We start from the raw sequence: 52,474 nt of genomic DNA on the forward strand, positions 1-52,474 counted from the left end.
CGAGGGCGACGCTGTCGGCGATCGCGACCGAGCGCTGCACGGCGGTCTACGGGGTGCCGACCATGTTCTCCGGCATGCTGGACCATCCGGAGTTCGAGCGGTTCGACGTCGCCTCGCTCCGGACCGGGATCATGGCGGGCGCGCCGTGCCCGATCGAGCTGATGAAGCGGGCCGTCGCGGGCATGGGCCTGTCGGAGATCACCATCGCGTACGGCATGACGGAGACGAGCCCGGTTTCCTTCCAGAGCCACACGGACGACAGCCTGGAGCGGCGAGTCACGACGGTCGGGCGCGTGCACCCGCACGTGGAGGTCAAGATCGTCGACCCGGGGACGGGGGAGACCGTACCGGTCGGGCAGTCGGGCGAGCTCCTGACGCGCGGCTACTCGGTCATGCTCGGCTACTGGGACGACGAGGCGAACACCCGGGCGGCCATCGACGACCACGGCTTCATGCATACCGGCGACCTCGCCACGATCGACGCGGAGGGGTACGGCAACATCGTCGGGCGCGTGAAGGACATGATCATCCGCGGCGGCGAGAACGTCTATCCGCGCGAGATCGAGGAATTCCTCTACCGGCACCCTGCCGTCCAGACCGTGCAGGTCTTCGGCGTGCCGGATGCGCGCTACGGCGAGGAGCTCTGCTGCTGGATCGTCACGAGGCCCGGCCAGAGCGCGACGGCCGAGGAGATCCGCGACTTCTGCCGCGGCCAGATCGCCCACTACAAGGTGCCGCGCTACGTCGAGTTCGTCACCGAGATCCCCATGACGGTGACCGGCAAGGCGCAGAAGTTCCGGATGCGCGAGGCGATGATGGAGCGACTGGGCCTGAGCGAGTTGAAGACGGCGTGAGCGGCGGGCGCGGAGCCTTGACCCCGGGCGCCCGTCTGCCAGCTTAAGGTCCGGACGACCGGCGGCGCTCGGGCCGCGCGGCGACAGGGATCCCGGGAGCGCCATGGGCCGCAATCCGTACTACCAGGGGCCGCGGTCGGATCATTTCGACGGAGAGCGGTTCTTCGTGCCCGGGCATCCCTTCTCCAAGAGCCGCCGGGACCTGCTGAAGTGGCAGTTCGGCGGCGGGCGGGAGGCCTGGCCCTCGGACTATGCGGGCGAGACGATCCGCCGGCCGGCCGAGAAGGTGATCGGGACGGCGGTGCGGATCACCGCGATCGGCCATGCATCGTTCCTCCTGCAGACCGAGGGGCTCAACATCCTGATCGACCCGGTCTGGTCGGAGCGGGCGAGCCCGGTCTCCTGGGCGGGACCGAAGCGGGTGAACCCGCCCGGGATCGTGTTCGACACGCTGCCGCCGATCGACGCCGTGCTGGTATCGCACAACCATTACGACCACCTGGACATCGACACGCTGTCGCGGCTCCGGCGCACCCACCGCTGCCGGATCCTGACGCCGCTCGGCAACGACGCGATCATGAAGGCGAAGGATTCGGAACTCGTCGCGGAGGCCTACGACTGGGGCGCGCGGGTCGCGCTGTCGCACCGGGTCGCGGTCCATTTCGAGCCGTCCTACCACTGGTCGGCGCGCGGGCTCGGGGACCGGATGATGGCGCTCTGGGCCGCCTTCGTGTTCGAGACGCCGCTCGGGGCCGTCTACCACATCGCCGACACCGGCTACCGGGACGGCCAGGTCTTCCGCGACATGCGCCGCAAGCACGGGCGCATCCGCCTCGCCGTCATCCCGATCGGCGCCTACGAGCCGCGCTGGTTCATGCGCGACCAGCACGTCAACCCGGAGGAGGCGGTCCGCATCCTCTCCGACTGCGGGGCCGTCAGGGCGCTCGGCCATCACTGGGGCACATTCCGGCTGACCAACGAGGGCATCGAGGAGCCCTTGCGGGCGCTCGCCACGGCGCTTCACGGCAGCGGCGTGCAGCCGGAGCGATTCCAGACGCGCAAGCCGGGCGGGGTCTTCGAGATCTTCGACTGACGGGGCCCCTGAAGTCCCAACCCGTCATGCCACCTTGGTTTCTGTCATGCCCGGACTTGTTCCGGGCATCCACACGACGAGGGTTCGGCCTTGTGGCGTGGATTGCCGGAACAAGTCCGGCAATGACAGATCGAGAGGTCGGGACTACTTGGGACTGGCCTCAGGCCTCCTTGAGGTAGGGCTCGACGGTGCCCTTCAGCTTGATCGTCATCGGGTTGCCGAAGCGGTCCTTGGCGGGGCCGGCGGGGACGCGGATCCAGCCTTCGCTGACGCAGTATTCCTCGACGTTGGTCTTCTCCTGGCCGTTGAAGCGGATGCCGATGCCGCGGCCGAGGAGCTCGCCGTTGAAATGGGGGCTGCGCGGGTCGGAGGAGAGGCGGTCGGGAAGCTCGGTCGACATGGGATTTGCGATCCTCGGTCGGATGGGTCGGGGGTGACCAATACAGGGGGGCGGCGCCTCCGGCAACAGGCGGGAGTCCCGTAGACGACCCCGGCAAAATCTGCCGATTTCCCGTTAAGCAACCGTTTACCGTTAACCACCCGTTAACCATCCGGGCCCGAAATCAGGGGGACGGGGAACGGAGCGGATTCGTGAACATCCAGACGAGAGAGCGGCAGGCCATACGCTTCAGGGGGCGATCCTTCATGGCCTTCGTGCTCGAGCCGACGATGCCGGTCGAGCAGTGGTTCAAGGACCTGACCGCCTGGCTGGAGCGATCGCCGGGCTTCTTCGCCGGCAAGCCCGTCATCCTGGACGTGTCCGCCTCCTGCGAGGCCAAGCGCGATCTGGTGGTGCTGGTCGGCACGCTGGAGAAGATGGGCATCCGCATCATGGGCGTGGACGGGGCGAAGCCGGACTGGCTGATCGGCCCCGGACTGCCGCCGGCGATCAGCGGCGGGCGCAACGCCTCCGTGGTCGAGGTCCCGGGGGCGGCCGAGGGGTCGGCGGCCTCCGAGCTGCCGGCGATTCCCGCCATGGCCCCGGTCGTCGAGACCGGGCGGCGCGGCGGGAGCCTGCTCGTCGAGCATCCGGTCCGGTCGGGCCAGTCGATCCACGCCGAGGGCGACGTGACGATCCTCGGATCGGTCGCGTCCGGGGCGGAGATCGTCGCCGGCGGGTCCATCCACATCTACGGGGCCCTGCGCGGCCGCGCCATCGCGGGCGCGACGGGGAACCCGCGGGCGCGCATTTTCGCGCGCCGCTTCGAGGCGGAACTCGTCGCCATCGACGGGCTCTACCGCGCGGCGGAAGACCTCGATCCGAAGATCCGGGGCAAGGCCGTGCAGGTCTGGCTCCAGGACGACAAGATCGAAACCGCCGTCCTGTCGTAACGGGCCGGCGCGCCCGTCACCTTGGGGAGGTACGGCCGATGACAGGCTCGCATTCCAATTTGTTCGAGCGCAGCGAAAAGGGGAGTTCCATGGGCACGGTTGTGGTCGTCACGTCGGGCAAGGGCGGCGTTGGCAAAACGACGTCGACGGCGGCGCTGGGGGCGGCGCTCGCCCAGTCCGGGCAGAACGTGATCGTGGTCGATTTCGACGTCGGCCTGCGCAACCTCGACCTGGTCATGGGCGCCGAGCGCCGGGTCGTCTACGACCTCGTGAACGTGGTGCGCGGGGATGCCAAGCTGCCGCAGGCGATCATCCGGGACAAGCGGCTGGACAGCCTCTACCTGCTCCCGGCCTCGCAGACGCGCGACAAGGACGCGCTGACCGAGGAGGGCGTCGAGGTGGTCATCGAGGCGCTGCGCCAGACCTTCGACTGGGTCATCTGCGACAGCCCGGCGGGCATCGAGCGCGGCGCCACGCTCGCCATGCGGCATGCCGAGGTCGCGGTGGTGGTGACCAACCCCGAGGTCTCCTCGGTGCGCGACTCCGACCGGATCATCGGTCTCCTCGACTCCAAGACGGTGCGCGCCGAGCATGGCGACGCCATCGAGAAGCACCTGCTCCTGACCCGCTACGACCCGGCCCGGGCCGAGCGCGGGGAGATGCTCAAGGTCGACGACGTGCTCGACATCCTGGCCATCCCGCTCCTCGGCATCGTGCCGGAGAGCGAGGAGGTGCTGAAGGCCTCGAACCTCGGTTCGCCGATCACCCTCTCCAACCCGCTGAGCGCCGCGGCGCGCGCCTACCAGGACGCCGCCCGCCGGCTCAGGGGCGAGACGATCCCGATGACCATCCCGAGCGACCGCAAGGGCTTCCTCGGCAAACTGTTCGGACGGAGGGCGGCATGAGCATTTTCAATTTCTTCCGGAAGCCCTCGACCGCGCCGGTGGCGCGCGAGCGCCTCCAGATCCTGCTCGCCCACGAACGCGCCGTGCTCGGGGCGCGCCACAACCTGGTCTACGAGCTCCGGGAGGAGATCCTGGCGGTGATCGCCAAGCACGTCGCCATCGACCGGGACAAGGTCCAGGTCCGCATGGAGCGCGGCAACGCGCTGTCGACGCTGGAGATCGAGATCGAGATCCCGAACCCGGCCTTCGTGGCGGGCAACGCCGCCTGACCGGCACACAGGTGCGAAGCTCCCGAAGGGCGCCGGCGACGGCGCCCTTCGCCGTTTCAGCGGCGTGCGGCCCCCTCGCGATCCACATGATGGACTATGCGGCACGCGGATGCCTGCCCGTCCGTTGACGTCGACCCGCCTCTCATTCAAAAACGCCTCAGCATGGCGAAAAAATCGATCCACAATATGGATCGGGAGGAGGCGAGATGGCGACGGAGCCGCGGGTCTGCATCATCACGGGCGGGGCGTCCGGAATTGGACTGGCCACGGCCGAACGGCTCCTGGCCGAGGGCTGGCGGACCGCCCTGTTCGACCGGGACGAGGCCGCGATCGCCCGCGCCTCTGCGCAACTCGCCGCCCATGGGGAGTCGGTGTCCTTCCAGGCGCTCGACATCACGGACGAAGCGGCGGCCGAGGCGGCGGTGGAACGGGCCGAGGCCCGGCTCGGGCCCCTCAAGGGCCTGGTGAACTCGGCTGGCATCGGGCGCGACACGCCGTTCTTCGAGACGACGCCGGCCATGTTCCGGCAGATCCACGAGATCAACGTGATCGGCACCTTCATCGTGTCGAAGAGCGTGGCCGGGCGGATGCGCCGGACGGGGGGCGGCTCGATCGTCAACATCGCGTCCGTGGCGGGCATCCCCGGCAATATCGGCCGTTCGGCCTACGGCTCGTCGAAGGGCGCCGTGATCGCGCTGTCCAAGACCATGGCGGTGGAACTCGGCCGGGTCGGGATCCGCGTCAACGCCATCGCGCCGGGCCCGATCGAGACCCCTCTGGTCCAGACGGTGCACACGCCGGCGCTCCGGCAGGAGTGGCACGACCGCGTCATCCTGCGCCGCTACGGCACGGCGGAGGAGGTCGCGGAGGCCAACGTGTTCCTGCTCGACGAGGCGAAGTCGTCCTACGTCACCGGGCAGGTGCTGGCCGTCGACGGCGGCTTCACGGCCGGGGGCCTGATGGGCCTCGATCGGGAGGCCTGAGCGGCCCGGAGGGTGGCGGCGCGCTCCCGCTCGGCGAGGATACCCCCCGAGGAGGCCGCTTCGTTCAGACCATCAGCACGGCGACGACCATCCAGAAGCAGAGGGTCACGATCGGCACCAGGAAGCGGATGAACCAGGGGTCGTCGGCGGGCGTTCCGCCGCGCCGGGCCCGCAGGTCCGCCTCCCGGCGGATGTGGCGCGCGCCCCTCGGGCGCAGCCTGCGCGCGCAGGCGCGGCAGCGGTCGTCGATGTCGAAGGAGCTGACGGGCGGGCCGCGCCGATCCTCCGGAGCATGGGCCCGCGCCGGGAGAAGCGCCTCGATCATGGGGTTACCTCCTCGTCTCGTCCACACCGCCCATGGAACGCCCGAACTGGGGCAGGGGTCGGTCGCCGCGGACGCGATCGGCGCGGAGGGTGAACGAGCGGCTTCGGAAGCCCGTCCCATGAGAGTCGAAGTTTAAGGAATGCGGGGCGGATGGGGGCCGGTCGGGAGCGGCATGGGCCGTGGGAGCGGCAGGGCCGGTTCCCACGCCCGAGCTGGGAGTCCCGAGCGTGGGAGGAAGCCCGGATCACCTGGCACACCAGAGATCGCCTGGACTTTTATCAAATTCACAAGTTGAGTCTACGGAAATTTGACGTTCGGAGAGGCACGCAGGACCGGGTATGGCAAGCGTGCGACACGGCTTCCGAGTTGGTGGTGCGGACGGCGGGACTCGAACCCGCACGCCTTGCGGCGCAAGATTTTAAGTCTCGTGCGTCTACCGGTTTCGCCACGTCCGCAGGTGGTCCTGGGTAAGGGAGGCGGGGGCGCGGCGCAAGGGGAGGGGTGAACGGGCGGGTCAGGCGCGGTTCAGGGGGAGGAGCGCAGTCTCGGGGCTCAGGACGGCGCAGGCGCGGACAAGTCCGCCGCGGGTGCCCGTCGCAGGTTCACCCGGTGCCTGGAGGCTCGGTCATGTTGGTCGTCTTCACCGTCTGCACGCTTCTCGGCGGCGAATGCCGGGAGATCACGATGCCGCTCGCCGAGGAGGTCACGACGCCCTATGGCTGCGTCCGGTCCGGGCAGCTCCTCGTGGCGGAATGGCTGCGCGAGCATCTCGCGAGCCATCGGGTCGAGGGCGGCTACCGCTGCGTGCCGCCGGCCCGCTACGCCCGGGCGATCTGACGGCGGTTCGGAGCCGGGCGGCAAGGCCGCCCGCGGTCGAAACCGTCAGTCCTCGAGGTCCATCTCCAGGATAGCCATCTGCAGGTTCCAGGAGATCTCGCCGTCCTCCTCGTCGCGGAACAGCACGGCGATGAACTCGTCGCCGATGAACACCTCGGCGGAGTCCTTCTTGCGCGGCCGGGCCTCGATGCGCAGCGTCGGGTTGTTGAATTTCTTGCGCAGGTAGCCCTGCAGCTTGGCGATTTCCTGCTTGTCCAAGGGGTCGGCCTTTCGGAATCGGGAGGCGCCGGGCGGCGGCGCGGGTCGCCCGGGCTATCGCACGAACGGCGCGGGCCGTCAAAGCGAGGCTCGGCCGTTCAGATGTGCACGTCGTGCTCGTGGAACATCTGGTCCATGGCGCGAGACGGCTCGTTGCAGGGCGCGTCGCCGACCACGCGGGCGGGCACGCCGGCCACCGTGGTGCGCGGCGGGACGGGCTTCAGGACCACCGATCCGGCCGCCACGCGGGCGCAATGGCCGACCTCGATGTTGCCGAGGATCTTGGCGCCGGCGCCGATCAGGACGCCGCGGCGGATCTTCGGATGGCGATCGCCGGTCTCCTTGCCGGTGCCGCCGAGGGTGACGCCCTGCAGGATCGAGACGTCGTCCTCGATCACCGCGGTCGCGCCGATCACGATCCCGGTGCCGTGGTCGAAGAAGACGCCGCGGCCGAGCGGCACCTGCGGGTGCATGTCGATCTGGAAGACCGCCGAGGACCGGCTCTGCAGGTAGAGGGCGAAGTCGCGCCGGCCCTGCCGCCATAGCCAGTGGGCGAGCCGGTGCGTCTGGATGGCGTGGAAGCCCTTGAAGTAGAAGAGCGGCTCGATGTAGCGGTCGCAGGCCGGGTCGCGGTCGTAGACGGCCTGCATGTCGACCCGGAAGATCTCGCCGATCTGCGGCTCGGCCTCCAGGGCCTCCATGTAGGTCTGCCGAATCAGGTTGGCCTTGACGGTCGTGTGGTCGAGGCGCTCGGCGACGCGGTGCACCACGGCGTCCTCGAGACGCGAGTGGTTCAGCACCGTCTCCCACACGAAACTGGCGAGGGCCGGCTCGGCATCGACCATCGCCTCGGCCTCGGCGCGCACGCGCTGCCAGATCGGGTCGATGTCGGGAACGGGGTTGGTTTTAGTCTGCGGACGCTGCATCGTCGTTCTCCCTCGGGGGCAAGGCCCGGGTCGCGCCACCCTAACATAGGCACGGGCGTGCGGCGACCAAGCCTGTCGGGGGACGGGGATGCTCGGATCAGGAGGGTTTGCCGAAGAAGGCGTCGAGGTCGCGGTGTCCCTCCACGAAGTTCAGGATCTCCACGGACCGCGCCGCGTACCGGAAGAAGATGACGTAGTTGCCGAACGGCAATCCCCGAATGTCCTGTCCGATTTCCGGCCTAGCGGTGCCGATCTCTCCCGGAAACCTCGCGATCACGTCGCAACGCGAGCGCAGCGTCCGGACGAAACGACGTCCCGTTGCGCGGTTGCCGCTCTCGCGCGTGATATAGTCGAGAATGTCGATCAGATCCGAGCGCGCCGAAGGCGTGTAGCGGACCTGTCTCGTCATCAGAATCCTTCTTTCGCCAGTTCGGCGACCTTTGCCTCGATGGCCTGGTCGATGTCCTCGTCCGTCAGCGTGGCCCCCTCGGCGATCGACTGCTGGATCCGCTGCCGCAGCGCCGCCAGCCGGGTCTCCCGTTCCTCGACGAGGCGGAGGCCCTCGCGCACGACCTCGCTCGCCGAGCCGTAGCGGCCCTGCTTTACAGCCTCCTCGACGAAACGCTCCCAGCGTTCTCCGACAGATACGTTCATGGTCATCTCCTCGCGTCCGACAGTAGGGCAATGTCACTGACGGTACAAATTTTGACATCCGCATGCGTTCCCGTCCACCCGTCGCATTGACAGGGCCGGAGCCCGCGGCTTCTCTCCGGCCCGCAACGGAAAGGAACCGCCATGACCGAGATCCTCGCCACCGACGATCCGCGCATCCGGGCCGAAGTGGCGGGCGCGGTGGGCCGGCTCCTGGTCGATCATCCGGCGCGGCGCAACGCGGTGTCGCTCGCCATGTGGCGGGCGATCCCGGGGGCGGTGCGGGCGCTCGAGGCGCATCCGGACGTTCGGGTGATTCTGGTTGCCGGGGCGGGGGACCTCGCCTTCGTGTCCGGCGCGGACATCTCCGAGTTCGCCGAGGTCCGGCGCGACGCGAGGAGCGGGGCGGCCTACGAGCGGGCGAACGCGGAGGCCTTCGCGGCGATCCGCACCGCCGCGAAGCCGACCGTCGCGGTCATCCGCGGCTTCTGCCTGGGCGGGGGCATGGGCCTGGCGGTCGCCTGCGACCTCCGGATCGCGTCCGAGGACGCGGTCTTCGGCATCCCGGCGGGGCGGCTCGGCGTCGGCTATCCGCCGGACTGCATGCGGGACGTCGTCAACGCGGTCGGGCCGATGCGGGCGAAGGAGCTGTTCTTCACGGCGCGGCGGGTCCCGGCCCCGGAGGCGCTGGCGATCGGGCTCCTGACGCGGGTGGTGCCCGCGGCGGAACTCGCCGGCGAGGCGGAGCGGCTCGCGGCGGAGATCGCCGGCAACGCACCCTTGACCTTGCGGGCCGCCAAGGCCGCGGTCGGCCTCGTTGCGGGAGACCCGGCGTCGGCCGACGCGGCGTCCGTGCTCGCGCTCACCGAGGCCTGCTTCGATTCGGAGGACTTCGCCGAGGGCCGGACCGCCTTCCTGGAGAAGCGCGCGCCGGTGTTCCGGGGGCGCTGAGGGCGGAAACGGTCAGCCCGCCGGGGCCGGCTCGGGCGCCGTCCCGCCGACCGGGAAAGTCGCTTCGAGAAACCTCAGGACGGCGGCCGCGAAGACGTCGTTGCGGTCGCCGGCGACCATGTGGCCGGCGCCGGACACGTCCGCGAAGGCGGCGTGCGGCACGAGGCGCATGAACTCGGCGACGTGCTCCTCGGAGACGAGCTCGGATTGCCGGCCGCGGACAAGGAGGGTCGGGATGCGCAGGTTGCGGGCCGCCGCGATCCGGCGGGCGGTCGTGTCCTGGGGCGGACCGGGCGGCTTCAGGAATCGCGGGTCCCAATGCCAGCGCCAGCGGCCGTCCGGGTGGTGCCTCAGGTTCTTGCGCAGGCCTTCGAGGGAGGTCGGGCGGGTCCGGTTCGGCAGGTAGGCCGCGATGGCGTCGGCGGCCTCCTCGATGGTGGCGAAGCCGTCCTCGATCCGATCGCCCATGAAACCGAGCACCTTGGCGACGCCCTCCGGGTCCATGCGCGGGGTGACGTCGACGAGCACGAGACCGGCGAGGATCGGGCGGTCCGCCTCGCCTTCGGCAAGCATGCCGGCGATGCCGCCGAGCGAGGCGCCGATCACGATCGGGCGGCGGTGCCAGCGGGCTTCGACCTGATCGGCGACGGCGGTGAGGTCCTGCGCATAGTCGTCGAAGGCGTAGCGGCCCGAGGTGGGCCAGTCGCTGTCGCCGTGGCCGCGCTGGTCGTAGGCGATCGCCACGTAGCCGTGGTCGGCGAGGCGCCGCTCGGTGCCGCGCCAGGCGTGCCGGGTCTGGCCGCCGCCGTGGAGGAGCAGGGCCACGGGCCCGCCGGGGGCCGCGGGCTCGTAGAGGTCGCCGACGAGGCGGTTGCCCTCGGCGCCCTCGAAGACGATGGCCTGCCGGTGGCTCACGGCCGCTCTCCGAGGAAATCGAGGACGCCCTGCTTGTAGACCTTGTCGCCGACCGCGAGCATGTGGTCCCGGTCGGGGATCGGCAGGACGCGGGCGTGGGGGATCAGGGCCGCCAGGGCCTCCGGCGAACCGGCGACGTCGTCCTTCGTGCCGACCGCGATCAGGACCGGCATCGACAGGCGCGCCAACTCCTCCGGCGGCACCGGCTGACGGGAGCCGCGCATGCAGGCGGCCAGCGCCCGGCGGTCGGACCGGGTCTGGATCGCGAAGGCTCGGTAGGCGCGGCCCTTGGGCGACACGATGGAGGCCTCGTCCTCGGTCTCGAGCGCCTCCGCGATGGTCTCCTGGCCGGCGATGCCCTTGACCATCGCGTCGGCGAGACCGCCGAAGATGGCCGAGCGGACGCGCTCGGGGTGGTCGAGGGCCAGGTAGGCGGTGATCCAGGCGCCCATGGAATAGCCCATCACGTCGGCGCGCCCGATCTCCAGGTGATCGAGCAGGCGCAGGACGTCCTCGGCCATGCGCGTGCGGGAGTGGTAGTCGCGCGGGTCGTAGGACTTGCCGCTCTCGCCGTGGCCGCGGTTGTCGAGCGCGATCACGCGCCGGCCGTCGCCGGCAAGGAGCTTGGTCCAGCCGGGGAAGACCCAATTGACGTTGGCGGTCGACGCGAAGCCGTGCACGAGCACGATCGGGTCGCCGTCGCGGGGGCCTTCGTCGAGGAAGGCGATCGGCAGTCCGTCGGACAGGAAGGCTTCCATGGCGATGGTTCTGCGGCTGGTCTCGGGCGCGAGACGGACGGGTTTCATGGCCGAAGCCTTACCGGCTGGCAACCTGTCCGAAAAGGCCGGTTCCGCATGGGAGGGCCGCACCGGCCGGGGCTCCACTGCGGTTCGGCTTCCGTCCATTTCCTCACTACACATCGGCCGGGGCCGCCTATATGGTGCGGCCGCGTTCGCACGAGAGGGCTCTCACCCATGGCCGATGCCGTCGTCCCCCATTTCGCCAACGATGCCGGGCACCCGAAGATCCGCATCGGCGTCAAGGAATTCATGTGCGTGGGGGCGCGCCCGCCGTTCGACCATCCGCATATCTTCATCGACATGGGCGACGAGTCCGAGCAGGTGTGCCCCTACTGCTCGACCCTCTACGTCTACGACCACGCCCTGAACGCGACCGAAACCGAGCCGGCGGGCTGCCTCTTCGAGCCCGGGCGCGCGCACGCCGCCTGACGACCCGCCGAGGCGAGGGAGGCCGGGGCCGCATGCCGGTCGATCGCAACATCGTGGTGGTCGGGGCCGGCATCGGGGGCCTTGCCGCGGCGCTGTCGCTCGCCCGCGCGGGCGTCGGCGTCACCGTCCTGGAGCGCGCGCCGCAGCTGGCCGAGGTCGGGGCGGGGCTGCAGATCTCTCCCAACGCGTCGCGAATCCTGGTCGGGCTCGGGCTCCAGACTGCTCTGGATGCGGTGGCGGTCACGCCCGAGGCGCTGGTCGTGCATTCCACGCGCGCCGGGGGCGCGCTCGCCGAGATTCCGCTCGGCCCCGCGGTGGCGCGGCGCTTCGGGGCGCCCTACTGGGTGATCCACAGGGCCGACCTGCAGGCCGCGCTCGTGGACGCGGTCCGGGCGAACCCGGCGATCGCGCTGCATCTCGACACGCGCGTGGATCGGATGACGGCCGAGCCCGGGAGCGTCCGCGTGGAGGCCAGCGTCGCCGGCGAGGCGCGCCGCTTCGTGACCGACGGGGTGGTGGGCGCGGACGGCGTGTGGTCGATGGTGCGGACGGGCACGCTCGGCGGACCGCCGGCGCGCTACAGCGGACGGATGGCGCTCCGGGCGACGATCCCGATCGACGAGACGCCGCCGGAGTGGCACCGCAAGTCGGGGATCTGGATGGCGCCGCGGGCCCATCTCGTCCACTACCCGGTCCGGTCGGGGCGCGAGCTCAACCTCGTCGCCATCGTGGAAGGCGCCTGGGAGGACGAGAGCTGGTCGGTGCCGATCGAGCGCGACGACGTTGTGGCGATGTTCGACCCGGTCTCGGGGACGCGCTGGCCCGAGGCCGCGCGGGCGCTGATCCTGTCGCCCCGGACGTGGACGCGCTGGGCGCTGGCCGGGGTCGACCCGCGCTTCGACTGGAGCGGCGGGCCGGTGACTCTGCTCGGGGACGCCGCCCACGCCATGCTGCCCTTCGCGGCGCAAGGGGCCGCCATGGCGATCGAGGACGCGGCCATCCTGGCCGGCGAGGTGGCGCGGCCCGGCATCGCGGTGGCGGATGCCTTCGCGGCCTACGAGCGACTGCGCAAGGGGCGGGTCTCGGCGGTCCGGGAGTTCGCGGAGACCAACGGGCGCATCTACCATCTCGGCGACGCGCTCGCGTTCCTGCGCGACGCGGGGCTCCGGCTCGCCAGCGGGGCGCAGCTCCTGGAGCGGCAGGCCTGGATCTACGGCTGGTCGCCGGAGGGTACGCGGCCTCTGTAAAACTGTCTGGATTTCCTCGCCCTGCGCCTTGAGGCGGGCGCGGGGTTCGGCTACTCACGCGGAAACCCGCGCGAAAGGGCATCCGCATGGCCGCCTCCGACGGAACCGAATCGGCCGAAGCCGGCAGCGTCACGGCCGGCATGCTGGTGATCGGCGACGAGATCCTGAGCGGCCGGACCAAGGACAAGAACATCGGCTTCGTGGCCGAGTACCTGACCGGGCTCGGCATCGACCTGCGGGAGGTGCGCATCGTTCCGGACATCGCCGACGAGATCGTGGCGGCCCTGAATGCGCTCCGGCACCGCTACACCTACGTGTTCACCTCCGGCGGGATCGGCCCGACGCACGACGACATCACGGCAGACTGCGTTGCGGCGGCCTTCGGGGTGGAGATCGGGCACGATCCCCGCGCGGTGGAGATCCTGACCCGGCATTTCGCCGAGCGGGGCGTGGAGGCCAACGAGGCGCGGATGCGCATGGCGCGCATCCCGCAAGGCGCCGACCTGATCGAGAACAGGGTGTCCCGCGCGCCGGGCTTCCGGATCGGCAACGTCCATGTCATGGCCGGGGTGCCGAGCGTGCTGCAGGCCATGATGGACGCGGTGGCGCCGACCCTGAAGGGCGGGCGCCGGCTCCTCTCCGAGTCGATCGACACGCGTCTCGGGGAAGGTACGATCGCGGCGGACCTGGGCGCCATCCAGAAGGCGCATCCGGGCACGATGATCGGCAGCTACCCCTATTTCGACGGCAGCCGGCACGCGACCAACGTGGTGGTGCGCGCCCGCGACCCCGACACCCTCGCGGCGGCGGCGGCCGAGGTGCGCGCCATGGTCGACCGCCTGAACGCCCCGAAACCCTGAACCCTCGAGCCCGACAGGACGAGCGCCGATGTCGAATCCCGCCCAGCCGAAAGCCTTCCCGGTCTCCTGGGACCAGTTCCACCGCGACGCCCGCGCCCTGGCGTGGCGGCTCTCCGGACAGGGCCAGTGGCAGGCCATCGTGGCGGTGACGCGGGGCGGGCTGGTGCCGGCTGCGATCGTGGCGCGGGAGCTCGACATCCGGGTGATCGAGACCGTCGGCATCGCCTCCTACCACGACTACAAGAACCAGAGCGAACTGAAGGTCATCAAGACCGTCTCGGAGAGGATCACCGAGCTCGCCGGCGGCGAGGGGGCGGGGATCCTGATCGTCGACGACCTGGTCGACACCGGAAAGACCGCCAAGGTGGTCCGGGACATGATGCCCAAGGCCCACTTCGCCACCGTGTACGCGAAGCCGATGGGACGCCCTCTGGTGGACACGTTCGTCACCGAGGTTTCCCAGGACACCTGGATCTACTTCCCGTGGGACATGGGCTACGCGTTCCAGCCCCCGATCCACGGCACCGGCGGCTGAGGGCCGCGCGGCACGACAACCCGGACGCGACGAGGAGGTCCCGCGATGGCGCGCTACGAGGAACTCGGGTTCGAGTCCGAAGAGGAAATGGAGGAGTACGAGGCGGAGCAGGAGGAGCACGCCGACGAGATCCGCAACGCCGTGCTCGACTATGTCGAGGAGAACGACGTGCCGGAATCGACGGCCGTCTTCACGCTGCTGCAGCTGGCCGTCTCGATGCACATGTCGGGCTATCTCGGCGCGACCGAGAAGCCCTCGGCCCAGGGGCTGAAGATGGAGCTCGACCGTTTCGCCGGAGACTTCGCAGACATGGTCCGCGAGGCCAAGAAGGGCGCGGCCGAGTTCATCGAGGACTTCAAGGCGGCCTCCGAGGCCGAGCAGGAGTAGATCCCGACCCGATCGGGACGGGGCGGACGGGCGGGGACGCCGCCCGTCCGCCGCCGGATCAGCGGACCTGATCGCGGATGACGCCCTGCACGACCTCGTCGAAGCCGTCGCCCGCGCTCGCCCTCTTGGCCCGCTCCGTCGCCAGGGCGGCATCGCGCTTGGCGACAAGGCCGTCGAGCTCGTCCTGCAAGGCCTTCCGTTCCTTGACCTTCGCCTCGATAGCCGCCTTCCGGTCGGCCTCGGACAGGTCGCGGAGTTCGGGCGCCAGTTCCTCGCGCTTGATCTTGGAGGGGTCGGCGCGGCCGGCAGCCACGTCGGCGACGAGATCGCCCTCGCCGGTGATGACGGGTGCGGGGGGCGCCAGCGTGGCCGTCTGCGTGGTGGAGCCGGGGGGCGGGGCGGCCGGGCGCGGCGCGGCCCTGGCCAGGAAGCTCGCCATGTCGGAGGCCGCCGGGGCGGGCGCCGCCTCGCGGAGCCGGAGCTTCCCGTGCACCTCGTACTGCTGCCGCGCCGGCCCGTAGGGGAGCACCGTGCTGTTGAGCCTCAGTTGCAACTGCAGGATCTGCTGGTCGTAGGGCGTCTCGATCACAACCACGCCCCCCGATTGCGGGATCGGGATGTAGCGGCCCCGTCCGAGGGATGCGATCGTGCGCCAGACCAGGGCGGTATCCTGCGCCGCGCCGGCCTGGACGGCGTTGACCAGGATGCTGTCGCGCTCGGCGATCTTCAGCGTGTCGGTGAAGGGGATGTCCTGGGCATAGTCCATGTGAGGCGGGGCGTCGCCGACCAGGAAGACGATGCGGCGCGTCTCGGGCGTGCGCGTCCAGGCGAGGCGGGTGACCGCGACGTTCAGCGCCTCGTTGACGGATTCCGGCCAGTCGCCGCCGCCCTGGGCGCGAAACTCGATCAGCTTGCCGTAGACGGCGTGGATGTCGCTGGTCAGGTCCGTGACGGTGGTCACGTAGAGGTCGCCGCGGTCGCGATAGCCGACGAGGCCGAGGCGGATCTCGGCGTTGGGATTCGCCTTCCTGATCTCGTCGGCGATGCCCCAGATCTTCTTCTTGGCGCCGTCGATCAGGCCGGACATGGAGCCGGTCGTGTCGAGGACGAAGACGACCTCGACGCGGGCCGCTCCGGGGAGCTCCGGGGCCACGGCCTGGCCCGGGGCGATCGGGGCGTCGTCGGCCGCGGCAGGCGTCCCGGGGCCGGCGAAAGCCGCCAGGGCCAGCGCGGCGAGCCCGGCCGCGCGTGAAATCATGATCATGGAAACCTCCCCCTCGGCCGCGAACGGCCGGTCGCGTGAAGCCCCCCGAGCTCCCTCGACGGCCGAAGCTTGACCATGGATCGCGCTCGCGGTTCGGCCGGATGACGGCCGAATTCCGGCGGAAGAGCGCGAAGTGTGGCGACTTTGTCAGGTCTGCCGACGGGGGCGGCTCAGGAGCCGGCATCGGGGCGTGGGCGCCGGAAGCCCGCGACCAGCCCGGCCACCGCCTTGTCCAGGTCGCGCCAGTCCGCCAGCAGCGGATAGCGGAAGCGGTAGGCGACCAGGAGCTTGTCCCCGAGGGCGATCTCGCGCAGGCATACCTCGGCCCGGCCGCTGTCGGTGGTGGCGAAGCAGCGGGCCGCGAAGGGCAGGGCCGCGTCTGCAGGGTCGAGGAACAGGATCTCGTCCTCGTAGCCGGAGCCGGGGGCCATGCGGCGGCCGACGAGGCCGGCAGGGCCCTCGATCTCCGGCCCGACGAAGAAGCGCCGGTAGACGGTGGCCACCCGACCGGAGGTGTCCGGCTCGCCATCCCGCGGCTCGATGGCGACGAAGACGACCGTGGAGGCGGGACCGAGCCGGTCCGTATCGGTGCTCGACTCCAGGCCCGCGGGCTCGAGGCTCGGCCAATCGACGGCGAGGTCGATGCGGCCGTGGGCGCCGGCGCGGCGCTGGTCGCCGAAGCGGATCAGGGGCCCGGGGATCGAGAGCGGCTCGCCGGCGACCGTCACCTCGGCCTTGTGGGGCGCGCCGGCGGCAGGCCGTTCGGCGAAAAGGTCGCCGAGCGCGTCCGGGCCGATCAGCGCCAGCCCGATCCCCGCGGCCGCCACGATGAGGGCGGTCGACAGGGCGAGCGGTCCGATCCAGCTGCGCAGGTCCATGGGGGCGGGCCTCTCCCGACTGATTCGGTATTTAACCAAAAATAAAGAGATCCGGCGCGGACGGGCAAACGACCGGGACAGCCGCGTGGCACGCGTGTTAAATCCTTAAGGGTTCGTTAACGGGGCGTGTAGCGTATGCTCTTCCAGGTCATGGTCATCGTCTATGCGGTCGCCGCCGGGTTCGTCTCGGCGGGGGTTCTGGCGAGCTTCTACCAGCTCGTGACCGATCAGCCGCCGGCGTTCCTGCTCGACGGCGACGGCATCCTGGCCGGAATCGCGGCCATGCTGATCTGCGTCTTCGCGGGTCCTTTCATCATCATGCGCAACGCGATCCGGGGGCGGCTGATCGAGCGCCGGCCCTTCGGATGGCTGGCGGTCAGCGCCGGTATCGCGGCGGGGTGGAGCCTGTGCTCCGGCATCGTCGTGATCGAGTTCGCGCTTGCGATCGGACATTCGATCGCCTAAGGCCGGACGCGGGACCGGTCCCGCACCGAGCGGCTCGCGAGGTCCATCATTCGGCCCGACCCGGGGCCTCCGGCGGCGCGCCGCGGGGGCCCCTCGTCGTCTTGGGAGACCTCGGATGCCCCTCTACGAACTCGACGGTGTCAGACCCGACCTTCCGCCGCGCGGCCAGTACTACGTGGCGCCCGACGCGGTGCTGATCGGGAAGGTAAGGCTCCTGCCGGGGGCGAGCGTCTGGTTCGGCGCCGTGCTGCGCGGCGACAACGAGTGGATCGAGATCGGGCCGGAGTCCAACATCCAGGACCTCGCCTGCCTGCACACGGACCCGGGCTTTCCGCTGACGGTCGGCCGGGGCGTGACGGTCGGGCACTGCGCCATCCTGCATGGCTGCAAGGTGGGCGACGACAGCCTGATCGGCATGGGCGCGACGCTTCTCAACGGGTCGTCGGTGGCCGCCGAGTCGATCGTCGGCGCGAACGCGCTGGTGACCGAGGGCAAGAGCTTTCCGGCCCGGTCGCTGGTCGTGGGGGCGCCGGGCAAGGCGGTGCGCAGCCTCGACGACGGCGCCATCGAGGCCGTCCGCCGGGCCGCCGTGGTCTATTCCGACCGGGCCAGGCTCTATGCCGGGCGGCTCAAGGAAATCCAGCCGGACTGACCGACCCTCGAAAGCAACGCGGGCCGGCGTCGGTGGACGCCGGCCCGGCTGCGCGCGGACCCGGTCTGGTGGGGACGGGGAGGGTGGGGACGCGACCGGGCCCGCGTGAGCGGATTGGTTCCCCCCGTCCCGGCAGAAGCGTCCCTGGAGACCCCCTGCCTCTTGCGGCGTCGCGGGCGGCGGCCCGCGAGGTTCAGCGCGAGGTCGACGCCACGAAGTCGGTGCGGCGATCCTCGATGGTTTCCCAGCGCGCCACGTCGTAGGGCGACTGGCGCTTCACGAAGCGGTACTCGGTCCGGCTCCAGGGCAGGACCTGCGGGTTCTGGTTGTCGAGCACGAAGTCGCCGCGGTCGGTGGAGACCGTCAGGACGGCGTGGCCCTGGTTCTTCGTATCGCGCACGACGGTGATGAGCAGGGCCGAAGCCGGCCAGCCATGGGACAGGAGCACCTTGCGCTTCTGCAGGACATAGTCCTCGCAGTCCCCCTTGCCGTTCGTGGGATAGGTCCACAGCTCGGCGACGCCGTAGAGTTCCTCATCGGTGACGGGCTCGATGGCCCGGTTCACGCTGCCGTTCACGGCGACCAGGTCGTCCCAGCGGGCCTTCGTCATGGCGACGCGGCCGGGATTGGCGGAGCCGCCGACGCAGTCGGCAAGGTTCTTCCGGCAGAACTGGACGAAGCCGATCGGCGGGGACGTCGTCCCGCGGGTCTCCATGAAGACCGTGCCGTCGATCGCGGCGGCGCCCGTCATGGTCGCGCCGATGGCGCCCACCATCAGCAATGCCGCAGCATATCTTCCGAACTGCCAGGCCATCCCCGCCTCCCTGTCCCTGGAGGCAATTGATAGCGCAAGGCTTTTTATTCGGATTGAAGTGGAATTCGGAGGTTTTACTAGAGTTCTTCGAAAACAAGACTCAAATGATCAGATCATTTGACTAAAATTGTAATCATCGGCAAATTCGTCAGGCAGCGCAATGGGTTGGCGTACGCGCCGGGGGACCCGCGGGCCGGCGTCGCGGCTTTGCGGCTCCTCGGCACGATCGGGAGAGGGTGAACCGGGGGTAAAGCGGGAGCGTGCGAACGGTCAGCCGAAATGGGCCGCGAGCGTGTCCTGCGCCTGGACGGCGGCGAACTCGATGGCGATGCCGTCCTCGAAGTGGCGCACCACGCGGCCCCTGATGGGACCGAGCACGACCGGGGACCCGACCGGCGGCCGCTCCGACACGATCACGGCGGCTCCCGAGAGGGAGACGTCGACGATCCGGCAGTTGACCTCCTTGCCGGTCGGCAGGACCAGCTTGGCGTGGGCGTGCTTGGGCACGTAGCGCTCGTGACGCCGGTCCTCGGGGAGGTTCAGCACGTGGCGGTTGGCGAGCCAGGTCAGCTGGGCGGCCAACTTGTCGCGCTTGCGCAGCGGCGCGTCGATTGTCATCGCGAAGCCGCCCTCGAGGAGGCGCGCGACATGGCCTTCGATGCGGCCGATGTGGTCGATATAGGCGACGACGCGCTCGCCCACCTCGCCCTGCACGGGCGCGATCAGGGCAGCGCCGCCGGGCGACATGTTGAACACCTGGCAGGCGAATTCGCGCTTGTTGGAGAGCATGAACCGGCCGAGCAGGTTCACCTTCACGCGCTGATGCCGGCGCCGATCGGTGATCGGGGCCAGGAGGGCCGTGGCTCTCTGGGTTCGCGCTGCCTCTGCCATGTCGGTCTCTGCTCGCAGAAGCCGTCCGCTGCCGCCGCGGACGGTTCGAAGAGCCTAGGGGCGCGATGGTTAAGGGAGGGTTCCCGGCCGCGCATTCCGGCGCGCCAAGGTGTCGAATTTCAATACACCCATGCTAGAAACTGTAAATTCTGGAATGCTTTGCTCAAAGCGGGGATTCCTCCGCGCGGCCCCCGTCATAGACCGTCAGGTGCGCCACCCTGCGGCGGTAGGCGCGGGCCACGGCGGCGCCGCCCTGGAAGATGTCGGCCTGATCGCCACGCTGGAGCCGGAACGGGCGTTCGTCCGGCCAGATCAGCCGGAGGCTCGCGATGGTCTGCGACGCGAGCGGATGGATTCCGATCCAGTAGGGATCGTCGGCCGGCACGAAGCTGCCGAGGATGCGGCAGTTGCCCTGGCCGGCCTGGCGGACCGGCAGGAGCAGGCACTCGAAGGGCAGGTCGCGGCCGTGGCTGCTGGTGGCCTCCACGCCGATCACGGCGGCGGCCGAATCCTCCACCACGGCGGCCAGGAGAGTGGCGATGGCGTCGCGGTCCTTGCCCTTCCAGAAGGACAAGAACTCCTTGCCCTTCATCTCGCGCCCGTAGGCGGCGCAGACGCGGGTGCCCGCCAGGCGGTAGCGGTAGTCGTCGCGGGACACGACCTCGAGGATGAAGGTGTCGCCGAGCAGGCTGCGGATGTCGGCGGGCTCGATGTCGCTACGCTCGGGCGCGGGCCGGTCGCCGCGCAGGCGCTGCCAGTAGTCGTAGAGGTCCCGCGTGTTCTTCTGTTTCATCATGCACCTCGGAGCCCGCCGGGCGGTCCGTCCAGCCGTGGCCGGTCCGGATGCCTCGCTGCGGCATTGTCGGAAGGCGGCTTTGCAGGGGGCGTGCCAGCGGGATCTGTGCCGAAGCAGGACGGCGGGGCCCGGAAGCGGGCCGCAAATTCGTTTACGTTAACGGCGGTGCCGGTCCGGGACGGCGGGGGGAGCGACGACTGTGCGGGGATGGGACTGCGGCGGGCAGCCGGGGTCGCGTTTCGCGCCGCGACAGCCTATGTGACTGGACGGCTCCGCAACCGCGGGCCCGAACGGGACCCGACCCGATGACGCAACACTCCGGCCGCCGTGAGCCGCTCTTCAATCTTCCCGGCCCGGTGGTCGCCGCCTGCGCGGTCCTGATCGGCGTGCACCTGCTGCGGCTGGTCCTGACCCCGGAGCAGGACCTGGAGATCCTGGCGCGCTTCGCCTTCGTGCCCGATCGCCTCCAGGCCGTGGCCGAGCGGCAGTATCTCTACCCGGGCGGATCCTGGGCGGATGCGGCCAGCTTCGTCAGCTACGCGCTGCTGCATGCCGACATCTTCCACCTCGGGGTCAACCTCTCCTTCTTCGCCGCCTTCGGGGCGGTGATCGTGCGTCGCTTCGGCACGGTGCGGTTCGTGCTGCTGTGCCTCGTCAGCGCGATCGGCGCCGCGATGGCGCACTGGGCGGCCCATGTCGGGGAGGCGACGCCGGTCATCGGGGCTTCGGGGATCGTGTCCGGACTGATGGGCGCGCTCGCACGCTTCGGCTTCGAGCCCGGCGGGCCGATGCGCGTCGGTGGGCTGGGCGCCCGCGGGGCCGACGCGCTCGCGGCCGCCCGCGTGCCCGCGCCGGGACTGACGGCCAGCCTGACGGACGGGCGCGTCCTGCAGTTCGTCGCCGTGTTCCTGGTCATGAACCTCGTCATCGTCTTCGGTGCCGAAGCCCTCACCGGCCCCGGCGGCGGGATCGCCTGGGAGGCCCATGTCGGCGGATTCATGACAGGATTCCTGGCCTTTTCTCTGCTCGACCCCGTCGACCCTCGCGGCTAGGGGCCCGAGTTCGCGCTTGCCGGCGCGGGCTGCGGACAGCATCATGTCATGGGAGGGGCGGGCTCTCAGGAGAGTCCCGCCCGACCGGGCTCCGAGGGAGAGCGGAGCCGGCCATCGCGCCGAACCCAAGGAACGGGAGGTTGTGGCATGACCGTCAAGGCGATTCTGGCCGAAAAGGGCAGCAGGGTTCTGACCCTCACGCCCGAGCATACCCTTGCGGAGGCTTGCGAGATGCTTGCCGCCAACAAGATCGGCGCGGTCGTTCTGACCCACGCCGACGGGACGATCGCGGGCATTCTCTCCGAGCGGGACGTCGTGCGCGCCATCGCGCAGGAGGGGCCCGGCGCCATCGCGCAGAAATCGGGGTCCTACATGTCGCGGCACGTGGTCACATGCCGTGAGGAGGACACCATCCACGACGTGATGAGCCGGATGACGGCGGGTCGGTTCCGCCACATGCCGGTCATCCGGCATGGCAAGCTGATCGGCGTGGTCTCGATCGGCGACGTGGTGAAGCGGCGGATCGAAGTGGTCGAGCGCGAGGCCGACGAGATCCGTAGCTATATCGCGAGCGCCTGATCGCGGTTGCGGTCCTCAAGCGGCGAGGGGAGGGCGGATCAGTCGTCCGACCTGTGGTCGTGCCCGTGGCCGCCCGGGTTCGGGCCGTAGACGGCTTCGGGGTCGAACAAGGGGGCGTCCTCCGCCCGGGCGAGCGGCGTCTCTGGTGCGGACCCGACCGCGATGCGCCGGTAGAAGCAGGAGCGGAAGCCGCGGTGACAGGCGGCTCCATGGCCCTCCGTGTCGACCATGAGCCAGACGGCGTCCTGGTCGCAGTCGACGCGCATCTCGCGGACGACCTGTCGGTTGCCGCTGGTCTCACCCTTGACCCAGATCGCCTGGCGGGACCGGCTCCAGAAGGTTGCGACGCCGGTCTCGATCGTGCGGGCGAGCGCCTCGGCGTTCATGTGGGCGAGCATCAGGACCTCGCCGGTCGCTGCGTCGGTGACCACGGCGGTGATCAAGCCGTTCGCATCGAAGCGCGGGGTCAGCCGGGCTCCGAGTTCGAGGTCGTCATGGTGGCCGGGAGGCGGGAAGGCAGGGTCAGCGGTCATGGCCCCGCGGGTTTAGGCCGCGGCGCCCCCCTGGGTCAACAGCACCCACCCGCTCAGCGGAAGCCGCGGACGAGGGTCATGAAGCGGACCTGCTCGGCCGGATCCTCGCGGAAGACGCCGGTGAACTGGGTCGTGATCGTCGAGACGCCGTCCTTCTGCACGCCGCGCATGGACATGCACATGTGCTCGGCCTCGACCAGCACGGCCACGCCGCGCGGCCGCAGGTGCTCGTCGATGGCGTTGGCGATTTGGGCCGTCATGCTCTCCTGCGTCTGCAGGCGGCGGGCGAAGACATCGACGAGCCGGGCGAGCTTGGAGAGCCCGACGACGCCCTTCGTCGGATAATAGGCGATATGCGCCTTGCCCACGAAGGGGACCATGTGGTGCTCGCAATGCGAGTGAAACGGGATGTCGCGCACGAGCACGATGTCGCCGTAGCCCTCGACCTCCTCGAAGACCTTGGCGAGGACGTCGGCCTCGCTCTCGCGATAGCCGGCGAAGAGCTGCTCGTAGGCCTTCGTCACGCGCTTCGGGGTATCCAGGAGGCCTTCGCGCTCCGGATCGTCGCCGGCCCAGCGGATCAGCGTCCGAACCGCGGCTTCAGCCTCTTCGCGGCTCGGCCGGGCGGGGGCCGACGCGTCGCGCCGGTACAGGCTGACGATGGCGTCCATGGGGAAGACCTCTCGGCTTTCGATCGATTTCTTCAACATACGGCCCCGCTGGAGTTCCGGACCACTCGCGCCGACCGCTCGTATGGAAGAGCCGGGGATGTGAACAGCCTCGACCCCCACTATATAGTGAGCCGGATCGGAAGGGTAAGGCACGCCCGCTGCGGCGCCGTGCCCCGAGGCGGGAAAGACGTCCATGATCGACGACATCTACAACAAGAAGATTCTGGAGTTCGCCGGCAACATCCCCCGGCTCGGTCGCCTGCCGCAGCCCGACGCCACAGCGACCGCCCATTCCAAGCTTTGCGGTTCCACCGTCACGGTCGATCTCTCGGTGGACGGCGACGTGGTGACCGACTTCGCCCATGACGTGAAGGCTTGCGCGCTCGGACAGGCGTCCTCGTCCATCATGGCTCGGCACGTGATCGGGGCTCGCGCGGACGAGCTCAGAGCCCTGCGCGAGACGGTCAGGCGGATGCTGAAGGAGAACGGCGCGCCGCCCGAGGGGCGCTTCGAGGACGTCAAGTATCTGGAGCCCGTGCGGGACTACAAGGCCCGGCATGCCTCCACGCTCCTCACCTTCGACGCCGTCGTCTCGGCCCTGGACCAGATCGAGGCCAGGCGGACGTCGACCGCCGCGGCTGCCGGCTGAGCTGAAATTCTTTGGGGTCGGCTTTGAGCGGACCCGCGCTGCGTGTATGATTTCGTCCAGGCATGAGGGTGGCCTCGCGGCCGCCCCCTGCCGGACTTACCGGACGATGGAGAGTGTCAGTCTCCGCCGTCCGAGCCGGAGGGTGATGGTCATTCTGAGCATGACCGTCACTCTCCCTCGCCGAAGAGTGTCGGCTTGCACACCCGACGAAGGTCGGGCGATGAACTCTGGCGGGAGAGCCGCGCGAACGTAAAGTCGTTCGTGCGGCTTTCCGCATCTATACGTTGTTATTTCGCACGCGGGGCCGCGGATGACGGACCATCGGCGAAGCGTCGGTCCGTTTCGGCGGCGATGCGGTCGAAGGTGTCCTCCAGGCGCGCATCGGTGCCGCGGATCCGGTCCACCACCTGGCGTGCCCAGGCGACGTAGTCGACCAGCCTTTCGTGCGGCCAGTCCTCCGGCGGCGCGTGGACCAGGGAGCGCACGTTCGAGGTCTTGTCGGCGATCTTGATCAGGCGCGCCTCGCGCGACAGCGTCGGCGCGTGCTCGATCTGCAGGCGCTTGCGCTCGTCCTTGGGCAGGGACTTGTCGTCCGTGACCTCGGCCACGATATCGGCGACGCGCCGGCCGAAGCCGTGCACGAGGTCCTCGTGACTGACGGCCGTATCCTCGATCGTGTCGTGCAGGTAGGCCGCGGCGATCACTTCGGCGTCCGGTGCGGCATCGGCGGTGGCCACGTAGGCGGCGACCTCGGCGAGGTGGTTCATGTAGGGATCGTGGTCGGCCCCCTTGCGATGCTGGTCCTTGTGGTGGACGGCCGCGAAATGAACGGCGCGCGTGATCAGGAGGGCGTCGTTGGGCATGGTCTCGCCTCGCGTGCTAGCGTGGTCTCAACGTCAATCAGGATACTCTGTTCCGGCATGTGCCCGACCTGCAGGCCGCCTCCGCCGTCGCGCCGCGGTCCCCAGGTCCTCGCGGCCCGGGGGCTGATCCGGCTCTACCGCTACACGCTCTCGGCCTTCATGGGCCGGACGTGCCGCTACCTGCCGACCTGCTCCGAGTATACCGAAGAGGCGATCGCCCGCCATGGGCTGTGGGCCGGCGGGTGGATCGGGCTCGCCCGGATTCTCCGCTGCAATCCTTGGGGAGCCTCGGGAATCGACCCGGTTCCGGCCGAATTGCCTCCCCGGGCGCGCTGGTATATGCCCTGGCGCTACGGCCGGTGGACCGGCCGCCACATCGTCGACAGGCTCTGAGCCCTCGGCCTTGATCCATCCCCCATGGCTTACCCGGGTCGGTATCCGGGAGTGAGCAGGAGACGCAGACATGATCCAGATCACGTTCCCGGACGGCGCGCACCGCAATTTCGAGGCCGGCGTCACGGGCCTGGCGGTCGCCGAGTCGATCGCCAAGTCGCTCGCCAAGAAGGCCGTCGCCATGAAGCTCGACGGCCGGCTGACCGACCTGCGCGATCCGATCATGAGCGACGCGCGGATCCAATTCCTGACCCGGGAGGATCCCGAGGCGCTGGAGCTGATCCGCCACGACTGCGCGCACGTGATGGCAGAGGCCGTCCAGGACCTCTATCCCGGCACGCAGGTCACGATCGGGCCCGTCATCGAGAACGGCTTCTATTACGACTTCTACCGGCCGGGGCAGCCCTTCACCCTGGAGGAGCTCGGCCGCATCGAACAGAAGATGCGCGAGATCATCGCCCGGAACCGGCCCTTCACCAAGGAGGTCTGGAGCCGCGACAAGGCGCGCGACGTCTTCCAGTCGAAGGGCGAGGGGTTCAAGGTCGAACTCGTCGAGGCGATCCCGGCCGACCAGGACCTGAAGATCTATTTCCAGGGCGACTGGTTCGACCTCTGCCGCGGGCCGCACATGGCGTCGACCGGGCAGATCGGCAATTCCTTCAAGCTCATGAAGGTGGCGGGCGCCTACTGGCGCGGCGATTCGGCCAAGCCCATGCTGTCGCGGATCTACGGCACCGCCTGGGCGAACGACGCCGACCTGCAGGCCTATACGACCATGCTGGCCGAGGCCGAGAAGCGGGATCACCGCAAGCTCGGGCGCGAGATGGATCTCTTCCACTTCCAGGAGGAGGGGCCGGGCGTCGTCTTCTGGCACGCCAAAGGCTGGACCATCTTCCAGGAGCTGATCGCCTACATGCGCCGGCGCCTGCGGGCGGACTACATGGAGGTCAACGCCCCGCAGGTGCTCGACAAGGTGCTGTGGGAGACCTCCGGTCACTGGGGCTGGTACCGGGAGAACATGTTCGGGGTGCAGTCGGCCGGCGACGAGACGGAGGACAAGCGCCTCTTCGCGCTGAAGCCGATGAACTGCCCGGGGCATCTGCAGATCTTCAAGCACGGCCTGAAGAGCTACCGCGATCTTCCCATCCGCATGGCGGAATTCGGCGTGGTGCACCGCTACGAGGCGTCCGGCGCCATGCACGGGCTGATGCGGGTGCGCGGCTTCACGCAGGACGACGCGCACATCTTCTGCACCGAGGAGCAGATGGCGGCGGAGTGCCTGAAGATCAACGACCTGATCCTGTCCGTCTATGCCGACTTCGGTTTCGATGAGATCGAGGTGAAGCTCTCCACCCGGCCGGAGAAACGCGTCGGGTCCGACGAGCTCTGGGACCGGGCCGAGGCGATCATGATGCGGGTGCTCGACCAGATCGCCGAGCAGTCGGGCGGCCGCATCAAGGTGGCGCTGAACCCGGGCGAGGGGGCCTTCTACGGGCCCAAGTTCGAGTACACGCTCAAGGACGCGATCGGGCGCGACTGGCAGTGCGGGACGACCCAGGTCGACTTCAACCTGCCGGACCGGTTCGAGGCCTTCTACATCGACGCGGACGGATCGAAGAAGACGCCGGTGATGATCCATCGCGCCATCTGCGGCTCGCTGGAGCGCTTCACCGGCATCCTGATCGAGAACTTCGCCGGCCATTTCCCGCTCTGGCTCGCCCCGGTCCAGGTGGTCGTCACCACGATCACCTCGGAGGCGGACGCCTATGCGGAGGCCGTGCAGAAGAAGCTCCTTCGCGCCGGGCTGCGGGCCGAGATCGACCTCCGGAACGAGAAGATCAACTACAAGGTCCGCGAGCACTCCCTTGCCAAGGTCCCGGTGATCCTCGTCTGCGGCAAGCGGGAGGCCGAGGAGGGCACGGTGGCGGTGCGCCGGCTCGGATCGAACGAGAACCGGGTCGTGCGGCTCGCCGAGGCGCTCGCGAGCCTGCAGGACGAGGCGACCCCGCCCGACATCAAGCGCGAGCGCGCCGAAGCGGCGGCGTGACCGCAGGCCCGGGGCCGTTCCGGCGGCCCCGGCCCGTCGCGGCGGGCGGAGGCCGTCGGGCGGCCGAGCGGGGCTAGACGCCCAGCGGGCTCGTCGGCAGGTTCAGCATGCGAGTCCGGTAGGCCACCATGCGGGAGACGACGAGGCACCGGTCGGACCGGGCGGCCTCGAGGCGGTCCGGCGTGAGGTCCGCGATGGTGGCGGCATGGTGGGGCATGTTCGCGTCGCGGACGTAAGCCTCGGCCTTCTTGCGGTCGGCGATGGGCAGGACCGGCACGTCGGCCAGCGTCGAGAAGATCAGGCAGTGCAGGCGGTTGGTGACCACCAGGGAGGCGGCCTTGAGTTCCGCGACGGTCTCCTGCCAGGTGAGTGGCGTCAGGTAGGGAATACCCTGCGCGGCCGCGAGGGGGCGGCAGACCGGGCCGTCCTCCAGATCGCAGGTCGACAGCAGCGCCAGGTCGGGGATCGCCGGCAGCAGCCGGGCGACGGCCGCGCCGAGGGCGGCCTCGAGCGGCTTGGCGCTTCCGGTCAGGACCAGGAGGGTCCGCCCGGCGCCGCGCCCGCGCGCGGGCGGGACGAGGCGGGCGAGCGGGAGCAGCGAATAGACGCAGTCGCCGGCATCTGCCGTCTCGAGGCCGAGGTCCCGGGCGACTTCGGCGGAGATGGTATCCCGGACGGGGAGCGGGCGGCGGATCAGGCCGAGGTGCCGGCCGAGCAGCGCGTCGCCGAGGGAGCGGCGGGCGCGCGGGTTGATCGAGAAGGGGTAGGCCCAAATCCGGTCGGTGCGCGCCGCCACGGCCTTGAGGGTGGCGAGCATCGTGAGGCCGATGAAGCCGTTCCATTGGTCGCCGCCCGCCGTGAAGACGCCGGCGTAGCCGCCGAGAGTGCGGGCGACGGGGCGGGCTTCCTGTCGCACGGCCTGGAAGGCGAGGGCGCGCGCCAGCCTGCGGTAACCGCGGTCCGACAGGGTCTGGTGCCAGGCCGGCCTGGGCTGTGCGTCCAGGGGGCCGAGGATCTCGAAGGGGGGCGTGCCGGTGTCCCGGAAGGCGGAGAGGCGGGTGGCATCGCGGCTCAGATAGCGGTGCGGGTAGACGTGGAGGGGGTGACCCGGGAACCGGGCCTCCAGGTCGCGCAGCATCGCATGCAGGATCGCGAAGTCGCCGACGTTGCCCTTCAGGTTCGCGAAGAGGATGCCGACAGGGGGCGGGGAACGGCCGGCCTGCGTCACCGGCATAGGCCCTTCCGATCGAGGCCGAGGCCGGGATGCGCTCGTTTCATCGCTGCCCTCCCGATCCGCCGCGGTCCGCCCCGGTCTCCGGCAGGGTCCCGGGCGTGATGCTGGATGCCGATCGCCGCCTTCGATTCCGGACTGTGGACGGTCATCGGTCGGGCGATCCGAAAACGCGGCACACGCGCCGCAAGTGGCGATCCGGGTACTCGCTCCCATGCAGGAGGGCAAGCCGGGAGGACTTCGGGTGCGTTGAGCCGTCCGGCGGGATCGACTCCCATCCGGGCGGGCCGACTTTTCCCGTTGCGGCCGCAGAGGCGGGGCCCGCGTCCGGAGACAGGGTCGTCCCTTCCTGCCATAGCCGGGCGCCCTCGGAGCCCGCCCCGTCGCTCCGACGTCCGCAATCCCGACTGTGCATGCGAGAGGCGCTCCGTGTGGCGGCGGCGGGAGGCCGACGTCGGCGTGATCCGTTCAGGCGGGAGGAGGCACGGTCCGCGGGGGCGGTGCGGCGGGCTGATCGGCGGCGAGGATGTGCGTGCGGTAGTACAGAGCCTCGGCGTTCCAGTCGTGACGGCGGCCGGACTTTGCGGAGGGCTGGAAGTAATGCTTCACCTGACCGTCCGTCTGGTCGTCGAAGCGGAAGCCATACGCGTTCGTCCGGCCGTCGCCGACGGAGCCGCGTAACACGCGCAGCCAGTAGAGGACCGTCAGGCCCGCGCTGGGCGGGTGGTCCAGCTCGCGGGCGAGTTCCACGTAGAGGCGGGTCGGAAGGCAGGCGGGCCGGCCGCCGGCCTTCTCGGTCTCGATCAGGTCCCATGCCTGCTGGCCATGGAAGCGCCGATCGGGGCCGGAAAAGAGCGTGAAGTCGTAGAGCGCCGGGGGGCGGCGCCAGACATGCCGGTGGCTGCCGGCCCGGACCCATACGGTCGTGCGGCGACCGTAATCGGCGGCGTAGCGCTCGTCGTCGCTGAAGTCGTTGAAGCGTATGACGACGTCGTGGTCGTCGATCTCGCGTCCCAGTCCGCTCCCGAGGCCGACCGGCGCGTTGCCGACCACCGCGACGCGCTTCCGCGGGTCGGCGAGAAGGCTGACGAGGTCCGCGTCGTTGGCGGTCGAGCGGGCCATGACGGCGGAAGCATGTCGGAAGAGCCGATTGCGGGCGATTCCGAGATCGTGGAGGTGCGCAGCGCATGCCAGGCTCGCGTGGCGGCGGAAGGCCTCGCGGGACTTCCGCCAGACCCATTCCCCGTGGTCGGCTGCGGCGGCCCAGTCGCCGCACTCGCCGGAGGCCGAGGCGAGAATGGAGCGGATGCCCGCTTTCGTCTCCGTGTTCGCCAGGGGTGTCCTTCGCAGGATACGCCGGATCTCCCGTCGGGTGTCGTCCCTCGGACCTTGGAAATCGAAGAGGAGCTTGGCGTAGGCTTGAGCTTCCTTGGAATCGAGATAAATAGAATTTTTTCTATATATTCGGGCGAGAGACCGGATTCCTTCAGTTTGCAGGCGTCCGGCCCATCCTACATCTGCGTTCATCGTCTTCGATCGCTTCGAACGAAGCTCTATTCTCCGCCGTCCGCAGCTGGAGGTCAACCTCGAATAACGTAACGTTACCCTTTGACCCGCGATCCGAAGCGGCTCCCCCCAGCGCTGGCGCCGCGTGGTGAAGTCCGATTTCCCTGATCCGGCCGCCCTACTGCGCCCGCGCCGGGTCCGCCAGGATCTCGAGCTCGCGGTCGTTGCCGGGGTCGACGGAGAAGTTGGTCGTGTAGACCTTGCCCTGATGCTTGGCGACGACCGAGTAGTCGCCTTCGGCCAGCACGAAGGCCGGGAAGGCGCCGACGTTTTCGGCGACCTGGTCGCCTGAGGGGCTGAGGACCAGCCAGTTCACTCCGGCGAGCGCCTCGCCGTTCTTCTCGGAGACGAGCTTGAGGGTGACCTTGGCGGCCTTGTGGTAGATGGTCGCCTCGGTCAGCTTGCCCGGGTTGACGTGGATCTCGGCGCGCACGACGGCGTTCAGGTCGCCGTAGCGGCTGACGACGTAATAGGTGTCGGCATTCAGGCGGATGATCTTGCCCGGCTTGGCGCCGATCACCAGCGCCTGCCGGTCGCCGCGTTGGTCGGCGTCCTTGGAGTAGATGTCGAAGGAGACGCGCTCGGGGTCGACCGGCAGGTCCCCGACGACCGCGGCGGCGAGCCTCACGCCGCCCGCGTTCAGCACCAGGGTCTCGGTGCGCTCGGCCTTGTCGAGGGTGACGCGGGTCGTCGCGCCGGCCCGCCCGTAGGCGGCATGCACGATGTAGGAGCCGGGTTCGAGCTGGAAGACGGCTTCGCCGCCCGCCGAGGTGGCGACCAGCTTCATCTTGGTCTCGCCGTTCTCCTTGGCGTCCTGGAAAATGCGCCAGACCAGTCCGGAGCGGATTGGCTTGCTGTCCTCGGTGACCAGCGCCTTCAGGTTCAGAACGGGCCGGATCTTCTGGGGCGACAGGATGTCGGGGACGGGACTGGGGGGCGGGTTGCCGGCGAAGGGCATCAGAGCGGGGTTCGCGGGGGCGGCGGTGCCGGCGGGCACCGTGGCGCCGGTCGCCGGTCCGGCCTTCTGGGCCGCGGCGGGGCCGGAGGCGGCCACGGCCAGGAGGACGAGGAGCGTGGAGGCGGCGGCGCGGAGCGTCATGCGGCGTTCGGGCTCTCTCGGACTCGTCGGGCCGGACTCGTCGGGTCGGACTGCGGCGATCGGACTGCGCGGCTCGGAGACGCTGGATCGGACCGGCGACCGCCGTCATCCGCGGTAAGCATGGCGGAATCGCGGCCGGTCGGCAACCGGCCCTGCGCAGGCGGGCGTTGACAAGGGCCGGCGCATGGGATCTCGATCCGCCGTCCTCCCGTCGCCCAACCGAGTTCCGACCGATGCCCGACGCCCTCGACCTCCTGAAGACCCGCCGCACCGTCGCGGCCCTGCAGCTCGGCGACCCCGGCCCGAGCGAGGACGAGATCCGCGAGCTCGTCACGATCGCGGCACGGGTGCCCGACCACGGCAAGCTCGCGCCGTGGCGGTTCGTCCTCTACCGGCGGGCGGACGGGCCCGCGCTCGCGGAGCGCCTGATGCCGCTCTACCACGCCCGCTTCCCCAACGCCGAGCCGGCCCGAGTCGAGCAGGAGCGAGGGCTCTTCGCGCGCTCGCCGATCACGATCGGGGTGATCTCGAAAGCCGGCGAACATCCGAAGATCCCGGAATGGGAGCAGGTGCTGTCGGGCGGGGCCTCGGCCATGAACCTCGTCATCGCCGCGCACGCGATGGGCTATGCGGCGCAGTGGCTGACCGGCTGGTGCGCCTACGACCCGGAGGCCGCCGCCATCCTGGGCGCGAAGGCGGGCGAGCGCTTCGTCGGCTTCGTCCACATCGGCACGCCGAAGGAGAAACCCGCCGAGCGGCCGCGACCGGCGGTGGACGACGTGCTCACCGTGTGGAGCGCCTGACGCTATGTTCTACGAGACCGACGCAAGGCCCGCCCATCTCCTCCCGCACGATCCCTTCAAGGCCATCGTGGCCCCCCGGCCGATCGGCTGGATCTCGGCGGTCGATCGGGCCGGGCGGGTGAACCTGTCGCCCTACAGCTTCTTCAACGCGGTCGGCTCGCGGCCGCCGCTCGTCATGTTCTCCAGCGAGGGCATGAAGGACGCGGCGAGCTTCGTGGCCGAGACGATGGAGTTCGTCTGCAACCTCGCAACCTGGGACCTGCGCGACGCCATGAACGCCACCTCGGCCCCGTTGCCGCGCGGCACCAGCGAGTTCGGCATCGCGGGTCTGACGCCGGCCCCGTGCCGGCTGGTCAAGGCGCCGCGGGTCAAGGAGGCACCGGTCGCGCTCGAGTGCAAGGCGATCGAGGTGAAGGCGCTCGTCGACCTCGCCGGCCGGCCCATGGGCTCGCACATGGTGATCGGGCAGGTGGTGGGCGTGCATATCGACGAGGCGATGATCCGGGACGGGCGGTTCGACCTGACGCTGGCCCGGCCGATCGCGCGGTGCGGCTACAAGGACTACGCGGTGGTGACCGAGCTCTTCCAGATGGAGCGGCCGCCGGGGGGCTGAGGCCGGCAGTTTCCGGCTCCACCGTGCGCGGGCGGCCGATCGCCGCGCGCGGGCCGGCTCGACCGTTCGGCTACTTGTGTTCGGACCGAAACCGGGTACACGCTTCGTCGATGCGCGACGCGCCCGCTTCGAGAAGGATCCGATGCCGATGACCATGCTCGCCCAGGCCCAGCCCGGCCTCACCCGCAGCCTCGCCGCCGCCCCCGCATGGGCCAAGGTCGCGGCGGTCCTCGCCGGCACTGCGGTCCTGGCGGCCTCCGCGCGGATCACGGTGCCGATGTGGCCGGTGCCGATGACCATGCAGACCTATGCGCTCCTCGTCATCGGCGCGCTCTACGGGTCGCGCCTCGGCGCCGCGACCGTGCTCGCCTACCTGGCCGAAGGCGCGATCGGCCTGCCGGTCTTCGCGGCCGGCGGCGGCCTGCACCACTTCTTCGGCACGACGGGCGGATTCCTGCTCGGCTTTCCCCTAGTCGCCTTCCTCGCCGGCTTCTTCATGGAGCGCGGCTGGGGGCGGACCCTGCTCGGATCGGCCGCGGGCTTCACGATCGCGCATCTCGCCGTGTTCGTGACGGGCGTGCCCTTCCTCGCCGGGCTGATCGGCTGGGACAAGGCGATCGCGCTCGGCTTCCTGCCCTTCGTGGCCGGCACGGTCGTGAAGACCGGCCTCGCCATGGCGACCTACGAGGTGGCGCTCAGGCTGCCGTCGCGGCGCGGCTGAACGCCCCCGTCACCGGGTTCGCCGAATTACCGTCTGTCGACCGCCGGCCGGGGCCTCGCCCCGGCCTTCGTCGTTCTCGGGGGGACGTTGTCGCCTACTTGGCGGTCGGCCCGGCCTCCGCGGCCGGCTGCTCCTGCTGGCGCTTCTCCTCGATGTTGACGCGGGTCCAGCTGGTCGGGATGCCGAGCGGGTAGAGGCAGAGGGCGACGAAGACGAGGGGCAGGACGATGCCGGCCGGGCGGCCGTCGGGCGGCGGCTTCGGGCCGGGGACGCGCTCGGCCGCGAAGGCCCAGACGAGGCACCCGACGCCGACCAGGGCCATGACGATGTTGAAATACTGGCCCTGGCCGATGCCGAGCCAACCGCCCTCGTAGTCCCGGAAGAAGTCGATCAGGAAGCGCAGGCCGGCGTAGAGGACGAGGAACGCGCCCATGGCCACCCCGCGGCCGGCCGGAAAGCGCCGGAGCACGAGGGCTAGGATCGGCACCAGGAGGAGGTTCTTGCCGCCGTCGTAGAGGGCCACCGGATGCCGCGGTCCCTCGACGTTGGGGTAGATGAAGGCCCAGGGTACCCAGGTGACCGAGCCGATGACGCCGCCCTCGATGAAATTGCCGAGGCGCCCGACGCCCATCACGAAGGCGGCCGGTACGCTCAGCTCGTCGGCGGTCTTCACGAAGGGGTTTCCGGTCGCCCGGCAGAACAGGAAGATGCCCGTCATGCCGCCGAGCATCACCCCGTGCGACGCCATCCCGCCGCGCCACCAGTCGAGCGCCTGCCAGGGGGCGCCGCGGTAGTAGTCGAGCTCGTAGACCAGGATGTCAAAGATCCGGCCGCCGAGCATGATGCCCGTCGCCATGGCGATCGAGAAGAGGAGGACGTCCCGGAGCGACCAGCCGAGCCTGTGGCGCCGGAAGGCGAACCACGCGAAAACGCCGAGGAAGCCGACGGTGTAGACCGCTCCGTACCAGTAGATCGGCAGGCCCATCACGCGCCCGATCTCGAGGTCGAAGTCGTGAACGATGCCGTTGGTCATGGGGTCGGCCCTCCGCAGTCGATATTCACGATCTGCGAAGTGTCGACATTGACCCCGGTCAACGGCCGCTGCGGCCCGCCCGCGCCAGGATGCGTTCCGCCTGCCTGAGATGCGGGCGGTCGACCATCTTGCCGGCGATGCCGATCACGCCGACGTCGCCGGCGGCCCGGAAGGCCTCGACGATCGCTTCGGCCTCGGCGACGGCCTCGGGGGAGGGCGTGAAGAGGGCGTTGATGACGGGCACCTGCGCGGGATGGATCGCCATCTTGGCGGTGAAGCCGTCCCGCACGGCGTCGCGGCACTCGGCCTCGAGGCCCGCTTCGTTGCGGAAATCGACAGTGACGGTGTCGACCGGGGCGACCTCGGCGGCGGCGGCGCCGAGGAGGGTCAGGCTGCGGGCGAGGCGGTAGGGCTCGAGCCACCGGCCGGCGGCGTCCCGGTTGGCGTGGGCGCCGAGATCGGCGGCGAGGTCCTCGCCGCCCCACGCCAGGCCCGCGAGCCGGGCCGAGGATCCGCGATAGGTGCCGCACTGGAAGACGGCCAGGGCCGTCTCGGTCACGATGGGCAGGATCGCGACCCCGCCGTCCGGCCGGTCCGCCAGGGCCTCGCGCACCGCGATGCGGGCGTCGAGGCGGGCGACGTCCGGCCCGCCGGCAGCCTTCGGCAGGACGATGCCCTCGGCTCCGGCGGCCACCACGGTGTCGAGGTCGTCGTCGGTCAGGCCCGTGTCGAAGGCGTTGACGCGGACGAAGAGCCGGGGGCGTCCCGCGGCCGGGACGTTCGCCTTCAGGAACGCCGCGGTGGTGACGCGGGCGGCGGCCTTGGCAGCCGGGGCGACGGAATCCTCCAGGTCGACCAGGAGGACGTCGGCGCCGGAGGCCAGGGCCTTGTCGAGCTTGCGGGTGCTGTCGCCGGGGACGAAGAGGAGCGAGCGCATGCCGGGTCAGGCCTCGGGGGTCTCGGCCGGGCGCTTCTGCAGGAAGACCTGGCGCTTGCACTCGGCGACCAGGATGCCGTCCTGGTTCATGGCGCGATGCAGGAACTCGACGATGCCGGCGTCGGGCCGGGAGCGCGACTCGCGCTTCGACAGGCACTCGGTCTCGACCCGGATGGTGTCGCCGTGGAAGACCGGATGGGGAAAGCGGACATCGGTCATGCCGAGGTTGGCGACGATGGTGCCGAGTGTCGTCTCGTGCACGGAGATGCCGATGAGCAGACTGAGGGTGAAGAGCGAGTTGACCAGCGGCCGGCCCCACTCGCTCTTCGCGGCATAGTCGAAGTCGATGTGAAGGGGTTGAGGGTTGAAGGTGAGGCTGGAGAACAGGACGTTGTCCATCTCGGTCACGCTGCGGCGGATCGGATGGCGGACGAGCTTCCCCACTTCCCATTCGTCGAAATAGAGACCGGGCATTCGCTCCTCCGTTCAGGTCGTTAACCCCGTCTTTACCGCGTTCGCAGAGGGTTAACGGATCGTTGATGCGTCCGGGCCCGCCATGCAGATCGAGGGATCCACATCCGTCCAGCCGCGCGTGGCGGAGGCTCTCAGGGCCGCCAGCGAGACGACGGGCACGTCCTTCGACTATCTCGTCTCGACCGCCTACCGGGAATCGACCTTCCGGCCCGAACTCCGCGCGACGACCTCGACGGCGACCGGGCTCTTCCAGTTCCCGGAACAGCCCTGGCTGGAGCTGATCAAGGAGGACGGGCCCTCGGTCGGGCTGGCGGCGGCCGCGTCGGCCATCGTGCGCGAGCCGAACGGCCGCTACACGGTCGCCGACCCGGCGACCAGACAACAGATCCTCGACCTGCGCAATGACCCGCTCGTCTCGTCCGTGATGGCGGGGCGCTTCACCCAGCGCAACGCCGCCTCGCTCACCCAGTCGATCGGGCGCACGCCGAGCCAGCAGGATCTCTACGTCGCCCACGTGCTCGGGGCGACCGGCGGGGCGCGGCTGATCCGCATGGCGGCGGAGACGCCGAACGCCGCCGCGGCGCCGGCCTTCCCGGCGGCGGCCGCCGCGAACGTCCCGATCTTCTACAACCGCGACGGCAGCGCCCGGACCGCCGCCGAGGTCTACGGCTTTCTGGCGAAGGCCCATCCGACCGGGCCGCTGCCGCCCGCCGGGACGGCGACCGCGACGGCGCCCCGGGTGCCGCCCGCGGCGCTCGCCGACATGATCCGCGCGCAGGTGGCGGCCCGGGTCTCCGGCGAATCGGCGCTCGGCGGGTCGGGCGGGCAGGCCCTCCAGCGGTCGCTGTCGCAGACCACGCTCCCGGGCGAGGCGAGCGGCACGGCGCCGCCGACCGGCGCGGCCCTGCAGGGCTGGCGGGCGCGCATGCCGTCGGATGCCTTCTCGGCCCTGTTGCGCACCGACACGGCCGGCGGCCCCGGCCTCAATACGAGCGGGGCGCTCGGCTATGCCGATCCGGGCACCGCGCCGGCGACGCGGACCGCGCCGGCCCAGGCCGGCGGCCCCGGGGTCGGCCAGTTGCCCGTGGCGGGGGCGCTGGCAGCGCCGCGGCCGAGTCGGATGGCGATGGCAGCCCTCGCCGGCGGGGCGCCGCGGGCGCCGCTGCCCATGGTGACGTCTCCGCTCGGCGTCGCCCGGCCGAGCCGCTTCTCCATGGCCGCCCTGATGGACGGCGCGGGCAACGGGACCACCGCCACGGACGCCCTGCGCGCGACGGCGCCGGCCGCGGCGGCTTCCCCGCCCAAGGCGGCCCTCGAGCCGCTCTCGATCCTGCCGCCCGCGGTCGCGGCCGCGGCCCCGGTCCGGGTGCGGACGGTCGCCGTCCAGCCCGCAGCCACCGCGACGGCAGTGCAAGGCGGGCCGGCCACGGTGCGGCCGCGCGCGCCCGGGCAGCCGCTCGACCTGACGCGCTACATGCCGCTGCGCTGAGCCGTAACCCCTAACGCTTCGCAAAAGAACGCGGTGAACGGATCGTTAAGCCTTCCCGTGCGAGCCTCGCCGGGAGGGCAATCCGGTCGAGAGAGTAGGCGAGATGATCGTCGAGCAGTTCTTGAGATGGCTGACCACCGCCTCGGCGGAAGAACGGGCCGGCGCCGCGCGCCCGCTCGTCCGGGCGTGCCTGCACGCAGGCCTGGAGGGGCCGGACCGCGACACGCTCGAGGCGATCATGATGGTCTATCTCGACGATGGGGAGGCCTGCGTGCGCAAGGCGCTCGCCGAGGCGCTGGCCGCGGATCCGGCGGCGCCGCATCCGGTGGTCCTCACCCTGGCGCAGGACGAACCCGCGATCGCGGCGGCGGTCGTGGCCGCCTCGCCGGTGCTGCTCGACGCCGAACTGGTCGACCTCGTGGCGGGCGGGAGCCTGCCGGTCCAGATCGCCGCGGCGGCGCGGGAGGGCGTGAGCCCCGGCCTCGCGGCGGCGATCGCCGAGGTGGGCGAGCCTGCCGCCCTGGTCACGCTGCTCGGCAACCACGGGGCCGCCATCCCGGTCTTCAGCCTGAAGCGGATCGTGGAGCGGGCGGGGGACGACACGGACGTCCTCGAGGCGCTGCTCGAGCGTCCGGGGGTCCCGATCGGCATCCGGCAATCGCTCCTGGAAAGGCTGGCGGTCGCCTGCCACGACCTCGTGCTGATGCGCTCGACGCTGCGGGAGGACCGGGTCGAGGCGATCCTGCGCGAGGCGAAGGACAAGGCGACGCTCGCGCTCGCGGCCGGCGCGCGGGACGAGGAACTCCGCCCGCTCGCCGAGCACCTGCGCGAGACGGGCCAGCTCACCACGCTCCTCCTGATCCGTGCTGCTTGCACGGGTAACATCCGCTTCCTGCGGGAGGCGCTGGCGATCCTGTCCGGCGTGCCTCCGCACCGCGTCTCCGCGCTCCTGTCGGATCGGCGGGAGGGCGGGTTCCGGGCCCTCTACCGGAAGGCCGGGATGCCCGGGCGGGTCTATCCCGCGTTCCGGGCGGCCATCGAGGTCAATCGCGACCTGGCTGGGGGCGACGGGCCCGTCGACACCCACGCCTTCGCGCGCCGGGTGATCGACCGCATCCTGCAGCAGACCGGCACGGCCGATCCGGAGGTCGCCGACCTCATCGTGATCCTGCGACGCTTCTCGGCCGAGGCCGCGCGGGACGGGGCACGGCGGCTCGTGGCGGAGACGCTCCAGCAGCCGGCGGCGCTGCCGGGACCGGAGGGGGACGGCCTCGAGGACCTCGCGGAGGCGGCGCTCGCCGAAGAGATGGGGGTGGACCCGGAGGGGCTCGACGCGGCGGCGGACCTGGCCGTGCCGCCCTTCCCGGCGAACCGGGGCGAGGCCGATGGGGGCCGACCGGCGGCCGACGAGGCCCGGGCGGCGACATTCGAGCCCGAGGCGACCGAGCCGGCGGCCTGTGCGGGTGACGACCTCGGGAGCGTCGACGAGATCGGTCCGGACGAGGCGGAGGGCGTCGCGCCCGCTGACGGTGGAAACCGCCGGGCGGCCTGACCGCCGGGGGCGGCCACCGGGCCGGTCCCGCGCCTCAGAGCGCGCGAAGGCTCCGCAGGTAGTCGTCCGTGACCTCCTCCAGCCGCTCCGCCAGGCGGAGGGCGACCGGGGTCCCCTCGTCGCGGGCGTTCTCTGCGACCACGGCGCGGACCGCCTGGACGTGCTGGCGGACGAGGTCCGGGGGCAGGCGATCGGAGGGGCCTGCGTGGTCGAGCAGCAGGCAGAGGCTGCCGGCGATCCGGCCGGCGAGTGGGAAACCGAGGGTGGCGGCCTGGCCCTTGATGTCGTGGGCGGAGCGGTAGAGGTCGGCCCGGTCGTCCGCCGCGAAGCCGCTCGCCTCGGCCTTGCGGCCGGTCTCCGCGAGCGCCAGCGTCTCGTCCTCGATCCACATGGAGAAGGTCTTCTCCATCCGCTTCAGCGCGGCCTCGGCAGCCTGGACGGGGTCCTTCTCGCCCCGCTTCAGCTTGATCTCCTTGGCCTTGGAGCGCAGGTCGACCGGCGAGGCGATGCGCTCTCCGTCGCCGATCTCGAATTCGTCCACGACCTCGTCGTCGAAGGTCTCTTCCCTGGCCTTGGCGCGCGCCATCTCGTCCGATCCCGCCTGTTCGCCGGCGAGTCTGCGCGCTCCGCTTTAAGATTCAGTGTCCTGCGCGATTTTCGCAGCGGTCAGTACTGGAACTGCTCGGCCAGGATCCGCTCTTCCCAGTTGTGCTCGGGGTCGAACATGATCAGGCTCTCGGAGTGCCGGTCCTGCTTCACCGTGACCTCGACGACGTCGCGGATCTCGGTGTGGTCGGCGGCGGCGCCCATCGGGCGCTTCTGCGGCTCGAGCACCTCGATGCGGATCAGGCAGCGGTCGGGAACGAGCGCGCCGCGCCAGCGGCGGGGACGGAAGGGGCTGATCGGGGTGACGGCGAGCAGCGGCGCGCCGAGCGGGATGATCGGCCCGTGCGCCGAAAGGTTGTAGGCCGTGGAGCCGGCCGGGGTGGCGACGATGACGCCGTCGCAGGCGAGGTCGGGCAGGCGCTCGACGCCGTCGATGACCAGCTTCAGCCGCCCCGCCTGGTAGGTCTGCCGCCAGAGCGAGACCTCGTTGAAGGCGCGCGCCTCGTGCTTGCCGCCCCCGGCGTCGGTGGCCCGCATGAGGAGGGGCCGGATCGAGGAGGACTCCGCGACGGCCAGCCGGTCCAGGAGGCCGTCCGGCTTGTACTCGTTCATCAGGAACCCGACCGTGCCGCGGTGCATGCCGTAGATCGGCTTGCCGGTGTTCATGAAGCGGTGCAGCGTCTGGAGCATGAAGCCGTCGCCGCCGAGGGCGACGATGACGTCGGCCTGGTCGGGCGGCGCGGAGCCGTAGACATGGGAGAGCCTGCGCCGGGCAGCCTCGGCCTCCTCGGAGGGGCTCGCCACGAAGCAGATGTTGTCGAGCCTGGGGCGTTCGCGGGTCATGTCGGCCTTCCGGGAACTTCGGCGAGTATCACGGGCTTCGGCGCCCGACAAGCAGACGGCGCGTCACGGGAGGTGACCCATGGCAGTGGAACTCCATCGCGGCGAGGAACTCGTGGTCGTCTACGCGACCTTTCCGGACCTGCCGGGCGCCCAGGCGGCGGCGCGCGGTCTCGTGGAGGGCGGGCTCGCGGCCTGCGTCAACATGATCCCGGGCATGGTGTCGGTCTATGCCTGGAAGGGAACCCTCGAGACCGCCGGCGAGGTCGTCTTCCTGGCCAAGACCCGGGGGCGGCTGGCCGAGGCCGTCATGGGGGCGATCGCGGCGGTGCACCCCTACGAGACGCCGGCGCTGATGGTCCTGCCGGTCGAGGCGGCGAGCCGGGCCTACGGGGACTGGATCGTGGCCGAGACGCAGCCGGGCGTGCGGGACGGATAGGGGAGTCCCGGCAGCGGTTTGCGGCCGGGCCTTCAGGCGGCGAGTCAGGCTGACCCCGCTACTGCTTGGGGCGGGGCGGCACCGCCTTCAGGTAGGCCGCGATGGCGTTGCGGTCTTCCGCCGGCAGCTTCGCCATGTTGTCGACCACGGTCGCCATCGGGCCGCCGACCGAATCGCCGTCCGGGGTGAGGCCGCTCTCCAGGTAGTAGGCGATGTCCTTGGCGGACCATCCGCCGAGGGCGGACGTGTCGGGGGTGATGTTGGGGATCTTGCCGTCGCCCTCGAGCGCCTTCGCGCCGGCGAGCCATCGGCTCCTGTCCGGACCGCCGATCGCGTTGCGGGGCGTGTGGCATTCGCCGCAGTGGCCGGCGCCTTCGACGATATGCCGGCCGCGCTGGATTTCCGCGGGAGCGTCGGGGGCGAGCGCCGTGACGGGGGCGGGGTCGAGGTAGAGCAGCTTCCAGAGCCCGAGGCCGCGGCGGATGTTGAAGGGGAAGGGCAGGTCGTGGGGCTTCGAGGGCTCCGAGACGGCCGGCAGAGACTTCAGGAACGCCGCGAGGTCGACGACGTCCTCGGTCTTCATGCGCACATAGGAGCCGTAGGGGAAGGCCGGATAGTAGTGCCGGCCCTCGGGCGATACGCCGCGCTGCATGGCGTTGACGAGGTCCAGTTCGCTCCAGCGGCCGATGCCGGCCACGGGATCGGGCGAGATGTTCGGGGCGTAGAAGGTGCCGAACGGGGTCGCGAAGGCCTGGCCGCCGCCGAGCTTCAGGCGATCCGCGTCCTTGGCACCCTTGGCGGCGTGGCAGGAGGCGCAGCCGCCCGTCCAGAACACCCGCTCGCCGTTCGCCGGATCCGCCTTGTGGGCCGGCAGCGCGGCGGCGGCGAGCGGCTTCGGGGCGGTCAGGATCCAGACGACGGCCCCGGCTGCCAGGGCGAGGACGACGAGGACGAGGAGGATGCGCTTCATCGCAGGGGAGCTCCAGGGGGACGGGGCGGGCGATCAACGCGAGAGGCCCCGGAGCGTTCGACTCCGGGGCCGCAGGGACCTCGCAAGGGCCGCGGTCTCCGCCCGCCTTGGGCGATGCGGGGACCAGGCCGGCAGGGGTCGGGTCAGCTCTTCTTCAGGCGATAGTCGTCGTGGCACCCCTTGCAGGCGCCGCCGAGGGCGCCCACCGAGGCCTTCAGGCCGTCGAGGTCCTTGCCGGCGGTCGCCGCCTGGGCGCCGGCGGTCTGCTCGAGCTTGGCGAGGGCCGCCTTGAAGCCGTTCGGATCTGCCCAGATCTTCGGGGCCGCCGCGGTTTCGGCGCCGGTCTCCGAGCCCTTCGGGAAGAGCGCGTCGAAGCCCTTGGCGCGGGCGGCGATCGTCTCCACCGCAGCCTTGGCCTTGGCCGCATCATAGGGCTCCTCGCCCTTGAGCATCTTGGCCATGCCGCCCATGGCGCCGCCGATGGCCTTCATGGTCTCCTGGCGCTGCTTGATCGCGTCAGCTTGCGCGAGGGCGGTGCCCCCGAGCGCGACCACGCCGGCCGCGACGGCCAGCCACTTCAATCCAGACTTCATCCGGTGTCTCCCACCCGTTCGTCACTCGTCAATCGAGCCGAGAGCGCCAGAGCCCCTTCCTGCCAGCGCCCTCGAACCAAGGGGACGATGACCGTCAGGCAACCGACTGACCACTCACACGTACGTGATTCCCAGGGGGGTGAACTCAGTGTTCACGGGGGTGAAACAGTCCGGCCTTCCTCAACGGCACTTCCGGCCAGGGGGGTGCCACCTTCAGGTGCCGACCTGACGAAGCCATTCCTGCAGGTCGTACCAGTCGGTGACCCGGGCGATCCTCTCGTCGCGGATCTCGAAAAGCGCGCGGCCGCGGATGCGGTAGCTCTGGCCGCGGGCTTCGGGCAGCTCGATTTCGGACGGGTGGTGCCGGTCGGTCTCCATGTACCGGCCCTCCACCACGAACTCCGCGGCCGCGTTGTCGCCGCTGTCGGTCGCCATGATCACGAGGTCGAGCACCTGTTCGCGATAGCACCGGTTCATCCGGTCCACGCAGACGGCGAACTGGTCGAGGCCGTGTTCACGCTCGCCCTGGCTCACGTCGTGGATGACGTCGGGGGTCAGCAGCGCGAGGGTCCCAGGGATGTCGCGGCGATTGAAGCAGTCGTAGTAGGCGCGTACGAGTTCGAGCGTTTCCATGCGGGCCATGGCGGTTTCCCTCGTGCGGCGGCTTTGCCGCGGTGGCCTTCTGGCGGGCCTGAAAGAGAACCCATAGACCGCATTCCGCCCGGCTTCAAAGCGTCGGCACGCCGCAGGCCTTGCATTCGTCCGCCGCTTCGGCCACCCAGACTTCCGGTGCGGACAGGGCCGGAGTCTTGTCGGAAACCGACGGGACGGGCGTCGCATCGACACAAGACCTGGACTGCGCCGCGTGCGGTTATCCGCCCGTGGCGGAGGGTGCCGTCCCGGGCGCCCCGACCGGAGGGTAAGGCCCTTGCGCTTTTCGCTGTTTTCGCTCGTCCGCAATGCCTTCTCGGCCCATCGCGACTGGCCCGAGCAATGGCGGTCGCCGGAGCCGAAGGCCGCCTACGACGTGGTGGTGATCGGGGCCGGCGGGCACGGTCTCGCCACGGCCTACTACCTGGCGGCCGAGCACGGGATCACTAATGTGGCCGTCCTGGAGAAAGGGTGGCTCGGCGGCGGCAACACGGGCCGGAACACCACCATCATCCGCTCCAACTACCTCTGGGAGGAGTCGGAGGCGCTCTACGACCACGCGCTCGACCTGTGGCAGGACCTCAGCCAGGTGCTGAACTACAACGTCATGTACTCGCCGCGCGGGGTCATGATGCTGGCCCACACGGTCCACGACGTGCAGGTGTCCAAGCGCCACGTGCACGCCAACCGGCTCGCCGGGATCCAGAACGAGTGGTTGACGCCCGAGCAGGCGAAGGACTTCTGCCCGCCGCTCAACATCTCGCAGGACATCCGATACCCGGTGATGGGGGCGGCCCTGCAGCGCAAGGGCGGGGTGGCGCGGCACGACGCGGTGGCCTGGGGCTATGCGCGAGCGGCCTCGGCGCTCGGCGTCGACATCATCCAGAATTGCGAGGTGAAGGCGATCCGGCGCGACGCGTCCGGCGCGGTCGAGGCGGTCGAGACGACCCGGGGCGCGATCCGCACCAAGAAGATCGGCGTGGTGGCGGCCGGGCACACGTCGGTGGTGATGGGCATGGCGGGCGTGCGCATGCCGCTCGAGAGCTATCCGCTGCAGGCGCTCGTGTCGGAGCCCCTGAAGCCGGTCTTCCCCTGCGTGGTGATGTCCAACACCATCCACGCCTACATCTCCCAGTCCGACAAGGGCGATCTGGTGATCGGGGCGGGGACGGACCAGTACGTCTCCTACTCGCAGACGGGCGGGCTGCATATCACCACCCACACGCTCGACGCCATCTGCGAGCTGTTCCCCATGTTCAGGCGCGTGCGGATGCTGCGGAACTGGGGCGGCATCGTCGACGTGACGCCGGACCGTTCGCCGATCCTCGCCAAGACCCCGGTCCCCGGGCTCTACGTGAACTGCGGCTGGGGCACGGGCGGGTTCAAGGCGACGCCCGGCTCCGGCCACGTCTTCGCCCACACCATCGCGCGCGACGAGCCGCACCCGAAGAACGCGGCCTTCACCCTGGAGCGGTTCCGGGACGGACGGCTCATCGACGAGGCGGCCGCCGCGGCCGTCGCGCACTGACATCTCCGAGGCGCAAGCGCATGCTGCTCATCACCTGCCCCGTCTGCGGGCCACGGCCCGAGATCGAGTTCCGCAACATGGGCGAGGCCCATGTGGCCCGGCCCGCGCCGGATGCCGCCACGGACCAGGACATGGCCGCGTTCCTGTATCTCCGCTCGAACCCGAAGGGCCTCATCGCCGAGCGCTGGCGGCATGTGCACGGCTGCGCGCGCTTCTTCAACGCGGTCCGGCACACGGTCACCGACAAGTTCGTGACGACCTACCCGGCGGGCTCGCCGGCGCCCGACCTCGCGGCGCTCGCGGCCGAACTGGCCGAGCGGGAGGCCGCCCGATGAACGCCTTCCGCACGGCAGAAGGGGGCCGCATCCGCCGGCAGAAGCCGGTCCGCTTCAATTTCGACGGCCGGGAGCACATGGGCTACGAGGGCGACACGCTCGCCTCGGCGCTGATCGCCAACGGCGTCCACCTGGTCGCCCGCTCGTTCAAGTACCATCGTCCGCGCGGCATCATTACGGCCGGCGCGGAGGAGATGAACGCGCTCGTGACGGTCCGGCGGGACCGGGCGAGGGAGACGCCGAACCTGCGCGCCACGCAGGTGGAGGTCTACGAGGGGCTCGCGGCGGAGAGCCAGAACCGTTGGCCGAGCCTCGGCTTCGACGCCGGCGCGGTCAACGACCTGATGTCGCCGATCTTCGTGTCCGGCTTCTACTACAAGACCTTCATGTGGCCGAAGGGCTTCTGGGAAAAGGTCTACGAGCCGAAGATCCGCGCCGCCGCGGGCCTCGGCAAGGCGCCGGAACTGCCCGACCCGGACCGCTACCAGACCCGCTTCGCCCATTGCGACGTGCTCGTCGTCGGCGCGGGGCCGGCCGGGCTCGCGGCGGCGGTCGCCGCCATGGAGGCGGGCGCGCGGGTGATCCTGGTCGACGAGCAGGCGGAGTTCGGCGGCTCGCTCCTGCACGAGGCCGGGGCGACCATCGAGGGCCAGCCCGCCCTCAAGTGGGCGTCGGACCTGATCCTGGCGCTCGCGTTGTCCGACCGGGTGACCTGCCTGACCCGGACCACCGCCTTCGGCTACTTCGCCGACAACTTCGTGGCGCTGGCCGAGCGGATCACCGACCACCTCGCCGCCCCGTCCGAGCATCTGCCGCGCGAGCGGCTGTGGCAGGTCAGGGCCAAGGAGGTGGTGATCGCCGGCGGGGCGATCGAGCGGCCGCTGGTATTCCCGGAGAACGACCGGCCGGGCATCCTGCTCGCCGATGCGGGGCGGACCTACCTCAACCGCTACGGCGCCCTGGTGGGCCGCAGGGTCGTGGTGGCGACCGCCTGCGACAGCGCCTACCTGGCGGCGCGCGACCTGAAGCGGGCCGGCGCCGAGGTGCCGGCGATCCTGGACCTCAGGACGGAGCCGGGCGCGGCGGCGGAGATCGCCCGGGAGGCCGGGATCCGGGTCGAGGCCGGGGCGACGGTCGTCGGCACGGCCGGGCGGCTCCGGGTGAAGTCGGTGAAGGCCGGCAAGGTCGGGCCCGACGGGTCGGTCCGCAAGTCCGAGTCGATCGGCTGCGACGCGCTCCTGATGTCGGGCGGCTGGACGCCGACGCTGCACCTGTTCTCCCAGTCGCGCGGCAAGCTGCGCTGGGACGCCGAACGGGGCACCTTCCTGCCGGGCCGGTCGGCCGAGCGGGAGCGCTCGGCAGGCGCCGCCAACGGGACCTTCGACCTCGGCGCGGTGCTCGACGAGGGCTACGCGGCCGGCGCGGCGGCGGCGCGGGCGGCCGGGCTTTCCCCGCGGGGCGCCAAGACCTTCTCGGTCGCGGGCGCCACGAGCCCCTCGGGGCACACGCTCGGGGCGCTGCCGCACCACCGCAACGCGGCGCGCGTGAAGGCCTTCGTGGACTTCCAGCACGACGTCACGGCCAAGGACATCAAGCTCGCCGTGCGTGAGGGCTTCCGGTCGATCGAGCACGTCAAGCGCTACACGACGACCGGCATGGCGACCGACCAGGGCAAGACCTCGAACATGAATGCCCTGGCGATCGCGGCGGGGCAGCTCGGCAACTCGATCCCGGAGGTGGGCCTCACCACCTTCCGCATGCCCTACACCCCGACCACCTTCGGCATTTTCGCCAACACGTCGCGGGGCGATCTCTTCGATCCCGTCCGCAAGACGCCCATGCACGGCTGGGCGGAGGCGCAAGGGGCGGTCTTCGAGAATGTCGGCCAATGGAAGCGGGCCTGGTACTTCCCGCGGGCCGGGGAGACTATGCACCAGGCGGTCGACCGGGAGTGCCGGACGGTGCGCGCGGCGGTCGGGATGTTCGACGCCTCGACTCTCGGCAAGATCGAGGTGGTCGGGCCGGACGCGGCCGAGTTCCTGAACCGGATGTACGTCAACCCGTTCCTGAAGCTCGAGCCGGGGCGGCTGCGCTACGGAATCATGACCCGCGACGACGGCTTCGTTTACGACGACGGCGTCATCGGCCGGGTGGCGGAGGACCGGTTCCACGTCACCACGACGACGGGCGGCGCGCCGCGCGTGCTGTCGCTCATGGAGGACTACCTGCAGACCGAGTGGCCGGGCCTGAGGGTCTGGCTCACCTCCACGACGGAGCAGTGGGCGGTCATCGCCGTGCAGGGCCCGAAAGCGCGCGAGGTGCTGATGCCGCTCGTCGAGGGGATCGACCTGTCGCGGTCGGCGATGCCCCACATGAGCGCCCGCGAGGGGATGATCTGCGGCATCCCGTGCCGGCTCTGGCGGGTCAGCTTCACGGGGGAGCTCGGCTTTGAGATCAACGTGCCGTCGAGCTTTGGGCGGGGCGTCTGGGACCTCGTCTGGCGCGAGGTCGAGAAGCACGGGGGCTGCGCCTACGGCACGGAGGCGATGCACGTGCTGCGCGCCGAGAAGGGCTACATCATCGTTGGCCAAGACACCGACGGCACGGTGACGCCGGACGAGGCCGGGGTCGGCTGGGCGGTCGGCAAGGCCAAGGCGGACTTCGTCGGCAAGCGCGGGCTGGCGCGGGCGGACCTGAAGCACCCGGACCGCAAGCAGCTGGTGGGGCTGGCCACGGCGGACCCGGCGGTGGTGCTGGAGGAGGGGGCGCAGATCACGCCCATGCAGAACCCGCCGGCGCGGACCCATGCCATCGGGCACGTCACGTCGTCCTACGCCTCGCCCACGGTCGGCCGGTCGATCGCGCTGGCGCTGGTGGAGCGGGGCCGGTCCCGGATGGGCGAGACCCTCTATGTGCCGATGCCGAACGGCTCGATCCCAGTCACGGTGGTCGATCCCGTCTTCTACGACAAGGAGGGTGCTCGCCTTGACCCTTGAGATCGCGGAGCGCCGCGGCGCGCTCGACGGCCTGCCGCCCTTTCCGAAGACCCCGCGGGTGACCCTCGTCGGGGTCGGGCCGCTGACGCGCTTCCTGGTGCGCGGCTCGCCCGCCGCGGCGGCGCAGCTGTCGCGCGCCTTCGGGCCGGTCCTGTCGGCCGAACCGCTCAGGGCCAACGACGCCGGGGGCCGCGCGGCGCTCTGGCTGGGGCCGGACGAATGGCTGCTCCTCGCCCGGGACGGGGAGGGGCCGGCGATCCTCAGCGTGATCGGCACCATGCTGACCGAGCCGATCAGCCTCGTGGACGTGTCGAGCCGCAACACCGGGATGCTGCTGTCGGGATCGCGCGCCACCGACGTGCTGGCGGCGGGCTGCCCGCTCGACCTGCACGAGACGGCCTTCCCCAAAGGCATGTGTACCCGTACGCTCTACGGCAAGGCCGAGATCGTGCTCTGGCGGCAGGCCGCGGACCGGTACCACATCGAGTGCTGGCGCAGCTTCGTGCCCTACGTTCACGGGCTCATGGCCGAGGCGGCGCGGGAATACCTGGCGGGGTAGGGCGCTTCCCGATCGGCGGGGGCGGGGCGCCGAAGCGAACGGACGGGCGGATGATCAGCGTCTTCGACCTCTTCAAGATCGGTATCGGCCCGTCGTCGTCGCACACGGTCGGCCCGATGCGCGCCGGCAAGGCCTTCGTGGACGGGCTCGGACCGGATCTCGGCCGGGTGGCGCGGATCGAGGTGCGCCTCTTCGGATCACTCGCCTGGACCGGCAAGGGCCACGGGACCGACAAGGCCGTCATGCTAGGGCTCGCCGGGGAGGTGCCGGACACGGTCGATCCGGACCGGGCGAACGCGATCCCGGCCGCCCTCGCCGCCGAGCGACGGCTCCGCCTACCGGGCGGCCGGACGATCGACTTCGACCCGGGGCGGGACATCGTCTTCGACATGGTGACCCCCACCGACGGGCACCCGAACACGCTCGCCTTCGCGGCCTATGCGGCGGACGGCGCGACGCTCCGGGGCGAGACCTGGTACTCGATCGGCGGCGGCTTCGTGGTGCGCGAGGGGGAGGCGCTGGTCGACGAGAGCGAGGCGGCCGCGCTGCCGTTCCCCTACCGGTCGGGGGCGGACCTGCTCGCCATGGGGGCCGCGTCCGGGCTCTCCTTCGCCGACATGGTCCGGGCCAACGAGGCGGTCTGGCGCGACGAGGCCGCCGTCCTCGCCCATCTCGACCGCGTGATCGACACGATGATGCTGTGCATCGACCGCGGCATGCGGACGGACGGCGAGCTGCCCGGCGGGCTCAGGCTGAAGCGGCGGGCGAAGCCGCTCCTGGACGGGCTCGAAGCCGACCGGGCGCGGAACCTGCGCCTGCCGCACGAGGTGATGGACTGGATCAGCCTGTTCGCGCTCGCCGTCAACGAGGAGAATGCCGCGGGCGGCCGGGTCGTCACCGCGCCGACCAACGGGGCGGCGGGCGTGGTCCCGGCGGTGCTGCGCTACTACCGCGACTTCTGCCCGGGCGCGAACCGGGCCGGCATGCACGTCTTCCTCCTGACCGCAACGGCGATCGGCGGGCTCTTCAAGATGAACGCCTCGATCTCGGGCGCCGAGGTCGGCTGCCAGGGCGAGGTCGGGGTCGCCTGCTCGATGGCCTCGGCGGGGCTCGCCGCCGCGCTCGGGGGCTCGAACGCCCAGGTGGAGAACGCCGCCGAGATCGGCATGGAGCACCATCTCGGCATGACCTGCGACCCGATCGGCGGCCTGGTCCAGATCCCCTGCATCGAGCGCAACGCCTTCGGGGCCGTCAAGGCGATCAACGCCGCCTCCATGGCGCTCAGGGGCGACGGCACCCACAAGGTCAGCCTCGACCAGGTGATCGCGACCATGCACCAGACGGGCCGCGACATGGCCTCGAAGTACAAGGAGACGTCCCAGGGCGGGCTCGCCGTCAACGTGCCAGAGTGCTGATCGCAAGAAACACCGGCGAAACAGCGCGGTGCTAGGGCAGCGCTCCTGCTCGTCTCCGATCCGGCCGGTCGCGTCCCATGCTCTATCTCCGCGCCTTCCTCGCCGGCCTGGCGGCCGCCGTCCTCTGCTACGGGGCGGCGGTCGGGGGCGGGCTCGTGCTGGCGGAGTGGCTGAGGGTCTCCGACCACGAGGGCGGGCTGGGGCTCGGGCTCGCCTTCTTCGTCGGGCCTTCGGCGGCCCTCCTCGGCATGGTGGTGGCGATCCCGCTGGCGCTGCGCTGGCGCGGCGAGGTGCGGGGCTTCTTCGCCACCCTGTGGCGGACGGTCGTGGTCGGGGCGGCGGTGCTGGCGGTCGTGCCGGCCGGGATCCTGGGCTACGAGCTCCTCACCCCCTCGACCTACATCACGACGAGCGGTCCCGAGCCGCTCCTCGACCTGGAGATCCGGCTGCCGCCGGATGCCTTCGTGCCCGCCGACCCGAAGCTGGTGACGATCCGCCTCGACACCGACAAGAGCCAGCACGACGCGGTGCTGCAGGAGGGCTGGAGGCGGAGCGAGGACGGGCGGATCGTCCTCTCCGGGCAGATCCCCATGTACTTCCGCACCGCCCAGCGCTTCGTCAGCCTGCGCCTGCCGCTCACGCCTGACCGGGTCTTTCCCCTGAAGCTCCGCGCCGACCCGCGCGGCGCGACGGAGTTCGGCCCCTGGCAGGCCGCCGTCGAGGTGTTCGATCCGGGCGCGGAGCGGGGCCGCAAGCCGAAGCCCGAGGAGGCGGCCGAGATCCGCTACCGGGTGGTACCCCGCTGGCGGCCGTCCTGACGACCGGCTAACAAGCTGAAGGCATGGCGGTTTCTTCCCGGCGATGCCGCGTTCGTGATGGCTGCGGTGGAACTCGTGCGGTGCCGGGACGTTGGTCCGATATCACCGGATGCGCAGACCGCATCCCCACCCATTCCAACCGGAGGGACTTCCGATGGGCAGCATGACCGACAAAGCCAAGGGCCTGGCCAACGAGGCGGCCGGCAACGTGAAGCAGGGCCTGGGCCGCGCCATGGACGACAAGAACATGGAGGCCGAGGGTTTCGTGCAGGAGCGCAAGGGCGAGGCCCAGCAGACGATCGGCGAGGGCAAGGACAAGATCAAGCGCGCGGTCGACAAGATCTGACGCGACGATCGCATCCGAGCCTTCGGGCAGGATGATTGAGAGGGGTGCCGGCGCGAGCCGGCGCCCCTTTTTCGTCGCCTGAAGGGTGCTCGATGAAGTCCGGAACCGGATGCACCCGCTGGCGCTTCTTGAACCGACGATCATCCGGAGGACCGACCCATGCCGAAGCGGGCATTCCTGGCGCTCCTGTCCCTGGCGGTGGCCCTTGCCGGCACTGCCCCCTCGCGCGCCCAGGCCCCGATCCAGGAGCAGGCCGAACCGGCCGATTCGGGCGGTCCGATGCGGCCCCCGGCGGAGCGGCGGAGCGAGCCGCCCCGGCCGTCGGACTCGGGCGAGGAACCGCCCGCACGACGCGACACGGCGGCCGCGACGGACGATCCCAGAGACGTCCGGGACTGGGTCACCTACCGCAACCCTCGCTACGGGTTCCGCTTCGAGTACCCGGCCGATTTCTTCGTCTCCGACGTGGTCCTGCCCGACGACGCGGGCGAGACGTTCCGGGGTGGCGACGGGTCCTCGCGGCTCGCCACCTTCGCGCTGCCGAACCCGCAGGGGCTGTCGCTCGCGCGCGTCGCGGCCAACTACCTCAGGGAGGCGGGAGACCCGGTAGTCACCTACCGGCGGCGCACCCGCAACGGCCACCTGGTGATCTCCGGCAACCGGGGTCCTGACGTCTTCTACCTGCGCATCGCCTACGGCCGCGGCGGGGTGCAGGGGGTCGAGCTCTCGTATCCCGGCGAACGGGAGCGCGCCTTCGATCGGCTGGTGTCGCGGGTGTCGCTCAGCTTCAGGCCGGGGCGGTGACGCGGCGCGGGAACGATCGGGCCCGCCGGCGGTTCTCCCTGACCAAGGTTTACCGAACGGAGGGTCGCATGAACACGCAGGACAAGACGCGGCAGGACGACAAGGTCGAGCAGGTCCCGCTCGAGGAGAAGCCGAAGTCGTCGGACCTGAAGCACAAGACCGACGAGCGGTTGGACGAGGGCGTCGAGGAGAGCTTCCCGGCGAGCGACCCCGTCTCCGTCTCGATCACCAAGATCTGAGCCCGACGATCCTGTCCAGGCGGGCCGGCGCTGCGCCGGCCCCATTCGCATGGGGGCCAACCCGATGATGAACGATCCGACCCGGCCGCGCCGCGACGAGGCCGATCCGACCCGGCCCGACTCGCCGATGGAGCCGGGAGACGCGGAGCTCTTCGAGACCCCCTTCGGCCGCGAGGACGACCACGGCACCATCGCGGGGTCGCGGGCCGAGGCGGAGATCGAGGACATCGACGTCCATGCCCGGCCGGCGAGCGAGGTGACCGGCGCCCACGACGCCGGCGGCGCGAACGAGACGGTCGACGGCCTCGACGAGGCCGAGGAGGCGGTGCGCCGGATGGCCGAGGACCAGGTGGAGGGCGGGCCGGAGCTTCTCTGACCCCCCGCCACATTCCGGTCGTGCGGACCGGCTGGTTTGGTACGACGTCGTCCTCCCGCGTTTCCGCCCGGAGGGCCCGATGCCGATCCGCGATTCCATCCTGCCCGGCTTCGATCCGGACCCCTCGATCGCGCGGGTCGGCGAAGACCACTCCGGCGCCGCCCGACCGGATCGCTCCGACATGGTGCATTCACCTCCGGCTCACGACAACTTGCGGCGGACGGTCTCCGATCCGGTGTAGCATTTGCCCAGTCGAGCGACGGAGCCGATCCGACCAGCACTTGACACCGTTCTGCAGAGTCGTGCCGGCGGAAGGACAGATGACTTTTCACTGACG

The 52,474-nt window shown here is 70.6% G+C and carries 64 protein-coding genes and 1 tRNA gene (1 of these 65 running past the window's edge); 37 read left to right on the forward strand and 28 right to left on the reverse strand.

Annotated features, from left to right (window positions below):
- A protein-coding gene (locus WBG79_RS22595) for an AMP-binding protein (protein ID WP_337359500.1) crosses the window boundary here: on the forward strand, nt 1-854 show its final stretch. 874 nt of this gene lie to the left of the window's left edge; only the last 854 of its 1,728 coding nucleotides appear in the window; its start codon lies beyond the left edge, outside the window; it ends in the stop codon at nt 852-854.
- Nucleotides 855-957: 103 nt separating this feature from the next.
- On the forward strand, nt 958-1,947 hold the full coding sequence (locus WBG79_RS22600; protein WP_337359501.1) for an MBL fold metallo-hydrolase: 990 nt from the start codon (nt 958-960) through the stop codon (nt 1,945-1,947).
- A 160-nt stretch (nt 1,948-2,107) separates the two neighbouring features.
- On the opposite strand, the gene WBG79_RS22605 is transcribed toward WBG79_RS22600, so the two are convergent.
- A complete protein-coding gene (locus WBG79_RS22605) occupies nt 2,108-2,347 on the reverse strand; it encodes a DUF3297 family protein (RefSeq protein WP_337359502.1) in 240 nt (79 codons plus the stop codon).
- A 191-nt stretch (nt 2,348-2,538) separates the two neighbouring features.
- Here WBG79_RS22605 and minC point away from each other — a divergent pair, with 191 nt between their 5' ends.
- The 4 genes from minC (at nt 2,539) to WBG79_RS22625 (ending at nt 5,436) form a co-directional block, all read left to right on the forward strand.
- Entirely contained in the window at nt 2,539-3,279 is a 741-nt protein-coding gene (gene minC, locus WBG79_RS22610) for a septum site-determining protein MinC (protein ID WP_337359503.1), read from the forward strand.
- 89 nt (nt 3,280-3,368) lie between these two features.
- Nucleotides 3,369-4,184 (forward strand): septum site-determining protein MinD, encoded by an 816-nt coding sequence (minD, locus tag WBG79_RS22615; protein WP_337359504.1) that lies wholly within the window; start codon nt 3,369-3,371, stop codon nt 4,182-4,184.
- The gene (gene minE / locus WBG79_RS22620) at nt 4,181-4,453 is read left to right on the forward strand and encodes a cell division topological specificity factor MinE (protein WP_337359505.1); all 273 of its coding nucleotides are present in this window, start codon (nt 4,181-4,183) and stop codon (nt 4,451-4,453) included. The genes minD and minE overlap by 4 nt, the downstream gene beginning before the upstream one ends.
- A gap of 206 nt (nt 4,454-4,659) precedes the next feature.
- Entirely contained in the window at nt 4,660-5,436 is a 777-nt protein-coding gene (locus WBG79_RS22625) for an SDR family NAD(P)-dependent oxidoreductase (RefSeq protein WP_337359506.1), read from the forward strand.
- A gap of 64 nt (nt 5,437-5,500) precedes the next feature.
- On the opposite strand, the gene WBG79_RS22630 is transcribed toward WBG79_RS22625, so the two are convergent.
- Complete coding sequence (locus WBG79_RS22630; RefSeq protein ID WP_337359507.1) at nt 5,501-5,761, reverse strand: hypothetical protein; 261 nt, start codon at nt 5,759-5,761, stop codon at nt 5,501-5,503.
- A 370-nt stretch (nt 5,762-6,131) separates the two neighbouring features.
- Nucleotides 6,132-6,216 (reverse strand) — tRNA-Leu (locus WBG79_RS22635).
- Nucleotides 6,217-6,388: 172 nt separating this feature from the next.
- Between WBG79_RS22635 and WBG79_RS22640 the strand changes: the two genes are divergently transcribed.
- Entirely contained in the window at nt 6,389-6,598 is a 210-nt protein-coding gene (locus WBG79_RS22640) for a hypothetical protein (RefSeq protein WP_337359508.1), read from the forward strand.
- 45 nt (nt 6,599-6,643) lie between these two features.
- On the opposite strand, the gene WBG79_RS22645 is transcribed toward WBG79_RS22640, so the two are convergent.
- The 4 genes from WBG79_RS22645 to WBG79_RS22660 all read right to left on the reverse strand — a co-directional run bounded on the left by WBG79_RS22645 (nt 6,644) and on the right by WBG79_RS22660 (nt 8,436).
- Nucleotides 6,644-6,856: a DUF3126 family protein gene (locus tag WBG79_RS22645; protein ID WP_337359509.1), complete on the reverse strand. Its 213-nt coding sequence runs from the start codon at nt 6,854-6,856 to the stop codon at nt 6,644-6,646.
- Nucleotides 6,857-6,954: 98 nt separating this feature from the next.
- Nucleotides 6,955-7,782: a serine O-acetyltransferase gene (cysE, locus tag WBG79_RS22650; RefSeq protein ID WP_337359510.1), complete on the reverse strand. Its 828-nt coding sequence runs from the start codon at nt 7,780-7,782 to the stop codon at nt 6,955-6,957.
- A gap of 97 nt (nt 7,783-7,879) precedes the next feature.
- On the reverse strand, nt 7,880-8,191 hold the full coding sequence (locus WBG79_RS22655) for a type II toxin-antitoxin system RelE/ParE family toxin (protein WP_337359511.1): 312 nt from the start codon (nt 8,189-8,191) through the stop codon (nt 7,880-7,882).
- On the reverse strand, nt 8,191-8,436 hold the full coding sequence (locus tag WBG79_RS22660) for a type II toxin-antitoxin system ParD family antitoxin (RefSeq protein ID WP_337359512.1): 246 nt from the start codon (nt 8,434-8,436) through the stop codon (nt 8,191-8,193). The genes WBG79_RS22655 and WBG79_RS22660 overlap by 1 nt, the downstream gene beginning before the upstream one ends.
- Nucleotides 8,437-8,577: 141 nt before the next feature.
- Here WBG79_RS22660 and WBG79_RS22665 point away from each other — a divergent pair, with 141 nt between their 5' ends.
- On the forward strand, nt 8,578-9,384 hold the full coding sequence (locus tag WBG79_RS22665; RefSeq protein ID WP_337359513.1) for an enoyl-CoA hydratase: 807 nt from the start codon (nt 8,578-8,580) through the stop codon (nt 9,382-9,384).
- 12 nt (nt 9,385-9,396) lie between these two features.
- Here WBG79_RS22665 and WBG79_RS22670 read toward each other — a convergent pair whose 3' ends face one another.
- Both WBG79_RS22670 and WBG79_RS22675 read right to left on the reverse strand, forming a co-directional pair.
- Nucleotides 9,397-10,299 carry an alpha/beta fold hydrolase gene (locus WBG79_RS22670; RefSeq protein ID WP_337359514.1) on the reverse strand — a complete coding sequence of 301 codons (903 nt, stop codon included), beginning with the start codon at nt 10,297-10,299 and terminating at the stop codon, nt 9,397-9,399.
- Nucleotides 10,296-11,057 (reverse strand): alpha/beta fold hydrolase, encoded by a 762-nt coding sequence (locus WBG79_RS22675; RefSeq protein WP_337359858.1) that lies wholly within the window; start codon nt 11,055-11,057, stop codon nt 10,296-10,298. The genes WBG79_RS22670 and WBG79_RS22675 overlap by 4 nt, the downstream gene beginning before the upstream one ends.
- A gap of 216 nt (nt 11,058-11,273) precedes the next feature.
- Between WBG79_RS22675 and WBG79_RS22680 the strand changes: the two genes are divergently transcribed.
- The 5 genes from WBG79_RS22680 to WBG79_RS22700 all read left to right on the forward strand — a co-directional run bounded on the left by WBG79_RS22680 (nt 11,274) and on the right by WBG79_RS22700 (nt 14,557).
- A complete protein-coding gene (locus WBG79_RS22680) occupies nt 11,274-11,528 on the forward strand; it encodes a zinc-finger domain-containing protein (protein WP_337359515.1) in 255 nt (84 codons plus the stop codon).
- A gap of 32 nt (nt 11,529-11,560) precedes the next feature.
- On the forward strand, nt 11,561-12,775 hold the full coding sequence (locus WBG79_RS22685; RefSeq protein ID WP_337359516.1) for an FAD-dependent oxidoreductase: 1,215 nt from the start codon (nt 11,561-11,563) through the stop codon (nt 12,773-12,775).
- A gap of 86 nt (nt 12,776-12,861) precedes the next feature.
- A complete protein-coding gene (locus WBG79_RS22690; protein WP_337359517.1) occupies nt 12,862-13,635 on the forward strand; it encodes a competence/damage-inducible protein A in 774 nt (257 codons plus the stop codon).
- A gap of 28 nt (nt 13,636-13,663) precedes the next feature.
- Entirely contained in the window at nt 13,664-14,170 is a 507-nt protein-coding gene (gpt, locus tag WBG79_RS22695; RefSeq protein ID WP_337359518.1) for a xanthine phosphoribosyltransferase, read from the forward strand.
- Nucleotides 14,171-14,215: 45 nt separating this feature from the next.
- Nucleotides 14,216-14,557, forward strand: coding sequence for a hypothetical protein (locus WBG79_RS22700; RefSeq protein ID WP_337359519.1), 342 nt, complete (start codon nt 14,216-14,218; stop codon nt 14,555-14,557).
- A gap of 58 nt (nt 14,558-14,615) precedes the next feature.
- Here the strand turns inward: WBG79_RS22700 and WBG79_RS22705 are convergent, their stop codons facing one another.
- Together WBG79_RS22705 and WBG79_RS22710 are read right to left on the reverse strand one after the other, a co-directional pair.
- On the reverse strand, nt 14,616-15,821 hold the full coding sequence (locus WBG79_RS22705) for a vWA domain-containing protein (RefSeq protein WP_337359520.1): 1,206 nt from the start codon (nt 15,819-15,821) through the stop codon (nt 14,616-14,618).
- A 170-nt stretch (nt 15,822-15,991) separates the two neighbouring features.
- Nucleotides 15,992-16,699, reverse strand: a complete 708-nt coding sequence (locus tag WBG79_RS22710; RefSeq protein ID WP_337359521.1) for a hypothetical protein — start codon at nt 16,697-16,699, stop codon at nt 15,992-15,994.
- 135 nt (nt 16,700-16,834) lie between these two features.
- On the opposite strand from WBG79_RS22710, the gene WBG79_RS22715 reads away from it, so the two are divergent.
- Together WBG79_RS22715 and WBG79_RS22720 are read left to right on the forward strand one after the other, a co-directional pair.
- A complete protein-coding gene (locus WBG79_RS22715) occupies nt 16,835-17,164 on the forward strand; it encodes a DUF6949 family protein (RefSeq protein WP_337359522.1) in 330 nt (109 codons plus the stop codon).
- Between the two features lie 115 nt (nt 17,165-17,279).
- Nucleotides 17,280-17,816, forward strand: a complete 537-nt coding sequence (locus WBG79_RS22720; protein WP_337359523.1) for a gamma carbonic anhydrase family protein — start codon at nt 17,280-17,282, stop codon at nt 17,814-17,816.
- A 193-nt stretch (nt 17,817-18,009) separates the two neighbouring features.
- Here WBG79_RS22720 and WBG79_RS22725 read toward each other — a convergent pair whose 3' ends face one another.
- The 3 genes from WBG79_RS22725 to WBG79_RS22735 form a co-directional block, all read right to left on the reverse strand.
- Nucleotides 18,010-18,630, reverse strand: coding sequence for a transglutaminase-like cysteine peptidase (locus WBG79_RS22725; protein ID WP_337359524.1), 621 nt, complete (start codon nt 18,628-18,630; stop codon nt 18,010-18,012).
- Between the two features lie 270 nt (nt 18,631-18,900).
- Entirely contained in the window at nt 18,901-19,521 is a 621-nt protein-coding gene (locus WBG79_RS22730) for a PilZ domain-containing protein (RefSeq protein WP_337359525.1), read from the reverse strand.
- Between the two features lie 163 nt (nt 19,522-19,684).
- A complete protein-coding gene (locus WBG79_RS22735; protein ID WP_337359526.1) occupies nt 19,685-20,314 on the reverse strand; it encodes a PAS domain-containing protein in 630 nt (209 codons plus the stop codon).
- A 308-nt stretch (nt 20,315-20,622) separates the two neighbouring features.
- Here WBG79_RS22735 and WBG79_RS22740 point away from each other — a divergent pair, with 308 nt between their 5' ends.
- Both WBG79_RS22740 and WBG79_RS22745 read left to right on the forward strand, forming a co-directional pair.
- A complete protein-coding gene (locus WBG79_RS22740; RefSeq protein ID WP_337359527.1) occupies nt 20,623-21,369 on the forward strand; it encodes a rhomboid family intramembrane serine protease in 747 nt (248 codons plus the stop codon).
- 147 nt (nt 21,370-21,516) lie between these two features.
- Nucleotides 21,517-21,948 (forward strand): CBS domain-containing protein, encoded by a 432-nt coding sequence (locus WBG79_RS22745; RefSeq protein WP_337359528.1) that lies wholly within the window; start codon nt 21,517-21,519, stop codon nt 21,946-21,948.
- Between the two features lie 38 nt (nt 21,949-21,986).
- Here WBG79_RS22745 and hisI read toward each other — a convergent pair whose 3' ends face one another.
- Together hisI and folE are read right to left on the reverse strand one after the other, a co-directional pair.
- Nucleotides 21,987-22,481 carry a phosphoribosyl-AMP cyclohydrolase gene (gene hisI, locus WBG79_RS22750; protein ID WP_337359529.1) on the reverse strand — a complete coding sequence of 165 codons (495 nt, stop codon included), beginning with the start codon at nt 22,479-22,481 and terminating at the stop codon, nt 21,987-21,989.
- A gap of 53 nt (nt 22,482-22,534) precedes the next feature.
- Nucleotides 22,535-23,152, reverse strand: a complete 618-nt coding sequence (gene folE / locus WBG79_RS22755) for a GTP cyclohydrolase I FolE (RefSeq protein WP_337359530.1) — start codon at nt 23,150-23,152, stop codon at nt 22,535-22,537.
- Between the two features lie 193 nt (nt 23,153-23,345).
- Between folE and WBG79_RS22760 the strand changes: the two genes are divergently transcribed.
- Entirely contained in the window at nt 23,346-23,801 is a 456-nt protein-coding gene (locus WBG79_RS22760) for an iron-sulfur cluster assembly scaffold protein (RefSeq protein WP_337359531.1), read from the forward strand.
- A gap of 287 nt (nt 23,802-24,088) precedes the next feature.
- Here WBG79_RS22760 and WBG79_RS22765 read toward each other — a convergent pair whose 3' ends face one another.
- A complete protein-coding gene (locus WBG79_RS22765) occupies nt 24,089-24,664 on the reverse strand; it encodes an HD domain-containing protein (protein ID WP_337359532.1) in 576 nt (191 codons plus the stop codon).
- Nucleotides 24,665-24,721: 57 nt separating this feature from the next.
- Between WBG79_RS22765 and yidD the strand changes: the two genes are divergently transcribed.
- Both yidD and thrS read left to right on the forward strand, forming a co-directional pair.
- Nucleotides 24,722-25,057: a membrane protein insertion efficiency factor YidD gene (gene yidD / locus WBG79_RS22770; RefSeq protein ID WP_337359533.1), complete on the forward strand. Its 336-nt coding sequence runs from the start codon at nt 24,722-24,724 to the stop codon at nt 25,055-25,057.
- A 70-nt stretch (nt 25,058-25,127) separates the two neighbouring features.
- A complete protein-coding gene (thrS, locus tag WBG79_RS22775; protein ID WP_337359534.1) occupies nt 25,128-27,104 on the forward strand; it encodes a threonine--tRNA ligase in 1,977 nt (658 codons plus the stop codon).
- Between the two features lie 73 nt (nt 27,105-27,177).
- Here thrS and WBG79_RS22780 read toward each other — a convergent pair whose 3' ends face one another.
- The 3 genes from WBG79_RS22780 to WBG79_RS22790 form a co-directional block, all read right to left on the reverse strand.
- Nucleotides 27,178-28,338 carry a polysaccharide pyruvyl transferase family protein gene (locus tag WBG79_RS22780; RefSeq protein WP_337359535.1) on the reverse strand — a complete coding sequence of 387 codons (1,161 nt, stop codon included), beginning with the start codon at nt 28,336-28,338 and terminating at the stop codon, nt 27,178-27,180.
- A 465-nt stretch (nt 28,339-28,803) separates the two neighbouring features.
- Nucleotides 28,804-29,457: a glycosyltransferase family 29 protein gene (locus tag WBG79_RS22785; protein ID WP_337359536.1), complete on the reverse strand. Its 654-nt coding sequence runs from the start codon at nt 29,455-29,457 to the stop codon at nt 28,804-28,806.
- Nucleotides 29,458-30,019: 562 nt separating this feature from the next.
- Nucleotides 30,020-31,000, reverse strand: a complete 981-nt coding sequence (locus WBG79_RS22790) for a hypothetical protein (protein ID WP_337359537.1) — start codon at nt 30,998-31,000, stop codon at nt 30,020-30,022.
- Between the two features lie 233 nt (nt 31,001-31,233).
- Here WBG79_RS22790 and WBG79_RS22795 point away from each other — a divergent pair, with 233 nt between their 5' ends.
- The 3 genes from WBG79_RS22795 to WBG79_RS22805 all read left to right on the forward strand — a co-directional run bounded on the left by WBG79_RS22795 (nt 31,234) and on the right by WBG79_RS22805 (nt 33,137).
- Entirely contained in the window at nt 31,234-31,803 is a 570-nt protein-coding gene (locus tag WBG79_RS22795; RefSeq protein ID WP_337359538.1) for a nitroreductase family protein, read from the forward strand.
- 4 nt (nt 31,804-31,807) lie between these two features.
- Complete coding sequence (locus tag WBG79_RS22800; RefSeq protein WP_337359539.1) at nt 31,808-32,416, forward strand: flavin reductase family protein; 609 nt, start codon at nt 31,808-31,810, stop codon at nt 32,414-32,416.
- Between the two features lie 142 nt (nt 32,417-32,558).
- Entirely contained in the window at nt 32,559-33,137 is a 579-nt protein-coding gene (locus WBG79_RS22805; RefSeq protein WP_337359540.1) for a biotin transporter BioY, read from the forward strand.
- Nucleotides 33,138-33,231: 94 nt separating this feature from the next.
- Here WBG79_RS22805 and WBG79_RS22810 read toward each other — a convergent pair whose 3' ends face one another.
- Genes WBG79_RS22810 through WBG79_RS22820 form a run of 3 tightly spaced genes read right to left on the reverse strand, consistent with a single transcriptional unit; the run spans nt 33,232 to nt 35,581 of the window.
- On the reverse strand, nt 33,232-34,170 hold the full coding sequence (locus WBG79_RS22810) for a prolipoprotein diacylglyceryl transferase (RefSeq protein WP_337359541.1): 939 nt from the start codon (nt 34,168-34,170) through the stop codon (nt 33,232-33,234).
- 58 nt (nt 34,171-34,228) lie between these two features.
- Nucleotides 34,229-35,107, reverse strand: coding sequence for an HpcH/HpaI aldolase/citrate lyase family protein (locus tag WBG79_RS22815; protein WP_337359542.1), 879 nt, complete (start codon nt 35,105-35,107; stop codon nt 34,229-34,231).
- 6 nt (nt 35,108-35,113) lie between these two features.
- Nucleotides 35,114-35,581, reverse strand: a complete 468-nt coding sequence (locus WBG79_RS22820; RefSeq protein WP_337359543.1) for a MaoC family dehydratase — start codon at nt 35,579-35,581, stop codon at nt 35,114-35,116.
- Between the two features lie 82 nt (nt 35,582-35,663).
- Here WBG79_RS22820 and WBG79_RS22825 point away from each other — a divergent pair, with 82 nt between their 5' ends.
- Both WBG79_RS22825 and WBG79_RS22830 read left to right on the forward strand, forming a co-directional pair.
- Nucleotides 35,664-37,070, forward strand: coding sequence for a lytic transglycosylase domain-containing protein (locus WBG79_RS22825; protein ID WP_337359544.1), 1,407 nt, complete (start codon nt 35,664-35,666; stop codon nt 37,068-37,070).
- Nucleotides 37,071-37,173: 103 nt separating this feature from the next.
- A complete protein-coding gene (locus WBG79_RS22830; protein ID WP_337359545.1) occupies nt 37,174-38,622 on the forward strand; it encodes a DUF2336 domain-containing protein in 1,449 nt (482 codons plus the stop codon).
- A 34-nt stretch (nt 38,623-38,656) separates the two neighbouring features.
- On the opposite strand, the gene WBG79_RS22835 is transcribed toward WBG79_RS22830, so the two are convergent.
- Complete coding sequence (locus WBG79_RS22835) at nt 38,657-39,208, reverse strand: Hpt domain-containing protein (RefSeq protein WP_337359546.1); 552 nt, start codon at nt 39,206-39,208, stop codon at nt 38,657-38,659.
- 80 nt (nt 39,209-39,288) lie between these two features.
- Entirely contained in the window at nt 39,289-40,071 is a 783-nt protein-coding gene (locus WBG79_RS22840) for an NAD kinase (protein ID WP_337359547.1), read from the reverse strand.
- 79 nt (nt 40,072-40,150) lie between these two features.
- Here WBG79_RS22840 and cutA point away from each other — a divergent pair, with 79 nt between their 5' ends.
- The gene (gene cutA / locus WBG79_RS22845) at nt 40,151-40,507 is read left to right on the forward strand and encodes a divalent-cation tolerance protein CutA (RefSeq protein ID WP_337359548.1); all 357 of its coding nucleotides are present in this window, start codon (nt 40,151-40,153) and stop codon (nt 40,505-40,507) included.
- A gap of 58 nt (nt 40,508-40,565) precedes the next feature.
- Here the strand turns inward: cutA and WBG79_RS22850 are convergent, their stop codons facing one another.
- The 3 genes from WBG79_RS22850 to WBG79_RS22860 all read right to left on the reverse strand — a co-directional run bounded on the left by WBG79_RS22850 (nt 40,566) and on the right by WBG79_RS22860 (nt 42,712).
- Nucleotides 40,566-41,477, reverse strand: coding sequence for a c-type cytochrome (locus tag WBG79_RS22850; RefSeq protein WP_337359549.1), 912 nt, complete (start codon nt 41,475-41,477; stop codon nt 40,566-40,568).
- A 143-nt stretch (nt 41,478-41,620) separates the two neighbouring features.
- Nucleotides 41,621-42,070, reverse strand: coding sequence for a c-type cytochrome (locus WBG79_RS22855; protein WP_337359550.1), 450 nt, complete (start codon nt 42,068-42,070; stop codon nt 41,621-41,623).
- Nucleotides 42,071-42,283: 213 nt separating this feature from the next.
- Complete coding sequence (locus WBG79_RS22860; RefSeq protein ID WP_337359551.1) at nt 42,284-42,712, reverse strand: nuclear transport factor 2 family protein; 429 nt, start codon at nt 42,710-42,712, stop codon at nt 42,284-42,286.
- A gap of 286 nt (nt 42,713-42,998) precedes the next feature.
- Here WBG79_RS22860 and WBG79_RS22865 point away from each other — a divergent pair, with 286 nt between their 5' ends.
- The 11 genes from WBG79_RS22865 to WBG79_RS22915 all read left to right on the forward strand — a co-directional run bounded on the left by WBG79_RS22865 (nt 42,999) and on the right by WBG79_RS22915 (nt 52,378).
- Complete coding sequence (locus WBG79_RS22865) at nt 42,999-44,249, forward strand: sarcosine oxidase subunit beta family protein (RefSeq protein ID WP_337359552.1); 1,251 nt, start codon at nt 42,999-43,001, stop codon at nt 44,247-44,249.
- 20 nt (nt 44,250-44,269) lie between these two features.
- Nucleotides 44,270-44,584, forward strand: coding sequence for a sarcosine oxidase subunit delta (locus WBG79_RS22870; RefSeq protein ID WP_337359553.1), 315 nt, complete (start codon nt 44,270-44,272; stop codon nt 44,582-44,584).
- Nucleotides 44,581-47,580: a sarcosine oxidase subunit alpha family protein gene (locus tag WBG79_RS22875; protein WP_337359554.1), complete on the forward strand. Its 3,000-nt coding sequence runs from the start codon at nt 44,581-44,583 to the stop codon at nt 47,578-47,580. The genes WBG79_RS22870 and WBG79_RS22875 overlap by 4 nt, the downstream gene beginning before the upstream one ends.
- Complete coding sequence (locus WBG79_RS22880) at nt 47,570-48,139, forward strand: sarcosine oxidase subunit gamma (RefSeq protein WP_337359555.1); 570 nt, start codon at nt 47,570-47,572, stop codon at nt 48,137-48,139. The genes WBG79_RS22875 and WBG79_RS22880 overlap by 11 nt, the downstream gene beginning before the upstream one ends.
- Nucleotides 48,140-48,189: 50 nt before the next feature.
- Nucleotides 48,190-49,554 carry an L-serine ammonia-lyase gene (locus WBG79_RS22885; protein ID WP_337359556.1) on the forward strand — a complete coding sequence of 455 codons (1,365 nt, stop codon included), beginning with the start codon at nt 48,190-48,192 and terminating at the stop codon, nt 49,552-49,554.
- A 77-nt stretch (nt 49,555-49,631) separates the two neighbouring features.
- The gene (locus tag WBG79_RS22890; protein ID WP_337359557.1) at nt 49,632-50,372 is read left to right on the forward strand and encodes a hypothetical protein; all 741 of its coding nucleotides are present in this window, start codon (nt 49,632-49,634) and stop codon (nt 50,370-50,372) included.
- A 163-nt stretch (nt 50,373-50,535) separates the two neighbouring features.
- Nucleotides 50,536-50,718 carry a CsbD family protein gene (locus WBG79_RS22895; RefSeq protein ID WP_443147505.1) on the forward strand — a complete coding sequence of 61 codons (183 nt, stop codon included), beginning with the start codon at nt 50,536-50,538 and terminating at the stop codon, nt 50,716-50,718.
- Nucleotides 50,719-50,877: 159 nt separating this feature from the next.
- Complete coding sequence (locus WBG79_RS22900; protein WP_337359559.1) at nt 50,878-51,522, forward strand: hypothetical protein; 645 nt, start codon at nt 50,878-50,880, stop codon at nt 51,520-51,522.
- Nucleotides 51,523-51,590: 68 nt separating this feature from the next.
- Entirely contained in the window at nt 51,591-51,761 is a 171-nt protein-coding gene (locus WBG79_RS22905; RefSeq protein ID WP_337359560.1) for a hypothetical protein, read from the forward strand.
- A gap of 64 nt (nt 51,762-51,825) precedes the next feature.
- The gene (locus tag WBG79_RS22910; protein ID WP_337359561.1) at nt 51,826-52,137 is read left to right on the forward strand and encodes a hypothetical protein; all 312 of its coding nucleotides are present in this window, start codon (nt 51,826-51,828) and stop codon (nt 52,135-52,137) included.
- Nucleotides 52,138-52,216: 79 nt separating this feature from the next.
- The gene (locus tag WBG79_RS22915; RefSeq protein WP_337359562.1) at nt 52,217-52,378 is read left to right on the forward strand and encodes a hypothetical protein; all 162 of its coding nucleotides are present in this window, start codon (nt 52,217-52,219) and stop codon (nt 52,376-52,378) included.
- The last annotated feature ends 96 nt before the right edge of the window (nt 52,379-52,474 follow it).

The organism is Prosthecomicrobium sp. N25, from assembly GCF_037203705.1.
In the GTDB taxonomy this organism is placed as follows: Bacteria; Pseudomonadota; Alphaproteobacteria; order Rhizobiales; family Ancalomicrobiaceae; genus Prosthecodimorpha.

Coding starts and splice junctions, on each gene's coding strand:
- WBG79_RS22795 (WP_337359538.1), top strand. CDS start 31,234: ATGCCCGACGCCCTCGACCTCCTGAAGACCCGCCGCACCGTCGCGGCC.
- WBG79_RS22820 (WP_337359543.1), bottom strand. CDS start 35,581: ATGCCCGGTCTCTATTTCGACGAATGGGAAGTGGGGAAGCTCGTCCGC.
- WBG79_RS22685 (WP_337359516.1), top strand. CDS start 11,561: ATGCCGGTCGATCGCAACATCGTGGTGGTCGGGGCCGGCATCGGGGGC.
- yidD (WP_337359533.1), top strand. CDS start 24,722: ATGTGCCCGACCTGCAGGCCGCCTCCGCCGTCGCGCCGCGGTCCCCAG.
- WBG79_RS22815 (WP_337359542.1), bottom strand. CDS start 35,107: ATGCGCTCGCTCCTCTTCGTCCCCGGCGACAGCACCCGCAAGCTCGAC.
- WBG79_RS22675 (WP_337359858.1), bottom strand. CDS start 11,057: ATGGAAGCCTTCCTGTCCGACGGACTGCCGATCGCCTTCCTCGACGAA.
- WBG79_RS22760 (WP_337359531.1), top strand. CDS start 23,346: ATGATCGACGACATCTACAACAAGAAGATTCTGGAGTTCGCCGGCAAC.
- WBG79_RS22830 (WP_337359545.1), top strand. CDS start 37,174: ATGATCGTCGAGCAGTTCTTGAGATGGCTGACCACCGCCTCGGCGGAA.
- WBG79_RS22885 (WP_337359556.1), top strand. CDS start 48,190: ATGATCAGCGTCTTCGACCTCTTCAAGATCGGTATCGGCCCGTCGTCG.
- hisI (WP_337359529.1), bottom strand. CDS start 22,481: ATGACCGCTGACCCTGCCTTCCCGCCTCCCGGCCACCATGACGACCTC.
- WBG79_RS22895 (WP_443147505.1), top strand. CDS start 50,536: ATGACCGACAAAGCCAAGGGCCTGGCCAACGAGGCGGCCGGCAACGTG.
- minE (WP_337359505.1), top strand. CDS start 4,181: ATGAGCATTTTCAATTTCTTCCGGAAGCCCTCGACCGCGCCGGTGGCG.
- WBG79_RS22665 (WP_337359513.1), top strand. CDS start 8,578: ATGACCGAGATCCTCGCCACCGACGATCCGCGCATCCGGGCCGAAGTG.
- WBG79_RS22875 (WP_337359554.1), top strand. CDS start 44,581: ATGAACGCCTTCCGCACGGCAGAAGGGGGCCGCATCCGCCGGCAGAAG.
- WBG79_RS22745 (WP_337359528.1), top strand. CDS start 21,517: ATGACCGTCAAGGCGATTCTGGCCGAAAAGGGCAGCAGGGTTCTGACC.
- WBG79_RS22800 (WP_337359539.1), top strand. CDS start 31,808: ATGTTCTACGAGACCGACGCAAGGCCCGCCCATCTCCTCCCGCACGAT.
- WBG79_RS22905 (WP_337359560.1), top strand. CDS start 51,591: ATGAACACGCAGGACAAGACGCGGCAGGACGACAAGGTCGAGCAGGTC.
- WBG79_RS22915 (WP_337359562.1), top strand. CDS start 52,217: ATGCCGATCCGCGATTCCATCCTGCCCGGCTTCGATCCGGACCCCTCG.
- WBG79_RS22890 (WP_337359557.1), top strand. CDS start 49,632: ATGCTCTATCTCCGCGCCTTCCTCGCCGGCCTGGCGGCCGCCGTCCTC.
- WBG79_RS22900 (WP_337359559.1), top strand. CDS start 50,878: ATGCCGAAGCGGGCATTCCTGGCGCTCCTGTCCCTGGCGGTGGCCCTT.
- WBG79_RS22710 (WP_337359521.1), bottom strand. CDS start 16,699: ATGGACCTGCGCAGCTGGATCGGACCGCTCGCCCTGTCGACCGCCCTC.
- WBG79_RS22805 (WP_337359540.1), top strand. CDS start 32,559: ATGCCGATGACCATGCTCGCCCAGGCCCAGCCCGGCCTCACCCGCAGC.
- WBG79_RS22855 (WP_337359550.1), bottom strand. CDS start 42,070: ATGAAGTCTGGATTGAAGTGGCTGGCCGTCGCGGCCGGCGTGGTCGCG.
- WBG79_RS22600 (WP_337359501.1), top strand. CDS start 958: ATGGGCCGCAATCCGTACTACCAGGGGCCGCGGTCGGATCATTTCGAC.
- WBG79_RS22605 (WP_337359502.1), bottom strand. CDS start 2,347: ATGTCGACCGAGCTTCCCGACCGCCTCTCCTCCGACCCGCGCAGCCCC.
- cutA (WP_337359548.1), top strand. CDS start 40,151: ATGGCAGTGGAACTCCATCGCGGCGAGGAACTCGTGGTCGTCTACGCG.
- WBG79_RS22785 (WP_337359536.1), bottom strand. CDS start 29,457: ATGGCCCGCTCGACCGCCAACGACGCGGACCTCGTCAGCCTTCTCGCC.
- WBG79_RS22640 (WP_337359508.1), top strand. CDS start 6,389: ATGTTGGTCGTCTTCACCGTCTGCACGCTTCTCGGCGGCGAATGCCGG.
- WBG79_RS22690 (WP_337359517.1), top strand. CDS start 12,862: ATGGCCGCCTCCGACGGAACCGAATCGGCCGAAGCCGGCAGCGTCACG.
- WBG79_RS22740 (WP_337359527.1), top strand. CDS start 20,623: ATGACGCAACACTCCGGCCGCCGTGAGCCGCTCTTCAATCTTCCCGGC.
- WBG79_RS22840 (WP_337359547.1), bottom strand. CDS start 40,071: ATGACCCGCGAACGCCCCAGGCTCGACAACATCTGCTTCGTGGCGAGC.
- WBG79_RS22730 (WP_337359525.1), bottom strand. CDS start 19,521: ATGGCAGAGGCAGCGCGAACCCAGAGAGCCACGGCCCTCCTGGCCCCG.
- WBG79_RS22725 (WP_337359524.1), bottom strand. CDS start 18,630: ATGGCCTGGCAGTTCGGAAGATATGCTGCGGCATTGCTGATGGTGGGC.
- WBG79_RS22910 (WP_337359561.1), top strand. CDS start 51,826: ATGATGAACGATCCGACCCGGCCGCGCCGCGACGAGGCCGATCCGACC.
- minD (WP_337359504.1), top strand. CDS start 3,369: ATGGGCACGGTTGTGGTCGTCACGTCGGGCAAGGGCGGCGTTGGCAAA.
- WBG79_RS22780 (WP_337359535.1), bottom strand. CDS start 28,338: ATGCCGGTGACGCAGGCCGGCCGTTCCCCGCCCCCTGTCGGCATCCTC.
- WBG79_RS22655 (WP_337359511.1), bottom strand. CDS start 8,191: ATGACGAGACAGGTCCGCTACACGCCTTCGGCGCGCTCGGATCTGATC.
- WBG79_RS22835 (WP_337359546.1), bottom strand. CDS start 39,208: ATGGCGCGCGCCAAGGCCAGGGAAGAGACCTTCGACGACGAGGTCGTG.
- WBG79_RS22700 (WP_337359519.1), top strand. CDS start 14,216: ATGGCGCGCTACGAGGAACTCGGGTTCGAGTCCGAAGAGGAAATGGAG.
- WBG79_RS22810 (WP_337359541.1), bottom strand. CDS start 34,170: ATGACCAACGGCATCGTTCACGACTTCGACCTCGAGATCGGGCGCGTG.
- WBG79_RS22705 (WP_337359520.1), bottom strand. CDS start 15,821: ATGATCATGATTTCACGCGCGGCCGGGCTCGCCGCGCTGGCCCTGGCG.
- WBG79_RS22715 (WP_337359522.1), top strand. CDS start 16,835: ATGCTCTTCCAGGTCATGGTCATCGTCTATGCGGTCGCCGCCGGGTTC.
- WBG79_RS22660 (WP_337359512.1), bottom strand. CDS start 8,436: ATGAACGTATCTGTCGGAGAACGCTGGGAGCGTTTCGTCGAGGAGGCT.
- gpt (WP_337359518.1), top strand. CDS start 13,664: ATGTCGAATCCCGCCCAGCCGAAAGCCTTCCCGGTCTCCTGGGACCAG.
- WBG79_RS22860 (WP_337359551.1), bottom strand. CDS start 42,712: ATGGCCCGCATGGAAACGCTCGAACTCGTACGCGCCTACTACGACTGC.
- WBG79_RS22870 (WP_337359553.1), top strand. CDS start 44,270: ATGCTGCTCATCACCTGCCCCGTCTGCGGGCCACGGCCCGAGATCGAG.
- WBG79_RS22850 (WP_337359549.1), bottom strand. CDS start 41,477: ATGAAGCGCATCCTCCTCGTCCTCGTCGTCCTCGCCCTGGCAGCCGGG.
- WBG79_RS22630 (WP_337359507.1), bottom strand. CDS start 5,761: ATGATCGAGGCGCTTCTCCCGGCGCGGGCCCATGCTCCGGAGGATCGG.
- folE (WP_337359530.1), bottom strand. CDS start 23,152: ATGGACGCCATCGTCAGCCTGTACCGGCGCGACGCGTCGGCCCCCGCC.
- WBG79_RS22825 (WP_337359544.1), top strand. CDS start 35,664: ATGCAGATCGAGGGATCCACATCCGTCCAGCCGCGCGTGGCGGAGGCT.
- WBG79_RS22790 (WP_337359537.1), bottom strand. CDS start 31,000: ATGACGCTCCGCGCCGCCGCCTCCACGCTCCTCGTCCTCCTGGCCGTG.
- WBG79_RS22625 (WP_337359506.1), top strand. CDS start 4,660: ATGGCGACGGAGCCGCGGGTCTGCATCATCACGGGCGGGGCGTCCGGA.
- thrS (WP_337359534.1), top strand. CDS start 25,128: ATGATCCAGATCACGTTCCCGGACGGCGCGCACCGCAATTTCGAGGCC.
- WBG79_RS22680 (WP_337359515.1), top strand. CDS start 11,274: ATGGCCGATGCCGTCGTCCCCCATTTCGCCAACGATGCCGGGCACCCG.
- cysE (WP_337359510.1), bottom strand. CDS start 7,782: ATGCAGCGTCCGCAGACTAAAACCAACCCCGTTCCCGACATCGACCCG.
- WBG79_RS22720 (WP_337359523.1), top strand. CDS start 17,280: ATGCCCCTCTACGAACTCGACGGTGTCAGACCCGACCTTCCGCCGCGC.
- WBG79_RS22765 (WP_337359532.1), bottom strand. CDS start 24,664: ATGCCCAACGACGCCCTCCTGATCACGCGCGCCGTTCATTTCGCGGCC.
- WBG79_RS22735 (WP_337359526.1), bottom strand. CDS start 20,314: ATGAAACAGAAGAACACGCGGGACCTCTACGACTACTGGCAGCGCCTG.